The 56,672-nt window shown below is 71.0% G+C and carries 49 protein-coding genes and 1 pseudogene (2 of these 50 running past the window's edge); 24 read left to right on the top strand and 26 right to left on the bottom strand.

The features are described from left to right. Window positions 1-293, top strand: partial view of a glycosyltransferase family 87 protein gene (locus ACGFIO_RS23785; RefSeq protein WP_392828694.1) — the final stretch only. It extends 1,177 nt beyond the left edge of the window; the window shows 293 of its 1,470 coding nt (coding positions 1,178-1,470); the start codon falls outside the window, past its left edge; the stop codon is at window positions 291-293. Window positions 294-336: 43 nt separating this feature from the next. Here the strand turns inward: ACGFIO_RS23785 and ACGFIO_RS23780 are convergent, their stop codons facing one another. Further along, window positions 337-2,619, bottom strand: a complete 2,283-nt coding sequence (locus ACGFIO_RS23780; protein ID WP_392828692.1) for a hypothetical protein — start codon at window positions 2,617-2,619, stop codon at window positions 337-339. Between the two features lie 22 nt (window positions 2,620-2,641). Next, on the bottom strand, window positions 2,642-3,418 hold the full coding sequence (locus tag ACGFIO_RS23775; protein WP_392828690.1) for a deoxyribonuclease IV: 777 nt from the start codon (window positions 3,416-3,418) through the stop codon (window positions 2,642-2,644). Between the two features lie 122 nt (window positions 3,419-3,540). Between ACGFIO_RS23775 and ACGFIO_RS23770 the strand changes: the two genes are divergently transcribed. The 5 genes from ACGFIO_RS23770 to rplI all read left to right on the top strand — a co-directional run bounded on the left by ACGFIO_RS23770 (window position 3,541) and on the right by rplI (window position 6,473). Further along, window positions 3,541-4,545, top strand: a complete 1,005-nt coding sequence (locus tag ACGFIO_RS23770) for a hypothetical protein (protein WP_392828689.1) — start codon at window positions 3,541-3,543, stop codon at window positions 4,543-4,545. Window positions 4,546-4,817: 272 nt separating this feature from the next. Beyond that, a complete protein-coding gene (gene rpsF / locus ACGFIO_RS23765; RefSeq protein WP_392828687.1) occupies window positions 4,818-5,108 on the top strand; it encodes a 30S ribosomal protein S6 in 291 nt (96 codons plus the stop codon). Window positions 5,109-5,177: 69 nt separating this feature from the next. Beyond that, entirely contained in the window at window positions 5,178-5,744 is a 567-nt protein-coding gene (locus ACGFIO_RS23760; protein ID WP_392828686.1) for a single-stranded DNA-binding protein, read from the top strand. A 25-nt stretch (window positions 5,745-5,769) separates the two neighbouring features. After that, on the top strand, window positions 5,770-6,009 hold the full coding sequence (gene rpsR, locus ACGFIO_RS23755) for a 30S ribosomal protein S18 (protein WP_285690819.1): 240 nt from the start codon (window positions 5,770-5,772) through the stop codon (window positions 6,007-6,009). A 14-nt stretch (window positions 6,010-6,023) separates the two neighbouring features. Continuing rightward, a complete protein-coding gene (gene rplI, locus ACGFIO_RS23750) occupies window positions 6,024-6,473 on the top strand; it encodes a 50S ribosomal protein L9 (RefSeq protein WP_392828684.1) in 450 nt (149 codons plus the stop codon). A gap of 324 nt (window positions 6,474-6,797) precedes the next feature. Here the strand turns inward: rplI and ACGFIO_RS23745 are convergent, their stop codons facing one another. Beyond that, window positions 6,798-11,546 carry a hypothetical protein gene (locus ACGFIO_RS23745; protein ID WP_392828682.1) on the bottom strand — a complete coding sequence of 1,583 codons (4,749 nt, stop codon included), beginning with the start codon at window positions 11,544-11,546 and terminating at the stop codon, window positions 6,798-6,800. A gap of 545 nt (window positions 11,547-12,091) precedes the next feature. Between ACGFIO_RS23745 and dnaB the strand changes: the two genes are divergently transcribed. After that, entirely contained in the window at window positions 12,092-13,483 is a 1,392-nt protein-coding gene (gene dnaB, locus ACGFIO_RS23740) for a replicative DNA helicase (RefSeq protein WP_392829018.1), read from the top strand. Between the two features lie 30 nt (window positions 13,484-13,513). Here dnaB and ACGFIO_RS23735 read toward each other — a convergent pair whose 3' ends face one another. From ACGFIO_RS23735 to ACGFIO_RS23720, 4 genes are read right to left on the bottom strand one after another with little or no spacing between them, the layout of a single operon-like run. After that, window positions 13,514-13,897: a hypothetical protein gene (locus ACGFIO_RS23735; RefSeq protein ID WP_392828680.1), complete on the bottom strand. Its 384-nt coding sequence runs from the start codon at window positions 13,895-13,897 to the stop codon at window positions 13,514-13,516. Next, on the bottom strand, window positions 13,890-17,618 hold the full coding sequence (locus ACGFIO_RS23730) for a toxin glutamine deamidase domain-containing protein (RefSeq protein ID WP_392828678.1): 3,729 nt from the start codon (window positions 17,616-17,618) through the stop codon (window positions 13,890-13,892). Before ACGFIO_RS23730 ends, ACGFIO_RS23735 begins: the two co-directional genes overlap by 8 nt. Further along, window positions 17,615-17,947, bottom strand: a complete 333-nt coding sequence (locus ACGFIO_RS23725; protein WP_392828676.1) for a hypothetical protein — start codon at window positions 17,945-17,947, stop codon at window positions 17,615-17,617. Before ACGFIO_RS23725 ends, ACGFIO_RS23730 begins: the two co-directional genes overlap by 4 nt. Continuing rightward, complete coding sequence (locus ACGFIO_RS23720) at window positions 17,940-18,311, bottom strand: YbaB/EbfC family nucleoid-associated protein (protein ID WP_392828674.1); 372 nt, start codon at window positions 18,309-18,311, stop codon at window positions 17,940-17,942. Before ACGFIO_RS23720 ends, ACGFIO_RS23725 begins: the two co-directional genes overlap by 8 nt. A gap of 109 nt (window positions 18,312-18,420) precedes the next feature. Here ACGFIO_RS23720 and ACGFIO_RS23715 point away from each other — a divergent pair, with 109 nt between their 5' ends. Continuing rightward, window positions 18,421-19,641, top strand: a complete 1,221-nt coding sequence (locus tag ACGFIO_RS23715; protein WP_392828672.1) for an SUKH-3 domain-containing protein — start codon at window positions 18,421-18,423, stop codon at window positions 19,639-19,641. 40 nt (window positions 19,642-19,681) lie between these two features. Here the strand turns inward: ACGFIO_RS23715 and ACGFIO_RS23710 are convergent, their stop codons facing one another. Genes ACGFIO_RS23710 through ACGFIO_RS23700 form a run of 3 tightly spaced genes read right to left on the bottom strand, consistent with a single transcriptional unit; the run spans window position 19,682 to window position 23,832 of the window. Then, complete coding sequence (locus ACGFIO_RS23710; protein ID WP_392828671.1) at window positions 19,682-20,110, bottom strand: zf-TFIIB domain-containing protein; 429 nt, start codon at window positions 20,108-20,110, stop codon at window positions 19,682-19,684. Next, the gene (locus ACGFIO_RS23705; RefSeq protein WP_392829017.1) at window positions 20,111-21,304 is read right to left on the bottom strand and encodes a glycosyltransferase 87 family protein; all 1,194 of its coding nucleotides are present in this window, start codon (window positions 21,302-21,304) and stop codon (window positions 20,111-20,113) included. Next, window positions 21,304-23,832: a putative bifunctional diguanylate cyclase/phosphodiesterase gene (locus ACGFIO_RS23700; protein WP_392828669.1), complete on the bottom strand. Its 2,529-nt coding sequence runs from the start codon at window positions 23,830-23,832 to the stop codon at window positions 21,304-21,306. Before ACGFIO_RS23700 ends, ACGFIO_RS23705 begins: the two co-directional genes overlap by 1 nt. A 523-nt stretch (window positions 23,833-24,355) precedes the next feature. On the opposite strand from ACGFIO_RS23700, the gene moaC reads away from it, so the two are divergent. The 4 genes and pseudogenes from moaC to ACGFIO_RS23680 all read left to right on the top strand — a co-directional run bounded on the left by moaC (window position 24,356) and on the right by ACGFIO_RS23680 (window position 27,288). Next, window positions 24,356-24,847, top strand: a complete 492-nt coding sequence (gene moaC / locus ACGFIO_RS23695; protein ID WP_392828668.1) for a cyclic pyranopterin monophosphate synthase MoaC — start codon at window positions 24,356-24,358, stop codon at window positions 24,845-24,847. Continuing rightward, window positions 24,820-25,311 (top strand): annotated as a pseudogene (locus tag ACGFIO_RS23690) (molybdenum cofactor biosynthesis protein B); the annotation flags it as partial. The gene moaC and the pseudogene ACGFIO_RS23690, both read left to right, overlap by 28 nt. Window positions 25,312-25,585: 274 nt before the next feature. Next, window positions 25,586-26,800 carry a molybdopterin molybdotransferase MoeA gene (locus ACGFIO_RS23685; RefSeq protein ID WP_392828666.1) on the top strand — a complete coding sequence of 405 codons (1,215 nt, stop codon included), beginning with the start codon at window positions 25,586-25,588 and terminating at the stop codon, window positions 26,798-26,800. A gap of 80 nt (window positions 26,801-26,880) precedes the next feature. Beyond that, window positions 26,881-27,288, top strand: a complete 408-nt coding sequence (locus tag ACGFIO_RS23680; protein WP_392829016.1) for a molybdenum cofactor biosynthesis protein MoaE — start codon at window positions 26,881-26,883, stop codon at window positions 27,286-27,288. 118 nt (window positions 27,289-27,406) lie between these two features. Here the strand turns inward: ACGFIO_RS23680 and ACGFIO_RS23675 are convergent, their stop codons facing one another. The 4 genes from ACGFIO_RS23675 to ACGFIO_RS23660 all read right to left on the bottom strand — a co-directional run bounded on the left by ACGFIO_RS23675 (window position 27,407) and on the right by ACGFIO_RS23660 (window position 31,501). Further along, the gene (locus ACGFIO_RS23675; RefSeq protein ID WP_392828664.1) at window positions 27,407-28,678 is read right to left on the bottom strand and encodes a glycosyltransferase 87 family protein; all 1,272 of its coding nucleotides are present in this window, start codon (window positions 28,676-28,678) and stop codon (window positions 27,407-27,409) included. Window positions 28,679-28,794: 116 nt separating this feature from the next. Further along, window positions 28,795-29,334 (bottom strand): DoxX family protein, encoded by a 540-nt coding sequence (locus tag ACGFIO_RS23670; protein ID WP_392828662.1) that lies wholly within the window; start codon window positions 29,332-29,334, stop codon window positions 28,795-28,797. A 183-nt stretch (window positions 29,335-29,517) separates the two neighbouring features. After that, window positions 29,518-30,720 carry an AAA family ATPase gene (locus ACGFIO_RS23665; protein ID WP_392828661.1) on the bottom strand — a complete coding sequence of 401 codons (1,203 nt, stop codon included), beginning with the start codon at window positions 30,718-30,720 and terminating at the stop codon, window positions 29,518-29,520. A 109-nt stretch (window positions 30,721-30,829) separates the two neighbouring features. Continuing rightward, window positions 30,830-31,501, bottom strand: coding sequence for a hypothetical protein (locus ACGFIO_RS23660; RefSeq protein WP_392828659.1), 672 nt, complete (start codon window positions 31,499-31,501; stop codon window positions 30,830-30,832). A 195-nt stretch (window positions 31,502-31,696) separates the two neighbouring features. On the opposite strand from ACGFIO_RS23660, the gene ACGFIO_RS23655 reads away from it, so the two are divergent. Next, a complete protein-coding gene (locus ACGFIO_RS23655; RefSeq protein ID WP_392828657.1) occupies window positions 31,697-32,134 on the top strand; it encodes a prepilin peptidase in 438 nt (145 codons plus the stop codon). On the opposite strand, the gene ACGFIO_RS23650 is transcribed toward ACGFIO_RS23655, so the two are convergent. The 5 genes from ACGFIO_RS23650 to ACGFIO_RS23630 all read right to left on the bottom strand — a co-directional run bounded on the left by ACGFIO_RS23650 (window position 32,127) and on the right by ACGFIO_RS23630 (window position 40,290). Next, complete coding sequence (locus ACGFIO_RS23650) at window positions 32,127-35,288, bottom strand: UvrD-helicase domain-containing protein (protein WP_392828656.1); 3,162 nt, start codon at window positions 35,286-35,288, stop codon at window positions 32,127-32,129. The genes ACGFIO_RS23655 and ACGFIO_RS23650 overlap by 8 nt on opposite strands. Window positions 35,289-35,358: 70 nt before the next feature. After that, the gene (locus ACGFIO_RS23645) at window positions 35,359-36,603 is read right to left on the bottom strand and encodes a metallophosphoesterase (protein ID WP_392828654.1); all 1,245 of its coding nucleotides are present in this window, start codon (window positions 36,601-36,603) and stop codon (window positions 35,359-35,361) included. A gap of 451 nt (window positions 36,604-37,054) precedes the next feature. Next, window positions 37,055-37,297: a MoaD/ThiS family protein gene (locus tag ACGFIO_RS23640; RefSeq protein WP_392829014.1), complete on the bottom strand. Its 243-nt coding sequence runs from the start codon at window positions 37,295-37,297 to the stop codon at window positions 37,055-37,057. A 522-nt stretch (window positions 37,298-37,819) separates the two neighbouring features. Beyond that, window positions 37,820-39,040, bottom strand: coding sequence for a GTP 3',8-cyclase MoaA (gene moaA, locus ACGFIO_RS23635; protein ID WP_392828652.1), 1,221 nt, complete (start codon window positions 39,038-39,040; stop codon window positions 37,820-37,822). Window positions 39,041-39,408: 368 nt separating this feature from the next. Then, the gene (locus ACGFIO_RS23630; protein WP_392828650.1) at window positions 39,409-40,290 is read right to left on the bottom strand and encodes a fructosamine kinase family protein; all 882 of its coding nucleotides are present in this window, start codon (window positions 40,288-40,290) and stop codon (window positions 39,409-39,411) included. Between the two features lie 56 nt (window positions 40,291-40,346). Between ACGFIO_RS23630 and ACGFIO_RS23625 the strand changes: the two genes are divergently transcribed. Together ACGFIO_RS23625 and ACGFIO_RS23620 are read left to right on the top strand one after the other, a co-directional pair. After that, the gene (locus ACGFIO_RS23625) at window positions 40,347-40,850 is read left to right on the top strand and encodes a GNAT family N-acetyltransferase (protein ID WP_392828648.1); all 504 of its coding nucleotides are present in this window, start codon (window positions 40,347-40,349) and stop codon (window positions 40,848-40,850) included. A 73-nt stretch (window positions 40,851-40,923) separates the two neighbouring features. Then, on the top strand, window positions 40,924-41,811 hold the full coding sequence (locus tag ACGFIO_RS23620; protein ID WP_392828646.1) for a DUF4192 domain-containing protein: 888 nt from the start codon (window positions 40,924-40,926) through the stop codon (window positions 41,809-41,811). A 187-nt stretch (window positions 41,812-41,998) separates the two neighbouring features. Here ACGFIO_RS23620 and fdhD read toward each other — a convergent pair whose 3' ends face one another. Beyond that, entirely contained in the window at window positions 41,999-42,823 is an 825-nt protein-coding gene (gene fdhD, locus ACGFIO_RS23615; RefSeq protein ID WP_392828644.1) for a formate dehydrogenase accessory sulfurtransferase FdhD, read from the bottom strand. A 143-nt stretch (window positions 42,824-42,966) separates the two neighbouring features. Between fdhD and ACGFIO_RS23610 the strand changes: the two genes are divergently transcribed. The 3 genes from ACGFIO_RS23610 to ACGFIO_RS23600 all read left to right on the top strand — a co-directional run bounded on the left by ACGFIO_RS23610 (window position 42,967) and on the right by ACGFIO_RS23600 (window position 44,983). Then, window positions 42,967-43,518: a molybdenum cofactor guanylyltransferase gene (locus ACGFIO_RS23610; RefSeq protein ID WP_392829013.1), complete on the top strand. Its 552-nt coding sequence runs from the start codon at window positions 42,967-42,969 to the stop codon at window positions 43,516-43,518. 144 nt (window positions 43,519-43,662) lie between these two features. After that, window positions 43,663-43,902, top strand: a complete 240-nt coding sequence (locus ACGFIO_RS23605; RefSeq protein WP_392828642.1) for a DUF6457 domain-containing protein — start codon at window positions 43,663-43,665, stop codon at window positions 43,900-43,902. A gap of 10 nt (window positions 43,903-43,912) precedes the next feature. Next, window positions 43,913-44,983: a hypothetical protein gene (locus ACGFIO_RS23600; protein ID WP_392828640.1), complete on the top strand. Its 1,071-nt coding sequence runs from the start codon at window positions 43,913-43,915 to the stop codon at window positions 44,981-44,983. On the opposite strand, the gene ACGFIO_RS23595 is transcribed toward ACGFIO_RS23600, so the two are convergent. Together ACGFIO_RS23595 and ACGFIO_RS23590 are read right to left on the bottom strand one after the other, a co-directional pair. After that, entirely contained in the window at window positions 44,980-46,776 is a 1,797-nt protein-coding gene (locus ACGFIO_RS23595) for a beta-propeller domain-containing protein (protein ID WP_392828639.1), read from the bottom strand. The two genes, ACGFIO_RS23600 and ACGFIO_RS23595, sit on opposite strands and share 4 nt — an antisense overlap. A 20-nt stretch (window positions 46,777-46,796) precedes the next feature. Then, window positions 46,797-47,255 (bottom strand): Lrp/AsnC family transcriptional regulator, encoded by a 459-nt coding sequence (locus ACGFIO_RS23590; RefSeq protein WP_392828638.1) that lies wholly within the window; start codon window positions 47,253-47,255, stop codon window positions 46,797-46,799. A 68-nt stretch (window positions 47,256-47,323) separates the two neighbouring features. Here ACGFIO_RS23590 and ddaH point away from each other — a divergent pair, with 68 nt between their 5' ends. Together ddaH and ACGFIO_RS23580 are read left to right on the top strand one after the other, a co-directional pair. Then, window positions 47,324-48,151 (top strand): dimethylargininase, encoded by an 828-nt coding sequence (ddaH, locus tag ACGFIO_RS23585; protein ID WP_392828636.1) that lies wholly within the window; start codon window positions 47,324-47,326, stop codon window positions 48,149-48,151. A 23-nt stretch (window positions 48,152-48,174) separates the two neighbouring features. After that, window positions 48,175-48,723: a bacterial proteasome activator family protein gene (locus ACGFIO_RS23580; RefSeq protein ID WP_392828635.1), complete on the top strand. Its 549-nt coding sequence runs from the start codon at window positions 48,175-48,177 to the stop codon at window positions 48,721-48,723. Here the strand turns inward: ACGFIO_RS23580 and ACGFIO_RS23575 are convergent. From ACGFIO_RS23575 to ACGFIO_RS23560, 4 genes are all read right to left on the bottom strand, one after another. Continuing rightward, window positions 48,720-49,520, bottom strand: a complete 801-nt coding sequence (locus ACGFIO_RS23575; protein WP_392828633.1) for an HAD family hydrolase — start codon at window positions 49,518-49,520, stop codon at window positions 48,720-48,722. The genes ACGFIO_RS23580 and ACGFIO_RS23575 overlap by 4 nt on opposite strands. Further along, entirely contained in the window at window positions 49,520-50,332 is an 813-nt protein-coding gene (locus ACGFIO_RS23570) for an HAD family hydrolase (RefSeq protein WP_392828631.1), read from the bottom strand. Before ACGFIO_RS23570 ends, ACGFIO_RS23575 begins: the two co-directional genes overlap by 1 nt. 109 nt (window positions 50,333-50,441) lie before the next feature. Further along, window positions 50,442-51,701 (bottom strand): serine--tRNA ligase, encoded by a 1,260-nt coding sequence (gene serS / locus ACGFIO_RS23565; protein WP_392828630.1) that lies wholly within the window; start codon window positions 51,699-51,701, stop codon window positions 50,442-50,444. A gap of 45 nt (window positions 51,702-51,746) precedes the next feature. After that, a complete protein-coding gene (locus tag ACGFIO_RS23560) occupies window positions 51,747-52,505 on the bottom strand; it encodes a hypothetical protein (RefSeq protein WP_392828628.1) in 759 nt (252 codons plus the stop codon). Window positions 52,506-52,572: 67 nt separating this feature from the next. On the opposite strand from ACGFIO_RS23560, the gene ACGFIO_RS23555 reads away from it, so the two are divergent. The 4 genes from ACGFIO_RS23555 to pepN form a co-directional block, all read left to right on the top strand. Then, entirely contained in the window at window positions 52,573-53,001 is a 429-nt protein-coding gene (locus ACGFIO_RS23555) for an OsmC family protein (protein WP_392828626.1), read from the top strand. Window positions 53,002-53,071: 70 nt separating this feature from the next. After that, window positions 53,072-53,419 (top strand): metallopeptidase family protein, encoded by a 348-nt coding sequence (locus ACGFIO_RS23550; RefSeq protein ID WP_392829011.1) that lies wholly within the window; start codon window positions 53,072-53,074, stop codon window positions 53,417-53,419. 65 nt (window positions 53,420-53,484) lie between these two features. Further along, entirely contained in the window at window positions 53,485-54,216 is a 732-nt protein-coding gene (locus ACGFIO_RS23545; RefSeq protein ID WP_392828624.1) for an AIM24 family protein, read from the top strand. A 150-nt stretch (window positions 54,217-54,366) separates the two neighbouring features. Next, on the top strand, window positions 54,367-56,672 hold the 5' portion of the coding sequence (pepN, locus tag ACGFIO_RS23540; protein WP_392828622.1) for an aminopeptidase N. The gene runs 91 nt beyond the window's last position; 2,306 of the gene's 2,397 nt are visible here — the first part of the coding sequence; it begins with the start codon at window positions 54,367-54,369; the stop codon falls past the right edge of the window.

Genomic DNA, 56,672 nt, shown 5'->3' with positions numbered 1-56,672 from the left:
TAGCCGAGGTCGGATACTTCGCGGCCTTCTACGCCGAGCTGCTCGGCGCCGGCGGCAAACCGGTGATTCCCGAGGGTACGTTCGTGCTGGCCTCGGGGCTGCGCCTGGCCACCGTCGGCATCCTCTGCGGGCTGGTGATCCGGGAGATCTGGCGGCCCCGGCTGGACGCGGTGCGCGAGTCGTACGCCGACGACCCGGACGGCGGCATCCTGGACGCCGCCCCGGACGCGCCGTGGATCGCCGACTTCCGCTCCCGCTTCCTGCGCAAGCCGACGCCCGCCACCCCCGCATGATGCCTCGGACGGTTTCGCCCCCCGGCTGGACTGCGAAGCACGCCTAGTTCAGGCGGAAGATCACGGTCTCCTGGTCGACGTCCTCGCGGCGGATGCCCAGGGTGTCGACCGGGACGTCGCCGGCCTGCTCCCAGGCCGTGCCGGTCACCCGGGAACGGTCCAGGATCACCGTCTGGATGCCGGCTCGCCGCAGGTAGTCGATGCTCGCCTGGTCCGGGAACGAGGTCACCGCCTGCCGCAGCTCGGCCTGGCCGGCCGCCGCGAACCCGCCGGTCCCGTTGGCCAGCGGCTGGAACCGGGACGTCGACCACAGCATCGCGATCTGGTCGCCCACGGCGGCGGTCGGCAGCACCAGGGTCGGCACGCTCTCGTTGCGCAGCACCGCCGGCTGGTCCGGTTGCACCGGGTGCGGGGTCGCGGCGATCGTCTCGGTCAGCACGAGCAGCAGCGGTACGAAGGTGGCCAGCCGAAGCCACGGGCCCGGGAACGGCGGGATCCGGTGCGACGCCCAGTGCTCGGCCCGCCGGACGAAGTCGGCCACCGCCCCCGCGGCCAGGATCGCCAGCAGCAACGTCACCCAGAGCATGAGCCGGCCCGGCACCCGGGTGCCGAACGACGCCGGGTAATGCCCGAACAGCGGCAGATAGCTCCACTTGCCGCCGAGGAACGACGTGCCCATGGTCAGGATCACGCTGATCGCCAGGCCGGCGACCAGGATCAGCCGCTGCCACCACCGCCACACCGAGAAGACCAACCCGGCCAGCGCCAGCGCGTACAACGCGAACCCGGGCAGCAGGGCCATCTCGGACGGCCAGCTCAGCGCCGCCCGCGGCACCTCGTGCGCGCCACCCCAGATCCGCGACTCGGCCGGGGCGATCAGCAGGCTCCGCCACGGCGCGGAGAAGAAGGTGATCTCGGTGCCGGCCGGGCCGCCGGCCGGCACGCGGGCGTACGGGATGGCGATCAGCGCGCCGATGCACGCCACGATCGTCACGCCGAGCAGGTCGGCGATCCACACCTTCCAGCCGAGCACCGGCCGCTTCCGCTTGCGGTGCCGGCGCCACCACCGCAACGGCACGCCGAGCAGGATCAGCAGGACCACACCGGCCAGCACGTACGCGAACGGGATGCCCAGCGTGAACCCGAGGCTGACCTGCCAGGCCGCCACCAGCCAGCCGACCGCCACCCAGCCCGTGTGGCGCCGGGCCGGCCGGAAGCCCCACCGGATCGACCAGCCGTGCCCTCGGGCCAGCAGGGCCAGGGCCAGCGGGATCCCGCCGGCCGACACGATGTCGAGGTGACCCTCCTGGGCCAGCCGCCACGGCGCGAAGGCGAAGGCGACAGCGGCCACGGCGGCACCGGTCTTGCCCGCGCCGAGCTGGCGGACCAGCGCGTACCCGCCGATGAAGAGCAGGGCGTGGGCCAGGACGAACAGGATGTTGTAGCGCAGTACGGCCGCGTCGGGGCCGGAGCCGAGCATCCCGGCCGGGGCGTAGCCGAGCAGGCTGTCACCGAAGGCGAAGCTGTTGTGCTCGGGATAGAACGCGTTGGACTGCCACAGCTGGGCCGGATCGGTCAGCAGCGCGTGTCCGGCCCAGGCGATCTGCCACGCCTGGCGGGCCGGGTCGTAGAGCTCGTGCGGCGTGGTGTGCAGGGGATATTGCAGGGCGGGCCAGGTCAGGGCGACGGCGAGGACCAGGCCGGCGTAGATGACCAGGGCGTACTCGCTGCGGAAGGCCCGGCCGACCCGGCGGACGGCGCGGCGGATCCGGCCGGGGGCGCGTTCGGTGGTGGCGGCGAAGGCCGACCACGGGTCGGGTGGGGCGTCGGCCGGGCGTTCGTCGGTGAGCGCCTTCTTCCGCTTCTTCCCGGTCTTTTCCTTCTCAGCCTTCTCTTTGGCCTTCTCGTCCTTGACCTTCTCCTCGGCCGGCGCCTCGGCGGATTTGTCGTCGGCCGGGGACTTTTCGATCAGGCCGGCGTTGGCCCGGTCGACCTCGCTCAGCGACTGCGCCACCGGCGGCGCGCCGATCCGCGCCGACCCCTCCGGCCCGGCGGGAATGACCCCGGCCCCCTTGATCTCGCCGGTGAAGGCGCCCGGCCCCTTGCTCCCCTGTGGACCGACCGGCACCCGCCCGGCGCCGCCGATGAGACGGCGCGCCAACGCGCCGATCCCCCGGCGGCCGGGAGCGGCCGGAGCCGGCGGAACGGCCTCGAGGTCGACCTTGGTCTCGCCGACGGCCCGCTTCGGCTCGGCTGGCTCGCCGGCCGGAGCCGTGGGCTGCTCAGGAGTGGCCGCCCCGCCGGGCGAGGGCTCGTCCGTCGTCATCCGTCTCCCCCGGGACGTCTGCTCAGCTGCCCGCGCGCTCGCGCAGCAGTGCGATGTCGGCCGACTGGCCCTCGACGCCGCCCGGAGTCTCCACGATGACCGGTGCGCCCGCCGCTCGGACCACGGCCACCACCAACTCCGGGTCGATCTTTCCACTGCCCAGGTTGTCGTGCCGGTCGCGGCCGCTGTCGAAGGCGTCCTTGGAGTCGTTGGCGTGGATCAGATCGACCCGGCCGGTGATCGCCTTGACCCGGTCGACGATGCCGAGGAGTTCTTCGCCGCCGGCGTGCGCGTGGCAGGTGTCGAGGCAGAAACCCGCCCCGAAGCCGCCCACCGCGTCCCACAGCCGGGCCAGGTTGTCGAAGGTGCGGGCCATCGCGTTGTCGCCGCCGGCGGTGTTCTCGATCAGCACCGGCAGCGGGAGGCCGCCGTCCTTTTCCGCGTACTCGAAAGCCTTGCGCCAATTGTCGAAACCGGCGGCCAGGTCGTTGCCGGCGCCGACGTGACCGCCGTGCACGATCAGGCCTTTCGCGCCGAGCGCGGCGGCCGCCTGGGCGTGCGCCATCATCAACTTGCGGCTGGGGATGCGGATCCGGTTGTTCTGGGTGGCGACGTTCACGATGTACGGAGCGTGGATGTAGACGTCCACCTCGGACGCTCGCAGCGCATCGGCGTCGGAGCGGGGCTGGGGCGTCTTGTATCCCTGCGGATCGGTCAGGAAGAACTGCACCGCGTCCGCTTTGCGGTCGGCGGCCGCGGCGAGGGGGTCGGCCGGGTCGACGTGAGCTCCGATGCGCATGGGTCGAGCCTACGACGCCGGTACGACAGGAGCCCGACGGTGTGCGCGCGACGGCGTCACCGGGCCGCGCGACCTCTCGTTAACGGATTGATCACGGAATCGGCCCAAACTGGGGGAAACGCATGTCAAAGCTCCGGCACCGGGTGGCCGCGCTGACCCTGGGGGGCCTACTCCTCGGCGCACCGCTGCTGACCAACGGAACAGCCAGCGCCGAGCAGATCGAGACCGGACACCAGGTCGTCTTCGGCGGGGACGGCATGTTCGGGCTGTCCTGCCGCTCGACGCCGGATGTGAGCTCGCTGACGGTTCCGGCCGAGTCGAGGGTGCGGGTGGTCAACCGGACCGGTCACGCGGCGACGCTCCGGCTGGGCCGCGACGCGCGGGGCAAGCTGCCGGACGACGCCTCGACCGAGGTGGTCTTCCGGCGCGGCACGACCGCGGTGCAGCTGACGCCGTCCTGCGCGCTGGGCACCGAATCGACTCCGGTGCTGGTCACGGCCACGCCCACGCCGACCAGTCCGTCCGCGCCCGACCCCGGTCCGGGCACGGTACCGCTGCCGTCGCAGACCACGTCCGGCCCGCCGACCACGACCCCGCCGGGCACTACGCCGCCGCCGGCCACGTCCAATCCGCCCGGCTCAGGTGCGCCGCAGACCGGGACGTCGGCGCCGGCCCATCGGCCGCCGACGCGCACCACGACGGTGACCAGGAAGCCGGCCGCGAACAAGCCGATCGACGAGCGCACGGTGACACCGGCCGCGGCGGCGACGGTTCCGACGATGCCGCAGGGTGGAGGGGCGGTGACCAAGGTCAAGACCAAGTTTCAGCGGGGTACGGAGCGGAGCGCGCCCACGTTCGCCGGAATGCCGGTCGGTGAGCAGAAAACCATCGTGGGCGGCGTACCCACGGTCGATCTGCCGAGCGTGTCCGAAGCCGCAGCTCTGACGCCGGACGCGTCCCCCTCCGAGATCGCGGCGGCGGAGCCGGTCGCGGAGATGCGGCCGATGCCGGAGAGCCGACCGATCGGTCTGCTCGGGGTGATCGCCGGCGTGTGCGTGCTGGGCGTCGCAGTAGCCGCTATTCGGGCATTTGTGTCGGAACGTGCATCTCGGTCATTCATCGCGTAAGCTACTGGCAGCAAGCTCCGCGGGGCGGCTGCGTCCAACCTCATCGGTGTGGTCGTTCCTCCCCAGGTCCCACCCAACGAAAGCGGACCGGACGCCCCGCGGCTCCTCGGACGGGCCCTGTCGCACCTGCGACGGGGCCCGATTCCGTATCCGCGGGCCGACCTGGCTACACTTGACCGTCCGCCTGGTGCGCATCGTGCCGGCGCGGCTGACTCAAGACCTCCTGCCACGGAAATACCGCGGCCGCTCAGCCCATAGGAGGTGAGATTGTCTTGCGTCATTACGAACTCATGGTGATCCTCGACCCCAGTCTCGAGGAACGCACCGTCGCCCCCTCGCTCGACACGTACCTGAACGTGATCCGGACCGCGGGTGGCTCGATCGAGAAGCTCGACGTGTGGGGCCGGCGCCGGCTCTCGTACGAGATCAACAAGAAGGCCGAAGGCATCTACGCCGTGGTCGACCTGCAGGCGACCCCCGAGGCCGTCGCCGAGCTGGACCGTCAGCTGCGGCTGAACGAGTCCATCCTCCGTACCAAGGTCATCCGGCCCGAGACCCGCTGACACTCGTTTTTGTCAGAGGGCTCTGAGAGCCTTCTGCGTGAACGACGGCAAGCGGCGAGGAGAAAGATCATGGCAGGAGACACCACCATCACGGTCGTCGGCAACTTGACCGACGACCCCGAGCTCCGCTTCACCCCTTCGGGTGCGGCGGTCGCGAAGTTCCGCATCGCTTCGACGCCGCGGACCCTGGACCGGGCGTCCGGGGAGTGGAAAGACGGCGAGCCACTCTTCCTCGCGTGCAACATCTGGCGTGACGCCGCCGAGCACGTCGCCGAGTCGCTGACCCGCGGCTCACGGGTGATCGTGCAGGGCCGGCTGCGCCAGCGGTCCTATGAGACCCGCGAGGGCGAGAAGCGCACCGTCTACGAGCTCGAGGTCGACGAGATCGGCCCGTCGCTCCGCTACGCCACGGCGAAGGTGCAGAAGATGAGCCGTTCCGGTGGGAGCGGCGGAGGCTTCGGCGGCGGTGGCGGTGGTGGCAACCGGCAGTCCGGCGGTGGCAGCAACGGCGGTGGCGGCGGAGGCAACAACTTCGACGACCCGTGGGCCACGGCGGCGCCGGCTTCCTCCTCCAGCGGAGGAGGCGCCGGCGGTGGTCGCAGCTCCTCGTCCTTCGATGACGAGCCACCTTTCTAGGTCTTAACGTTCAGGAGTAAGAGCAATGCCGAAGGCTGCTGCGCTTCGCAAGCCGAAGAAGAAGGTGAACCCGCTCGACAAGGACGGGATCACCTACATCGACTACAAAGACACCGCGCTGCTGCGCAAGTTCATCTCCGACCGCGGCAAGATCCGCGCTCGGCGGGTCACCGGCGTGACCTCTCAGCAGCAGCGGCAGATCGCCCGCGCGGTCAAGAACGCCCGCGAGATGGCGCTCCTGCCGTACACCGCGACGGCGCGCTGAGGGGAGGCCCGGACATGAAGATCATCCTCACTCAGGAGGTCACCGGCCTCGGTGGCCCCGGCGACATCGTCGAGGTCAAGGACGGCTACGGCCGCAACTACCTGCTCCCGCAGGGTTTCGCCATGCGCTGGACCAAGGGAGCGGAAAAGCAGGTCACGGTGATCAAGCGGGCCCGCGAGGCGCGCGAGATCCGCGACCTGGGCCACGCCAACGAGGTCAAGGACCAGCTGAGCGGTCTCAAGGTGTCGCTGTCGGCCCGGTCCGGCAACGGCGGCCGGCTGTTCGGCTCGATCACCCCCGCCGAGATCGTCGACGCGATCAAGGCCGCCGGCGGTCCGTCGCTGGACCGTCGCCGGCTCGAGCTGCCCGGCCAGATCAAGACCACCGGCCAGCACAACGTCAAGATCCGGCTGCACCCGGAGGTCACCGCGACCTTCCCGGTCACCGTGGTCGGCGCCAAGTAGTCGCTCGAAGTGCGGAGGCCCTGTGTCTGCGGAAAGCGCAGACCGGGGCCTTCTCGCATGTCTGCGATGGGGGCCGAGCCCCCAAACCCCCACGAGGCCGGGCAGCCGCCTCGGCGGGTGTCGTAGATCCGCATCCCCAACGAGGCCGGGCAGCCGCCTCGCCGGGTGTCGTAGATCCGCACCCCCATGAGGCCGGGCAGCCGCCTCGGCGGGTGTCGTAGATCCGCATCCCCAACGAGGCTGAGTAGCCGCCTCGCCCGGTGTGGTAGATCCGCACCCCCACGAGGCCGAGTAGCCGCCTCGCCTGGTGCTGTAAATCCGCCTTCAGCTCAGGCTGTTGCCGGTGATCGCCGAGGTCAGGACCGTGGCCAGGCCGCCGCCCATGACCGCCGCGGCCAGCCCGACGCTGACCGCCTTCCAGGAGCCGCTGGCCCAGCGCAGGCCGACCGCGACACCCATGCTGAGCACCAGCGACAGACCGAACTGAGGCGCGGCGCCGGCCAGCGTGTCCAGGGCGTGCGCCTTCTCGTCGCCGTTCAGCACGACCAGGTAGTAGAGCAGGAACAAGACGACGGGTACGCCGTACCAGCCGGCCGTGTAACCAACCGCGGCGAACGGCCCGCCGGTGTCCTCCTCGATCTCCTCCTCGTCCGGCTCCAGCAGGCTGGTCGGACGCACCGCGGTGGCCAGCCCGCCACCAACCGGCCGGCGCTCGTACGCCCCCGTGCTCGAAGCGCCGCCGCCGACCCGCCGCGGCGGCCACGACGTGTCCTCATCCAATCCACCCGCGCGCCGAGGCGGCCAGGAGGTGTCCTCGTCGACGCCACCCGCCCGGCGCGGGGGCCACGATGTGTCCTCGTCCACCGACGCCGACCGCGGCGGCAACTCCTCGCGCTGGGCCGGCGGCGGCATCGCTTCGACGTTCGGTGACACCGGGGCGACCGACGCCGTGCCGGTCCCCTTGAACGGCACGAAGTCCTGCGTGTTGTACCGCCGCGACTCCCCATCGGCCAGGTCGCTGCCCGAGTCGAGTTCCTTGCGCCAGTCCGTGCTCGTGGCACTCTCGCGATAGATCGCGGTGGTCCGCCCGGAAGTGTCCCGCTCGGCCTGCAGCCAGTCCGGCTCGACCCGGCGAATCTCGGTGACCGCGTCGCCGACGAACGACTCCGCCTCGCCGCGCAGCTGGTCCCGCCAGTCCACGTCCCGCGAATCGGCCGGCCAGTTCCCATCCGTCCGGGTGCCCGCCTCCCGCCGCCAAGCGTCCGGACCGACCGGTTCGTCACCGCGGCTCATCCGTGTGCCGGTGTTGCCTGGATCGTCGGCGCGGCTCATCCGTGTGCCGGTGCTGCCCGGGTCGTCGGCGCGGCTCATCCGCGTGCCGGTGCTGCCCGGGTCGTCGGCGCGGCTCATCCGCGTACTGGTGCTGCCGGGGTCGTCGGCGCGGCTCATTCGGGTGCCGGTGCTGCCGGGGTCGTCGCCGCGGCGCCGGTTGGGGTTCAGCGGCCGGGCACGACCAACCGCATTCGGGGTACGTCCACCGCCCGCACCGCCGCGCGTATCGCCGGACGGCTCCTCACCCCGCCAGCCGATCGCCCGCGTGCCGCCGGACGGCTCGTCGTCGTCATCCCGCCCACGGCGGCGCGGGGCGTCGACATCGTCCCGGCGCCACGTCTGGGTGGCATCGTCGTCGTCCCGGAAGCGAGGATCGGAACGCCAATCCGGACGCTCCTCGCCCGCACGCCGCCCCGGACGCCCGTCATCCCAGCCGGGTCGTCCTTCGTCGCGTGCCGGTCGTCCGTCGTCCCAGCCTGCGCGTTCTTCGCCACGGGCCGCTCGTCCGTCGTCCCGGCCGGGCCGGCCTTCGTCCCGGGCCGGACCGCTCTCGATGGCCGGGCGGGCCTCGATCGCGGCGCGGCTCTCGATGGCACGGGTCTCTATGGCACGGGGCGGCTCGCCGCGACTCCAGTCTTCCGGGTCGATCCGGCGGCGGCCGCCCTCAGAAGGGGGGCCGTCACGCCAACTTCCGGTATCACCGGGTCGTGTGCGCCGGCCGTCATCCCGCCAGCTGCCGGTATCGCCTGGCCCGGCCCTCCGAGCGTCCCGCCACCCGCCGTCATCCGGGCCTGGTCCGCGTCCCGGAGCCCCCGGCCACGGCCCCGGACCTGGCCCCCCTGGCCCTGGACCGTCTGTCCCCGGGCCACCTGGACCACCTGGCCCTGGACCACCCGGACCACGATCGTCGGGGCCGGCCGGGCTGTTGCGGCGCTCGATGCTCTCGGCGATGGCCTCGTTGCGGTACCACTGTCCGGTGTCGGCGTCCCGCTTCCAGCCGCCGGTGACCGGGTCGCCGCCGCTCGCACCGTTGGCGGTCGGGTCGGTCGGGGACAGGTCACGCCGCCACGAGTCATCGCCACGCCGGCCGGGCGGGGCACTCTGCGGGCCGGGCCGTCCTTGCGGGACGTCGTCGCGACGCCAGCTACCCGTTTCCCCGGGACGAGGAGCCGGACGCTGGCCGTCGTCCCGCCAGCTGCCGGTGTCGCCGGGGTTGCCACGCTGGGGGTCGCGCCAGCTGCCGGTGTCGCCGGGGTTGCCACGCTGGGGGTCGCGCCAGCTGCCGGTGTCGCCGGGGTTGCCACGTTGCGGGTCCCGCCAGCCGGTGTCGCCGGGTGCGGCCTGCTGCGGATCGCGCCAGTCGCCGGGCGGGCGCTGGCCGTTGCCGGCGTAGTTCTGCGGCTCGCGCCAACTGCCCGTCTCGCCCGGGCTCGGGCGCTGGCCGTTGTCCCGCCAGCTGCCGGTGTCGCCGGGGGCCGCCCGCTGCGCGTCACGCCACGAGCCGGCGTCGGCCGGGCCGTCGCGCCGGGCCAGATCGGCCGGCCCTCCCGGCGCGCCGTCGCTCTGTGCCCCGGGCGCACCCGACGCGGCCTGGTCGCGCCAGGAACCGGGTGCACCTGGTGGGGCCTGGTCGCGCCAGGAACCGGGCGCGCCCGGTGCCGCCTGGTCGCGCCAGTTGCCGGCCTCTCCGGGTGCGGCGCGCTGGGCGTCACGCCACGAGCCCGTGTCCGTCGGGCCGCCGCGCCAGCCACCAGCGTCGGCCGGTCCGGGTGGCTGCGAGGTGGGGCGCCCGCCAGGCTCGCCGGGCGCGTTTCGCCAGCTCCCGGTCTCGCCCGGGCCGGCCCGCTGGGCGTCACGCCACGTGCCGGCGTCGGCCGGACCGGGCTGTTGTGCGTCACGCCACGAGCCGGCGTCGGCGGGGCCGGGTTGTTGTGCGTCACGCCATGAGCTGCTGTCGGGGCGCCCGGGCTGTTGGGGGTCGCGCCAGCTGCCGGTTTCGCCCGGGGCGGCGCGCTGCGCATCGCGCCACGAGCCGGCGTCGGCGGGGCCGGGCTGTTGCTGGTCGCGCCAGCTGCCCGTCTCGCCCGGGGCGGAGCGCCAGGAACCCGGGCCGGGCTGCTGCGGGTCGCGCCATGAGCCGGTGTCGGAGGGGTTGGCGCGCTGCGGGTCGCGCCAGCTCTCGGTGGGTGGTTCCTCGGGACGCCAGCCGATCGCGCGCGGGCCGCCGGTGGGCGGGCGCTGTTCGCGGCGGTCGTCGTCGCGCTGCCAGCCGCCGGACGCGGCTCCGTTGACCCGGGGCGAGTCGGCCGGGTCGCGACGCCAGCTCGGTCCCTCGTCGTCGGAGGTCCGGCGGCGGCCCGACTGGTCGGTGTTCCAAGACGTCGGGCTGGTCGGCGAGGCCTGGCCGCCACCGAAGGAAGCCGGGCCGCTGGGTGGGGTCTGGCCACCACCGAAAGATGCCGGGCCGCCGGGCGGGGTTTGGCCGCCGCCGAAGGAAGCCGGGCCGCTGGGTGAGGGGCCGGGAGGGCCGTTCGGGTCGTCGGTGTTCCAGGCGGGAGCGGCCGAGACGTGCCGCGGCGCGCCCGGATCGGTACGCCAGGACGGTGGCGACGTCGAGTTGCGGGCCGCCTCGGGGTCGTCACGCCAGGACGGTGATGACGTGGAGTTGCGAGCGGCCTCGGGGTCGTCACGCCACTCGCCGGATGTGCGGTTGCGCCAGTCGGTGCCCGGGTCGTCGGGGGTACGCCAGCTCGGGGCCTCACTGGCGGCGGCCAGTGCCGACGCGTCGAACATCTGCATGCTGCCGGTGTCGGCGTGACCGGCCCAGTTGTCGGCGTCGGAACGCGTGCTCCAGCCCGTACCAGAGCTGGTCCTTGATCCTGGATCGCCGGCGCGGCGACGACCACCGGAGCGGGACTCGTCGCCGTACTCCCGGCGCCAGCGGTCGCGATCGTCCTCGCGGACCAGGTGGCGGCCCTCGTCGAAGGGGGCCGAGCGCGCGCCGTTCTCGGGGACGGTGGAGCCGTTTATGGTCGGGACCGGGCCGGTGGTGTTCCAGGACGGGCGGCTCTGGTCGGGCTGCTCGACCAGGCTCTGCCAGGACGGCGACGGGGTGGCGCTGGGGCGATCGGTGGACTGCCAGGACGGCGCGCTCGGCTGCCATGGCGCGCCCGGCGAGCTGGACTGCCACGGCGCGGCGCCGCTGGCCGGCCAGGGCGCGCCAGAGGACGGCTGCTCGGTGAACTGCTGCCAGGCCGGTTTCTGCTCGGGGTCGGGGGGCGGGCTGCCACTCACGCGGTGCCACGAGGTGTTGCCGGCGCCGTCGGAGTTTTGCCAGGTACGGGTGGGTTCGTCGCCGTCGGCGCTCGGCTCGGCGGCGGACCAGGCCGTGCCGGAGATGGCGAGGGGTTGGCGGGAGTTGCCAGGCGGCTCGACCGGGGGCGTGAAGCCTTCGGCGCCGTCGCCGGTTTGCCACGCCTCGGTGGTGGTGCGGTAACCGTGCGTACCCGAAGTGGATCGCCACTCTGTGGTCTGCCGCCAGCGCGCGGTCTGGTCGGTTGCGCGCCACTCCGCGGTCTCGGTGCGCCAGCCCACGCCGTCGGCCGGGAACGCCGGGCGACCGGCGGCGGCGGAGTCGGACCAGCGGCTCAATTCCTGGCCCTGGCCGCTGTTTTCCTCGGGCTGGGACGCCCACGCGTCGGCTCGTTCGGCCCACGCGACGGCCTCTGGAATGGGTTGCATACTCCCCGTGTCGGTTACCGAGCTCTGCGTGCGCGAATTATCGGTACTTTCCGGACTAAATTGGGGAGAGCGGGACTCAGACGCGCGGCTTTCGCGCGGCAGGCGGGCGCCGTAGTCCCAATCCCGTTGGTCCACCTGAAAAGCGTGACCGCTGAAAACGCGAACCGCAACGCCCAGAAGCGATGGTTTGGTCACGCCGGGAAGTTTTTGCTCGTCCACACGCTGAGGACAGCGAAATGCCAGTTCGGAAAGGCACACCGAGGTTCATCCCCAACGGTTATCCCCAGGCTGTGCACAGGGCTGCGCACAGCCGGGACCGGGATGTCCACAGGTTGTCCCAAGCCTCGTCCACCGGCCAAGTTGGGCAGCTCAGTGGCCGCTTCGTATGCTTCGTCGGCCCCGGGACTCGCATCACTCCGGCGTGGTGGGTGGTTCTGGCCACAGGATCAGCCGAAAGTGTCGTACCCGGGTTGTTTGATCAGTGGTGGCCGGGCGCGGACCGGCCCCGCGTGAGCGGCCGTGCGGAGGGGGAGCATCGAGTGTCGATCACCGACGACGCACGTCCACAAACCCCGCCTCGTCCTGCAGAGGGCGGCGGCGGGGGCGGTTTCGACAAGTCGCCACCACAGGACATCGCGGCCGAGCAGAGCGTGCTGGGCGGCATGTTGCTGTCCAAGGACGCCATCGCCGACGTGGTCGAGATCCTCAAGACCCAGGACTTCTATCGTCCCGTCCACGCCACGGTCTTCGACACCATTCTCGATCTGTACGGGCGAGGCGAGCCGGCCGACGGCGTGACAGTGGCGGCCGCCCTCTCCGACTCGGGTGACCTGCAACGCATCGGCGGCGTGCCCTACCTGCACACGCTGATCGAGAGCGTGCCCACCGCGGCCAACGCCTCGTACTACGCCCGCATCGTGTCCGAGCGCGCCGTGCTGCGCCGCCTGGTCGAGGCCGGCACCAAGATCGTCCAGCTGGGGTACGGGACCGGCGGCATGGGCGGACGCGACGTCGACGACGTGGTCGACCTGGCTCAGCAGGCGGTGTACGACGTCACCGAGAAGCGGGTCAGCGAAGACTTCGCGGTGCTCGCCGACATGCTGCAGCCGACCCTCGACGAGATCGAGGCGGTCGGGGCCACCAACGGCATGATGACCGGCGTACCGACCGGTTTCTCCGATCTCGATCGCCTGCTCAGCGGGCTGCACCCAGGCCAGCTGATCATCGTGGCCGGCCGCCCCGGTCTCGGTAAGTCGACCGCGAGCATGGACTTCGCCCGCAACGCGGCCATCCGCGCCAACTGCGCCAGCGCCATCTTCAGCCTGGAAATGAGCAAGATCGAGATCGTCATGCGTCTGCTGTCGGCCGAGGCCCGCGTGCCCCTGCACGTGCTGCGTTCCGGCCAGCTCTCCGACGACGACTGGACCAAGCTGGCCCGCCGCATGGGCGAGATCAGCGAGGCCCCCATCTTCGTCGACGACACCCCGAGCATGAACCTGATGGAGATCCGAGCCAAGGCAAGGCGCCTCAAGCAGCGCCACGACCTAAAATTGATCGTCGTCGACTATCTCCAGCTGATGACCAGCCCGAAGCGCACCGAGAGCCGCCAGCAGGAGGTCGCCGACCTCTCCCGAGGCCTGAAGCTCCTGGCCAAAGAGGTCGAGTGCCCTGTGATCGCGGTCAGCCAGCTAAACCGTGGCCCCGAACAACGCACCGACAAGCGCCCCCAGCTCTCCGACCTCCGAGAGTCAGGCTCCATCGAACAGGACGCCGACGTCGTAATCCTCCTCCACCGCGACGACTATTACGACAAGGAGTCCCCCCGGGCCGGCGAGGCCGACTTCATCGTCGCCAAACACCGAAACGGCCCCACCGACACAGTCACCGTCGCCGCCCAACTCCACTTGTCCCGCTTCGTCGACATGGCCGTCGTCTAGCTGCGCCATCCGGAGCGATCTCAGCGCCGGTCAGGAATCGCTGTCGACGTCCCAAGCGTCGTCGTCATCCTCGAACTCCGCGCTGAGGTCTTCCTTCTCCATCCAGGCAGCGAGCCCGGCGCTGCAGATCGCTCGGAGGGCATCTTCTGACGGCAGTTCGGTCTGAAGGTCACTTCGGGCTACGTGCTCGGCTTGTGTTCGGTCGACCTTGAATCGCTTATCGAAGAAGTCGAAGTCGTAGAGAAAGGCCGCCGCGGTCGATGGATCGAACGTCCAAGTCTTCGACTGGACGTTCCAGACCACTGCCTGCACTGGGCCGTTGAGCGTGATCAGGTGGGCAATCAAGCTGGACGGCCGGTCGGAGACGTCACTCTCCTTGACTGCGAGATAGACGAAACCTGCGTCGTCAACCATTGGGCCTCCCTTGTCCGAAAACCTCATCGCGGGTGAGGCCGTACAAAGCCAGAAGGCCCTCGACCGTTCGTCCCTGCTGTGCAAGCTTGGACTCGTAAAGATGCCATGCCTCGGCGTTCTCGCCAAGCCACGCGTCAAAGGACGTATTCGGGTTCTTGTTAGGATTCAGTCGGTCCACTCCAGCCGGCTGATGATTATCGATGTGCTTTTCCTTGTTAACCTTGAGTATCTGCAAGAATGCTTTGAGGCGCTTGGTGAATCGCACGCTCGGTAGCCGTAGATCCTCGTAATACTTGTGCGTCAACTTGCCGATCTCGTACGACAGTGCGGTGGGGAACTGGAGCTCGAACAAGGCCCCATCAACGTCCGCTACCGTGACGTTGAGGCCATTGTGACGGCCGCCCGACCCCCAGAAGTTGACCTTGCGCTTTACGGTATAGCCCTGCTCGGTCAGAGCATCCAGCGTGGCTGCGACATTCTCGACATATCGATGCTCGGACAGCTGAATCGAAAACCTGACGCGGTCCTTTGTGCCCGCCATGAACCGGTTGAAGTCAAAATTTTGAGTCTTCGATTCCGGAGCCATGGTGCGTGCGATGGATTCGACCGTCTTTGCCCGGTACTCGGTTCCCACGAGTCGAGCGCCGTCTTCCGCACCGCTTGGATTGAGGTCGGCCGCGATCCTTTCCAGGTCCGGCATGATTCGATCCGCCATTGCTTGACATCTCGCGTTGTCAGCAACCAGGCGGTTTCGCAACTCCTCGCTCAGTGAGGCAAAAGCCTCGTGTTCCAAATTCCGCGCCACGTTGGAGTTTCGATCGTCGTGCGGTGAACTGCCGGTGGGGTCGGGGAGGTGGGCTGGGGTGGGGGAAAGGTGGGCCGGGATTGTTGAGTACTCGCCGTTGGGGTTGGTCAGGAGGGCGCTCACCGAGACCACATTGGACGGGTTGGGGTGGCCGGAGTGGGTGTAGAGCGGGGTGTCCTCGGATTGGAGGCCGGTTTGGGGGTCCAGGTAGAGGATTGTGCCGCCGTGGTTTATGGCGGACCAGGCATGGGTGTCGCCGGACTCGGACTGGGTGATGATGAAGGCGAAAGCGCCATGCTCCAAAGAAAGTAGCTGGCGGGACAAGTTTGTGAAGGCCTGAGGGACGGACCGCTTTGGGTCCTGGGCGGGCTGGGTCAACGATACGAAAGAGCCCTGGGCGGTTGACTCTATGCGGGCCCGGCCGGACCGCTCGGGGTTCAAGGGTCTGGTGGGGTCGCCCTGGGCGTACGAGTCGAAGGTTCGGGGGGCCGAAACCCTCGGGCGGCCGTGTACGTAAGTGTCGAAAAGGGATAGGACGCCGTCTACGCAGTTGATGCCTCGGGTGGCGTCGGCGGTGGGGCCGCCGTCGTTGGCCAAGGTGAACCAGACGCCTTCGCGGGGGTCGGGGTTGCGGACGGGGCGGCCGTTGTGGTCCTTCGGGACGGCCTGCTCCAGTTCCCTTTGATGTACGGCCAACGGGCGCCGCAATCCGCCGGGCTCGTCGTAGCGCCGGCTTCGCTCCACGGGGGCCGGCACCTCGTCGTCGGTGACGCGGGAACGGTCGTCGGTGTCGACGCCGCCGGAGGCCAAGGTGCCGACGTCGTCGTTGAGGCGGGTCCAGGCGTCGAACTCCACCTCGGTGCGCGGCGGCCGGACGAAACCCGCGGCCATCAGGTCGGCCTGGGCGGACAGGATGCCGGCGCGGGACTCGGCCTGCCGCGCGGCGGTGCTCAGCTGGTCGGCGCGCAACGAGAAGCCCTGCGAACGCGCGTCCGCGGCCTGGGTCGTGAGGCGGCCGGCGGACGTCGCCCAGTCGGCCGACTCGTCGTTCAAGGCGCGGGCGTCGCGGTCGCGGCGGTCGGACTCGAAGGCTGTCCGGGAATGGTTCAGATATCCGACGTACGCGTCGATCTGCTGCTGATCCGCCGGTGGGCGCGCGGGGGTCGGCGGCCGGGGCGGAGCGGCCGGAGCGCCGGGGCCGAGCGCTGCCGCGATCAGGTCCAGGTCCGAGTGGGGGCGGCCGGAGTCCGGTGAGGGAGCCGTCCGCGCAGGTGCGGCTGGGAGATCGCGTGGCGGAGCGTGGGTGCTCCCGGGTGCTCGGTGGCCGAGAGGAAGTTCCTGGTAGGGAGTCTGGCCAGGGTTGGGGCGACCGCCCGGCCGGTCCATGTTGGACGGCACTGTGCCGGTCGGGTCGGGCACCGGCCGAGCGGGAGTTGCGGCGGGAGAAGGCGATGAAGCGGGAGCGGGAGTCGAGGCGGGAGAGGGAGTCGAGGGGGGAGAGGGGGATGAGGCGGGAGAGGGGGATGAAGCAGGAGCGGGAGTCGAGGCGGGAGAGGGGGATGAGGCGGGCGGTGTGGTGGAAGGGGGTGAGGCGGGGGAGGTCACGCCGGGCGGGGCGGCAGGAGTGGGTGATGGGGAGAACGCGCTGGTGGGTGTGGTTGGGGACGCTGGATTGGGCGCGGACGGCGGCGGAGTGTGGTCGGGGAGCGGGGGCGGCGTCGAGGCGGCCGTCGTCGTCAGGGACGGGGAACCCAGATCGTGGAGGACAGAACGGCTGGGTGAAGACGTCGGCTCGGAAGCGTGATGGGGAGCGCCATCGGCCGAGGACGGCGCGTGGTCGGGAGAGGAAGAGGGATGGTGGGGGGTGGAAGAAGGCGCCGGGGTGGAAGGTGGGGACGCGGGGGGAATGGCGCCGGAGAGGGACGACAGGTCGCCGCTGGGCAGGGGTGACGATAACGACAGCGCCGATGTGTCGGGAATGGACACGTTGTGAACGCCGGACATCGCTGAACCGACGCCGCCGGACGAAGCCGACTTGGCGACTCCTTCGAGGTCCGGCAGGTCGCCGGTCACCGCCGCCCCGCCGAACTCGGCCAGCACCTCCCCGGCCGCACCGCGAAACACCCCATGCGACCCATGATGGCCGGCCCCGACCTGCGACCCACCGGCCGCGAACCCGCCCCCGAACCCGGCCGCCGTCGACAACCCCAGGTCAGCGGCATCCACCCCGTCCCGGCGCCCGGTCACGTTCTGATAGCCCTGGATCAGCGCATTGGTTGCGAATTCCTCCCGCGCCTCCTCCAGGCCCTCCCGCAGCGCCCCGCGGGCCAGCGCCATCCGCCCGGCCCGGGTCGACAACTGCTTGATCGCCCGGGATCCGGCCTGCCGCAACGCTTTTCGGCCGAGTTGCTCGACCAGCCGCTTGAAGATCTGCTGGATGATGACGCGGGTGGCGGCGATCAGGCCGCCGGCCGCGGGCGAGGCGGTGCCCAGGGTGGCCGCGACCGCGATCGCCATGCCGATCAGCTCGATCACGAAGAGGCCGAGCTCGATCCACGCCTCGATCTTGGCGCCTTCGATGTCGCAGCCGCATTCCTCGACCATCTGGCCGAGTTCCTGGGCGACTTCGATCAAGGATTCGAGGGGTACGCCCGCCCAGGCCTCCTCGAACGCGTCCGCGCCCGCCCCGGAGTAGCCGGCCCGGATGGTCGTGGCGGCGGCCGCGGCGTCGTCGCGCGGGGCGGTCAGCGCGGTAGCCAGCGCGTACCACTGGTCGGCGACATCCCAGGTGGCGGCCTCGTTCCCGGAAGGCCAGTCGAAGCCCACCACCCATTCGAGTGCTTCGTAGGCCCAGCCGGGCAGGTCCCACGGGGTGTACTCGAGCGGATGCGGGATCGGGCTGGGCAGCACGCTCACGCCGGGTCCTCGTACGCGTGCTCCACCCGTACCCCGGCGTCTTGATCTGTGGTCCGCAGCTCGGCCACGACGGCCCGCACCTGCTCGCCCAGCGTGCGCACCTGCCGCGCTGTGGCCTCGAAGGCGGCCAGCACGTCCTGCTCGGCCGGCCGGTAACCGGCGTCGAAAGCGTGCCCGATCTCGTCGTTACCCCACGGATGCGCACCGGACGCCGGCAGCAGCGTGGTGCGCGTGCCGGCCAGCAGCTCACCCAGCGCCTCGCCGGCGGCGAAGAGCGCGTCGGCGCCCGACCGAGCAACGGCCCGGTCCAGTTCGACGTGATCACTCATCCGGATCGCGCACCAGGGATGGCAGGTCGCCGTCGTCCAGGTATTTCACGGCGCGGGAGGTCGGCGGAAACACCTCGGCCATCATGTCGCGAACCTGACGCTGGGCGGACGCGGCCGCCGCCCGTACGGTCGAGACAATCAGCGACGCCGATGGATTCTTGCGCAGCTCGAGATCGGCCAGATGCCCCCGGGAATCGACCGTGGCCGTCACCTGGCCGTCCCGTGAAGTCACGCTGACCCGGACCTCGGCTAAGCGTTTCTGCAGGTCAGCAAGGCCCGACCGGACCTGACGGACCTGTCCGGAGACCTCTTCGAAGCGTGCCCGCAACGCCTGGTTGGCGTCCCGGTCAGCGGTGTCCGCCACCCGGCCCTCCCCTGCCGCAGAGCGAATTCTGGGTTCGCACAGTACCGCCCCGCGCAACCTTGCGTGGTCCGGTAATTTCACAGCGCGAACACCGCCCGGGAGGAGCTCCATGATCACGTTGGCTCAGGCCGAGGAGATCGCTGCCGGCTGGGCGCGGCTCGAGAGCGAGAGGCGTGGGTACGAGTGCACGCCCGTCGTGTCAGAGTTCGATCTCGGGTACGTGGTGTGGACGCGCCGCCCCGGCACCGACACGGCCGAGCCGGGTGACGGCGGGCGTACCGTCATCGATCGTGAACTCGGCCTGGTGACCACCTGGCCGGCGGTGCCCGTGGAAACCGTGGCCCAGCTCTACCGCGAGCGGCATCCAGACCTGTCGGCCCAGCGCCGCACGGTCGACCCGTCGGTCGAACTGCTGCGCGGGGTGCGCCGCCGGTACAGCCCGACCACCGCCGCCCACCTGACCGTGGACGGCCGCGTCTTCCGCGCCCGTGGCGCCAAGGGTGACCAGCGGATCAACCACCATCTGTTGATCGACGGCATGTTCCGGGCCGCGGCGCCGCACGGCGAGTTGGTCCGCGGCTGTGAGCGCCACGCCGAGCTGATCGTGTTGTCGGACGCGCTGCACGAGGCCGAGCGGGCCCGGTCCGAGCCGCTCACGCTGGAGTCCGCGCGCGAGGTTCTGCGGGGGTCGGTGTTCGAGGCCTTCTATGTCCGCGAGCCCGGTGATCCGCTGGCCGGCGCCCGCGCGGTCCCCTGCGACACGTGCGCGACCGGGCTGGCCGGCTTCGGCGTCACCTCCTGGGACGACGTGCCGGTGTGGGGCCCGCCCTGGTATGACGACGAGCCGGCCGAGCCCGAGCGCTTTCCCGACGAGGTGGCGCGGCGCCTGGCCGGCTGCGGGTGGAAGCCGCTGATCGGCCGGATCGGCCGGGAGGCGCTGGCCGATCAGAAGATCACGATGGCGCGGCAGCACGGGCATCAGGCGTTCCCGGCGGCGCGCGGCCTGCTCGTGGACTTCCCGGTGATGGTGGCCAAGAGACGCATGCCGGGGGTACGCCACCGCGTGCGGCTCTACCAGTTCGACATGCGCATCGCGTTGCACACCGCGCCCGTACTGGCCGACTTCGCCGAGGTCATCGGGGTGCCGCTGTTCCCGTTCGGCACCGAGGAGGACGGCGACTCGATCCTCGCGGTGGACGAACGTGGCCGGGTCTTCGCCCTGGACCAGGGCGGTGAGTGGCTGCTCGGCGAGACCGTCGACGAGGCGATGACTGACCTCGTGATGGGTGACGGTCCCGCCGCCCGGGTCCAGGACGACGGCACGTGGTGATGCATATTTGTGCTCAGAGCGCTCTGAGCACAAATATGCATCAGTCGAACAGCTCGCCGAGGAAGCCCTTCCGGCGGCGGTAGTGGCCGTGGTGGCCGCCGTGCTGCCGGTAGTGGCCGTGGTAGCCGCCGTGGGCCGCGTGGCCGTAGGCGGGCTGGCCGTAGCCGGGCGCGGGCGCCGGCGGGTAACCGGGAACGGGCGGGGGCGGCGCGTATCCGCCACCGTGGGCGGGCGGCGGGGGCGGCGGGCTGTATGCGCCACCCGGCGCCGGGGCCTGCTGCGGCCGGGGCGGGGCGGACGGCGGGGCGCCGGCGTTCTGACGGTTCCAGTTCGCCTCGGCCTCGAAGAGTTTCTCCAGTTCACCGCGGTCGAGGAAGATGCCGCGGCATTCCGTGCACTGGTCGATGGTGACGCCGCTGCGCTCGTACGTCCGCATCTCGCCATGACACTTGGGACAGGTCATCTGCATTCACTGACGGTACAAGGCCGTGTCACTTCGCGGGGCCGTTGTTCCTGTGGGTCTGCTGAGTTCCGCCGCCCAGACGAGCAGGGCCACCGGGTACAGCAGGTAACCGAATCGGGTGGTCGGCATCAGCAGGATCGCGGTCAGTAGGCCGTAACCGCAGAAGAGGGCGGCCGCCGCGGCCGTGCGCGGTGGACGGCGCAGCAGCAGCGCGGCGATCGTCAGCCCGGCCAGGACGAGCAGGCCCAGGGCGACGTAGCGGCCGCCCGGCACCGAGGTGGCGATCAGGTAGCCGGGGAACGGAGACTGCGCCGGGCTCGTCACCAGGCCGTGGCCGGTGGGGAAGCGGATCACGTTCTCCAGGTACGCGTCCGCGTCGACCAGCAGCGCCGGCAGCAGCGTGATCACGGGCAGGCCGATCGCCCCGGGCAGGTAGCGGCGCCACTGTCCGTTCACGACGGCCAGCACCAGCAGGACGCCGACCACCGGGAAGGCGAAAGGTTTCATGGCCGCGGCCGCCCCGACCGCGAGTCCCGCCGCCCCGAACCGGTTCCGGGCGCAGAAGGCCAGAGCCAGCAGGCAGAGCGCGAGTACGGGCAGGTCGTCGCCGCCGGTGGCCAGGGTGAGGGCGCAGACCGGAAACACCGTGGCGGCCTGCACCGCCCGCACCGTCGACGCCGCCCAGGCCACGGCCGCGACCATCACCACGGCGAACCACACCCGCGAGTCGGTGAACCAGTGATCGCCCAGCCACGCCCGGGGCAGCCCGAACACCGCCATCCCGGGCTGATAGGGGTGATAGCCGCCGAGCTGCTCCGACGCCGGCAGCGCGGCGATGCCGGCCCGGCTCAGATAGGGCGACCCGGTCGACGCCAGATGCCGGCCCATCTCCTCGACGACCACGACCTCCTCCTGCGCTCGATCCAGCCGCCCACCGGCGCGTTGCACGGCCTGGACGACCAGCGGCAGCAGCGACACGGCGGCGAAGGTGGCCCAGGTCAGCAGCAGCCGGTTGACGAAGGGCACCAGGAGTAGTGCCGCCAGGTAACCCCAGGCCGCCACCGAACCCCACGCCCGATGCGGCAGCAGGGTCGACGCGAGTGCTGTGAACAGGGCGAACGCGCCCGACAGGGCGTACAGGGCGGCGTCCAGGGCCCGCCCGCCCGCGGCCGCGTCGGCCCGGGCGAGCAGTCGGGTGATCACGCAGGCAAGTGTGGCAGAGACGACCGGTGCGGCCCGGGTGGCCGGCGGCGCGGCAACCGGACCACGCTGCCGGCGTCGTGCAGCGCCCCGGCCAGCACGCCGGGCCGGCCGCCGGTGCCACGCTGCAGGGCCGCCAGTATCCGGCGGCCGCGCATCGGCCGGGCGAACAGATGCCCCTGGCCGGCCACGCAGCCCAGCTCCCACAGCGCGGCGCGTTGCGGCTCACTCTCGACACCGTCGGCGATGACCGTCAGGTGCAGGCTGCGGGCCAGGTCCACTGTCGACCGGATGACCGCCGCGGCCTCGTCGGACGTCTCCACCGCGGCCACGAACTCGCGCCCGATCTTCAACTGGTGCAGAGGAATCCGGGAGAGCACGGACAGTGGCGACACACCGGCGCCGAAGTCGTCGAGCACCAGGCGGACGCCGGCCGCCCGCAACTCGGCCAGCGCCCGCTCGACCACCTCGAGCTGACTGATGGTCAAGGTTTCGGCCAGTTCGAGCACCAGCCGGTCGGACGGTACGCCGTGGCTGCCGAGCCGGGACCGGACCGCCTTGGGAAAGTCGGGGTCGAGCAGGCTGCGCGGCGACACGTTGACCGCGACCGGGATGTCGAAACCGGCCTCGCGCCACGTGTCGGCGGCCGACAGCGACTGCTCGAGGACCGCGTCGGCGAACGCGGGCAGCTGCCCGGACCGCTCGATGGTCTCCAGGAACTGCACCGGGGTCAGGTCGCCGTGCTCGGGGTGATGCCAGCGGGCCAGCGCCTCGGCCGCCACCACCTCGCCACTGCCCAGGTCGACGATCGGCTGGAAGTCGACCGAGAACTCCAGCTCGGCCACCGCCCGGCGGACCTCGCCGCCCAGCATCAGCCGGCCGACGTCGGCGGTGTCTCGTGAGTGCGCGTAGTCGACGGTTCGCTGGCCCGAACGTTTCGCCTGGTACATGGCCACATCGGCGCGGCGCAGCAGCTCGGTGACGCCGCCGCTGCCCGGGGCCAGGGCGATGCCGCCGCACGCCTCCACGGTCAGCCGCATGCCGTCCACGTCGATGGTGCGGTCGAAGGCGGCGAGCAGGCTGTCGGCCCGGTGCCGGGCCATGGCCGGCGAGGGCAGACCGGTGAGGAGTACGGCGAACTCGTCGCCGCCGAGCCGGGCCACCAGGTCGGCGGGGCGCGCGGCGTCCTGCAGCCGGACCGCCACCTCGCGCAGGACCTCGTCGCCGGCGGCGTGCCCGAGCGTGTCGTTGACTTCTTTGAAGTGGTTGAGGTCGATCAGCAGCAGGGCCAGCATGCCCTCGTCGGGGCGCTCGGTGAACATCCGGCCGGCCTGGTCGAGCAGCTCGCGGCGGTTGGCCAGGCCGGTCAGCGGGTCGTGGGCGGCGTCGTAGGCGTACTCCCGCGACATCCGTTCCAGCTCGGCGTACGCGGTGGCGTTGCGGATGGCCGTATATAGAGCGGAGGCGAAGGTCTTGAGCTTGTACGTCTCCGACGGCGTCAGACTGATCGACCGGTTCACCCGCAGCCGCAGCTCGCCGACCGGGTTGCTCTCGATGTGACCGGCCAGCTGGCGGGTGATCTCGGCGCCGTCCCGGCCCGGCGCGTCCGCGGGCGGCCCGTCGTAGACCACGCCCTCGGTGGTGCCCCGGACCAGCCGCGGCGACTCGCCGTCGCTGAGCTCGATGTCCACCTCGTCGACCGAGAACAGCTGGGCCGACCGGGTCACCGCCGCCTCCAGCACGGCGGTGAGATCGACCACATTGAGCTCGTCGGTGGTCTCGGCGAGGCGCTGCCAGGACTGTCGTTCCTCGCGGTTGCGGACCTGTGCGGTCTGCCAGAGGTGTACGCACACCACGATCGGCAGCACCAGCAGCAGGAGACGGGCGTCGCCGCCGAGCGAGAGGATGCCGACCACCAGCGTGGCCACGGCGTAGCGGGCGACCGTACCGAGAACTCGCATGTCCCAGTCGGTGCGGAGCGACGTCCACAGGCTGACCCGCATGGCCAGCGCGATGACCGGGTTGCCGAGCGACTCGTCGACCACCCACATCGCCAGCGCGGCGGTGGCCAGCGCGCCGACCTGCAGCACCGGGTGATCGGCGTTCGGCGTCAGCGGGAAGAGCGAGTAGACCAGGCCGGCAACGGCCGCGGCGAGCACGTCCTTGGCCACGCCGAACAGTGCCTTCTGCGGCGCCAGCCCGGTGGTCAGCTTGGCCATCGCCACCGCGGCGCAGGTGCAGAGGATGAGCCAGGGCGGTGAGAGGACGGCCAGGCCGATGAGTACGCCGACCTCGGGCCAGGAGATGCCGCGGGTGTGTGAGCGGATGCGTACCCGCCACTGGGTGCGACTGCCGACCGCGATCGCACAGATGATGCCGGCCGAGACCATAACCGATGGTCGCGGCGCGGACCAGGCCGCCACCAGCGCCGACAGCACGGCGACCCCGCCTGCAACGACGACGAAGCTGACCAGCAGCGAGAGCCGCTTGTCAGCTACGTCGTCGTTGAAGCCTGTCTTGCGGGTCACGGGCCTCCTCCGCGGCAGATCGGAGAAACGATCCGATCCGTCATCAGGGTATTGCGGTGGGTGGCCTCCGGTCATCTATCTCAGCCCCACTCGATACCGCGCATGGCGCTACTCCTAACCCCCTGGCGGTTCCGGTGAGCCTTCGCGAGCTCCGCCGGAACGCTTGTTGATGAGACCGTGTCGCGACACAGGGAACGTTATGTGATCCGGTGAGGCTTTGGTAGGCATTCATGTCGGTATGCGCAGAACGCGAGAATCCCTCGCCTTGGCGTCACGGAATGCGCTGAATCAAGAACTCAGGGCAATGTAGAGGGTCGTTTTAGGCAGGAGTATCCGAATAGCGGACAGTGTTTTTCCGCTAACCCAAAGGATTGACAATCAATATCCACTGATGTGTAGTTATCAACGGACCGGCACGCCGCTGACCAGCGGAGAGGTGCCGCTATTTGCCGTAGTGGAATTGTGCGGCCTCCCGGCTGGATATGCGAATCAGATTCCCCCCGCCGGTCGATAAACTCCCGTTATGCCCGACGAATCCCTGCTGACTCACGTTGACGAGACCGGTGCGGCCCGCATGGTCGACGTGTCCGCCAAGGCGGTGAGTGCCCGGCGCGCGGTCGCGGCCGGCCGTCTCGTCACCACCCCCGAGGTGATCGCCCTGCTCCGCGGGGACGGCCTGCCCAAGGGGGACGCACTGGCCGTGGCCCGGATCGCCGGGATCATGGGCGCCAAACGGACCCCCGACCTCATCCCGCTCTGCCATCCGATCGGGTTGACCGGCGTGACCGTCGACCTCGAGCTCACCGACGACGGCGTGGCCATCACCGCGGCTACCAAGACCACCGACCGCACCGGCGTCGAGATGGAGGCGCTGACCGCGGTCGCCGTCGCCGGACTCACCCTGATCGACATGGTCAAGGCGGTCGACCCCGCGGCCAGCATCGAGGCGGTGCGGGTGCTGCGCAAAGAGGGCGGCAAAACCGGTGAGTGGGTACGCCCGGAGCACCGGCCGTGAGGGCCCGGGTGATCGTCGCCTCCAACCGGGCGGCGGCCGGCGTCTACGCCGACACCAGCGGTCCCCTGCTCGTGGCCGGCCTGCGCGACCTCGGCTGCGAGGTCCCCGGCGAGCCGGTCGTCGTGCCCGACGGCGCCCCCGTCGCCGAGGCATTGCGCGCAGCCGTCGCCGACGGCGTCGACGTGGTCCTGACCAGCGGCGGCACCGGGGTCACACCGACCGACCGCACCCCCGAGGCGACCCGCGGCGTCCTCGACTTCGAGATCCCCGGCATCGCCGAGGCGATTCGCGCGCACAGCCGCGACAAGGTGCCCGCGGCGGCCCTGTCCCGGGGGCTGGCCGGGGTGTCCGGGCGCACGCTGATCGTCAACCTGCCCGGCTCGACCGGCGGTGCCAAGGACGGTCTCGCGGTCCTCGGCCCGATCCTGGCCCACACGGTCGACCAGATCCGCGGCGGCGACCACGCTCCCGGCGGCTCCCATCCCGCGAGCGCGCCCCACCACGAGGGCGGCGGTTCGCACGCCGGGGGTGCCGCCCGCCACGAGGGCGGCGGTATTGATTCCGCGGCCTCCTCCCCACCGTGAGGGCGGCCCCGCTGATGGCGGCCCGTGAGTGCTCCCCACCGCGAGAGCGACCTCCGCCGCGGGCACAAACCGTGCGGGCGGGTGCGGGCGGGAAGGTCTCGGGGTCGGTGATCGCATACAGTCGACCGGCGGGGTTCGCGGAGGCGATAGGGTCGTGGGTGTGAGCGCTGTGGATTGGGCTACCGCTCGGCGGCTGGCCTACGAGGCGGGTCGCGCGGCGGCCGGGCCGGCCGAGATCGTTCCGCTGGGCGCGGCGGACGGTCGTACCCTCGCCGAACCTCTGCTCGCCCTCACCGACCTGCCCGCCTTCCCCACCTCCAGCATCGACGGCTGGGCCGTGCGCGGTCCCGCGCCGTGGCGGCCGGTCGGCCGCGTGCTGGCCGGCAGCACCCCCGCGCCGCTGACCGAAGCCGGCACCTGCGTCGAGATCGCCACCGGGGCAATGGTCCCGGCCGGCGCCGAGGCACTGATCCGTGTCGAGGAGTCCACCCGGGACGCAGCCGGTCTGGTCGAGGGGGCGCCGCGGACCACGCCCGAGTGGCGCCTGCCCGGCGAGGAGGCGACCAAGGGCGAGGAACTCCTACCGATCGGCACGTCGGTCGACCCGGCCGTGATCGGTGTCGCGGCCACCTGCGGGTACGAGACCCTGACGGTCACCGCGCGCACCCGGGCGGCGCTCCGGATCTTCGGCGACGAGCTGCTCACCAGCGGCCCGCCCGGCGACGGCCGGGTCCGCGACTCGCTCGGCCCGCAGATGCCCGGCTGGCTGCGCCGCGGCGGCGCCGACATCACCGAGGCCGACGTGACCGGCCCGGTCGAGGACACCCTGGACGCCCACGTGACGGCCATCCGCACCGCGTTCGAGCGGGCCGACCTGGTCTGCACCACCGGCGGCACCATGCACGGCCCCGTCGACCACCTGCATCCGGCGCTGGCCGAGCTCGGCGCCGAGTACGTCGTGAACACCGTCGCCGTCCGCCCCGGCTTCCCGATGCTGCTCGCCCGCCTGCCCGGCCCGCGCGACCGTTTCCTGGCCGGCCTGCCCGGCAACCCCCAGTCCGCGGTGATCGCCCTGGTCACGCTGGTCCAGCCGCTGCTCGACGGGCTGGCCGGCCGCCCCGCGCCGATCCTGCCGAGGGTGGTCACCACGGCTCCGGTGCGTGGCCGCGGCAACGACACCCACCTGGCCCTGGCCCGCCTCACCCCCGACGGCCGCGAAGCCACCCCGGTCGGCCACGTCGGCTCGGCGATGCTCCGAGGCCTGGCTAACGCCCACGGTTTCCTGCTGGTCGCCCCCGGCACCCAAGCCACCGCCGGTGACGAACTGCCCTTCCTCCCGTTGCCCCTCCTGTCCGGCGAACGCCGATGACCGAAATGTCACCAACCCCGGCCGGCCCGCCCAGCGGCGCGAGCACGCCGCCGGGTGCTGCCCACGTCCGGCGGGAGCCGATGGTCCAGGTCAGTGACGTGCCGCTCGACCTCGCCGCGCACGAGGCCGCGGTGGCCGACCCGCGGGCCGGCGCGGTGGTCTCGTTCCAGGGCGTTGTGCGCGACCATGATCATGGGCGGGGCGTGACGCTGCTCGAATACGAGGGGCACCCCACCGCCGAGGCCGTCCTCCGCGAGGTGGCAGCCGAGATCGCAGCCGACCCACAGGTCTTCGCGGTGGCCGTCTCGCACCGCGTCGGCACTCTCGCGATCGGCGACGTAGCCCTGGTCGCGGCGGTCAGCACGGCCCATCGGGCGGCTGCCTTCGCCGCCTGCGCCCGCCTGGTCGACGAGGCCAAGGCGCGCCTGCCCATCTGGAAGCGCCAGGTCTTCACCGACGGCACCGACGAGTGGGTCAACTGCCCGTAACGATCCCGCCGACGCCCGGCGAGGGGCGAGGGACGTGTCGCGTTGGGGGCGACGCGCGGGGTTACAAGCGCGGGGCAAGGGGCGCGTGCGCGCGGGGTGGCGGAGGCGAGGCGGGTGATCAGGTGCGGAGGCTGCGGCGTTTGTCCGTCCAGCGGTCGATCGGGAAGGCCGGCGCCGCCCCGGAGCTCCACGGCAGGGCGTTGACCATCACGATCAGGGCGATGGCGTACGCGTTGCGCACCAGCACGTCCCCGCTGGTCCACATCGGAGCGAACAGGAACAGCAGGTAACCAGCGCCGGCCGCGACGAACCAGCCCAGCCCGGGATACCGCCCGCCCAGCCCGGGCCGGGGCCGCACCGCCGCCCAGCGTTCCCGCACCCCGGCCGCCACCATCAGCAGCACCCCGGGCAGGACCCAGATCAGCTCGTTCGGCAGTGTCACCGGCCCGACCACCGCCCCGGTCACTCCGACCAGGGTGAACGCCGTGATCTCGTCGCCCTCGCGATGCGCGGCCCGGGCCCGGATGAACCCGACGGCCACCAGCAGCAGCGCGAACGACGCCCAGAGCAGCAGCGGCGTGGTGGCCGAGTTGTACAGCCGCGCCAGCACCCCGGCCAGGGACTGGTTGCCGATCCGCTCGACGCCGCCGGTGCGGTCGAGGCGCCACAGGACCTCGCCGAACCACGCCGCCGTTTCGCTCGGCGCCACCAGAAGCGCGGCCGCCGCCAAGGTCGCGGCGGTGCCCAGCGCGGTCAGCGCCGCCCGCCAGCGCCGGGTCAGCGCCAAGTAGAGGATGAACAGCCCGGGACTGACGGCCAGCGCGGTCGCCAGCCCGATGCCCACGCCGGCCCACGAGCCGGTGGCCCAGACGCGGCCGAGCGGGCCCCGCGGCGCCGAGGTGGCGCGGCGCGGCCACCAGAGCTCCCGGCTGCGCGCCCACGCACTGCGGCGCAGCGCGATCAGGTCGGCCACGACCAGTCCGAACAGCACCAGATCCCAGCGGCCGAGGCCGAGCGCGGCGCGGACCGGTTCGGTGGCCAAGGCGAGCAGGACCACGACAACCACGATGGGGTACGCGGGCCGTCCGTGCCGCCGCGCGATCGGCCCGACCAGCGCCACCATGGCCAGGGTGAGCGCGGCCAGCCCGGCCAGCGCCAGCACCCATCCGCCGACCGGCAGGGGCAGCAGGGCGAGCGGGGTCAGTGCGAACGCGCCCGGCGGCGAGATCGCCGAGCCGAGCAGGGTGCCCGGTTCGTGGTAGGCGTACAGTCCGTCGCCGGTCAGCCAGCTCCGGATCGCCCCACGGTCGACCGCGAGGCCGCTCAGCGCGTACCCCCGGATCATGATCGTGACCGCGACCAGCGTGCCCGCCGCACCCAGAGTGACCATGATGGACCATCGCGTGGGCCGCAACCCGCGCACTCGCACCGCCCGCATGGCACCCCCGGTTCGACGCCGGGGCGTAGAGCAGCCCCGAAGCGTTCAACGCCGCCGGGGCGGGATGGTCACCCGAGCTTGCGGCCGACGGCGGCCGAGGCGGTGGCGATCTTCGCTTCCCGGCGTGCCGTACGCACTGCTCGCTTGACCCGCCGCTGCGAGCGGTCGACGGCGTGCGTGGTGCGGTAGGCCAGCCCGGGACGGCCCTCGGTGTCGGCCGCGGCCAGCAGCAGACCGCCGAGCACGGCCAAGTTCTTCAGGAACTGGTTGCGCTGGCCTTCACGCTGCTCCTTGGGCACGGCCCAGAACGGGTGCCCGGCGACGGTGGTCGGGATCAGCGTGGCGGCCAGTACGCCGGCGGCCGGGCGGGTCAGGTGCCCGGTGGCCAGGAGCGCCCCGGCGACCACGTCGGCGCCGGCCTTGATCCGGACGAGTGTGCGGGTGTCGCTGGGCAGGCGCGGGTCGATCTTCTCCAGCCACGGCCCGACCCGGTCGGTTACCCGGCCGGCCGGCTCGGCCTTGCTGTCTGGGTTGAGTAGCACCTTGATGCCGCTCGACACGAAGATCGCCGAAAGCATGACGCGGGCTACGGTGCGCACGGGCTTCATGATGCCCTGTATACCCTCATAGGGGCTGTCCTACCGGTCAACCGGCGCTGCGACGTGGTCCAGAGCGTGGTTGACGGCACCCGCGACCTCACATCCAAAACCAGGATGAGGGCGCGCCGCGGCCGACGCCAGCCACGCTCTGGACCGCGTCTCGCACTCGGCTGACCGGTAGGACAGCCCCTATCACGGTTGCGTGCGTAGGTAGCGGCCGAAATGTGGGACCGTGAAGGCGACCGTGCCGCGCTCGCCCGAGTAGATCAGCCCCTTCTTGATCAGGGCGTCGCGGGCAGGAGACAGACTGGCCGGTCTGCGCCCGAGGGCGGCGGCGATGTCCGCGGTCGGTACGGCGTGGTCCATGTCGTCGGCCGCTTCGCCGCCGAGCTGGGCCATCGCGCGCATGTACTCCCGCTCGGCCGGGGTGGCCCGTTCGAACCGGGATCCGAAGAAGCCGACCGCCAGCTCGACCTCGGCCTCGGGGGCGGCCACCCGGACGTCCGAGTCGGTGACCGGCGACTGCGGGGCGTGGTCCCAGGTCGCCTTCCCGTACGCCTGGACGAAGTAGGGGTAGCCGCCGGATTTCTCGTACAACAGGTCGAGGGCCTTGGGTTCGTATTCGACGTCCTCGCGGGCGGCCGGCGCGCACAGGGCCAGGTCGGCGGCGATCCGGTCGAGCCGGTCGATGCGCTGGTAGCGGAAGAGGCGCTCGGAGTACGACTTGGCCGCGGAGAGCACGGCGGGCAGGTGCGGCAGCCCGGCCCCGACCACGATCAGCGGGGCGCCCAGCTGGGAGAGCTCGTGGCAGGCGGCGCAGAGCGCGGAGACGTCGGCCGGGCCGAGGTCCTGCATCTCGTCGATGAACAGGGCGATGCCGGTGCCCACGTCGGTGGCCAGCGAGGCGGCGTCGGTGAACAGCTCGACCAGGTCGATCTCGATGTCGCCGGAGTCGGCCCGGCCGCGCGCCGGCGGTACGTCGATGCCGGGTGACCAGCGGTCCCGCAGCTTGGCGTCAGCGTGGTTGGCCCGCAACGCGAACGCCTTGAGCACGGCCAGCACCTCGTCGACCCGGTCGGGGTTGCGGTGGTGCGGGGTGAGCTCGCGGATGGCCATGTGCAGGGCGGCGCTGACCGGGCGGCGCAGCGACTGGTCGGGTCGCGCCTCGATCTTGCCGGTGCCCCACAGCCGGCCGATCGCCGCCGAGCGGAGCGTGTTGAGCAGAACGGTCTTGCCGACGCCGCGCAGGCCGGTCAGGACGAGACTGCGTTCGGGGCGGCCGCGGGCCACGCGTTCGAGCACGACGTCGAAGGCGTCCAGTTCGCGACCGCGGCCGGCCAGTTCGGGTGGCCGTTGACCGGCGCCGGGGGCGTACGGGTTCCGCACCGGGTCCATGCCGTAGCACAGTATCGGGCTCTCTAGCCGTATCGCTAGATCTTCTTAGATCGACTTATGACGGCGTATTGCCATCTCTAGCAAATTCGCTATAGAGCCGTAGAGCAGGCTAGTGCTCCTTCAAGCACAGCACGAAATCAAGGCTGTCCAGCTCGCTGTCGTAGAAGTACCACTTCGTGTACTGCGGCACCGACCGGCACTTGGACTCGGCGTCGGCCTCGCCCGTGGTCCGGCCGTCGACTCGCTTGAGCACCTCGAAGGTGCCGCTGGCGCAGGCCACGATCTTCATCGCGGGCTGGTCGGGGGTGCCCTCGTTGCGTACGCACTGACCCTTGTTGACGAACCGGGCGTCCTCGCTGCTGCGCGGCTGTGGATCGGTCACCTGGTTGTTGGTCGTAGTCGAAGCGGTCGGTGCGACCGTGTCGCCCCGGGCGTCGTCGTCGCCGCGCGCGGACAGCAGCCACGCCGTGGTGCCGAGACCGCCACAGATGAGCAGGCCGAGCACGATCACCAGGGCCACGATCGGGGTGTTCCGCTTGCGTGGCGGCGGACTGGGCTGGTGACCCCAGGCCGGCTGGGGTTGTGGCGCGAAGTTGGGCTGCGGCCCGACCGTCGAGAAACCGGTGTCGGGGGCCGGCGGGTGCTGACTCCACCCGGTGCCCGGGGCGCTCTCGGTGGGGTTGTCGCCCCAAGGATCGGCCGGTTCGGTGTACGGCTCGTCCGACGAACCCTGGTTCCACGGCTGCGACGGCGGGCCGGGGTACGGACCGTTCTGCGTCATCAGCGTTTCCTCCAGGGCGCGGCGTCGCTGTACGCCACCGTAGCGTGGAGATTCCGTAGTGCAGATCCCGGAATCGCGCCGACCAGGCAACGCTTGAGCGACAAGCACCCCATTTCGGGCGGACTGTCGCGTAACTGACCGCCGTTGTCCACAGGGCCCAACGCCGCACCGCCGTTTCTCGCTACGGTCTCGGCCATGCTCCTTCTCCCCGCCCTGGCCGTCGGTGTGCTGCTGGCTCGGGCCGACCTGCGCTCGTGCCGGTTGCCCGATCCGCTGGTGTTTCTGCTGGCGGTGGTCCTGGTGCTGCCGGTCCTGGGCCGGTCCCCGGGCGAGCTGATGCGTGGCGCGGAGGCGTCCATCGTGGTGTTCACCTGCTACTTCGTGGTGGCTCTGCTGCCCGGTGACGGGATGGGGTTCGGGGATGTGAAGCTGGCGGCGGTGCTCGCCTTCGCCCTCGGTGTCCGGGGCTGGCACAGCGTACTCGTCGGAAATGTCCTGCCGCCCTTGATCGCCGGACCGGCCGCACTGGCGGTGATGGCCACTCGGCGAGACCCGCTCCCCTACGGGCCGGCGTTACTCCTCGGGGCGGTCGGGGCCCTGCTCCCCGGCGAGGTCGGGGCCCTGGTCAGATGAGGCGCAGCTGGCGATCCTTAGGACGGGCCGGAACGGCGTCGCCGAGCCGCTCGAACAGGCCGGTGTCGATCGCGTCGAGGAACGGCGTCGGTGACTGCTCGCGCTCCGAACCGTGCCGGAACCGGCGGGCGGCATGGCTGAGGTAGAGCCGATCCTGGGCCCGGGTCAGCCCGACGAAGAACAGCCGTCGTTCCTCGGCCGTCTCCTGCTCGTCCGGCGTCGAGCCCGGCCAGCGCAGGGGCAGCAGCCCGTCCTCGCAGCCGACCAGGAACACCACCGGGAACTCCAAGCCCTTGGCCGCGTGCAGGGTCAGCAGGTTGACCGCCTCGGCCCGCGGGTCGAGCGCGTCGACCTCGGCCCCGGTCGCGATCTCCTGCAAAAACCGGGGCAGGTCGTCGCCGATCCGGTGGGCCAGCGGCATCAGCAGCTCGGCCGCCGCCCAGATGTCGTCCGGGGCCAGTTGCTCGGCGTCGAGCGTCGGGGCCGCGTAGCGCTGGGCCAGCAGCTGGGCGGTGACCTTGACCCGGGCCGGCAGCGGACCGCTGAGGCCGTCGGCGTGCCGCAACTCCCGGGCGATCACCTGTACGCCGGGCCGGTCCCGGAGCCGGTTGTGCGACCGTTTCTGCACCGGGATGCCCGCCCGGGACAGGGCGTCGACGATCGGCCCGGACTGGGCGTCGGCCCGATACAGCACCGCGATGTCCGAAAAGGACAGTGTGCCGGGTACGACCGCCCGGCCGTCGACCCGGCCACTGTCCAGCGATCGGTGAGAGAGGCCACCGACCAGTTCATCGACGGTACGCACGACGAAGTCGGCCTCGTCGGCCACGCTGCCGGCGTGGTACCGCCCCACCAGCGGCGACTCCGGGTCCAGCCTGGCCGGGTCCAGCCGCCGCCCGCTGACCAGGGTCGACGGGGCGATCGCCTGCACCGCCGCGGCCAAGATCGGCGCCGCCGATCGATAGTTGCGGGTCAACCGGACCAGCCGGGCGTCGGTGAAGTCCTCGTTGAAGCGCAGGAAATACTTCACATCCGCGCCCCGGAAGCTGTAGATGGCCTGGTCCGGGTCGCCGATCGCGCACAGGTTGCCGTCGGCCGGGCTGAGCAGTCGGAGCAACTCGTACTGCTGCTCGTCGACGTCCTGGTACTCATCCACGAACAGCCACTGCCAGCGTTTGCGATATTTCTCCATCAGCGCCGGCTCGTCGCCGAGCAGCTTCACCGGCAGCGAGATCAGGTCGTCCAGGTCGACCAGATCCTGCTGGCGGAGCAGTTTCCGGTACGCCTGATCGTCGTCGCCGGCCTGCTCCCGGGCCTCGGCGCGCTCGGCGTCGTCGGCGATCCGCCACTTCGCGGGCAGGCCGGCCGCCTTGGCGTTCTCCTTGAGGATGGTCAGGCCGACCGAGTGGAACGTACCCACCGTGATGTCCTCGCCCAGGTCGCCGAGCAGCGCGTCCAGGCGTTCCCGCAGCTCCTCGGCGGCCCGGCGGGTGAACGTGATGGCCAGGCAGCGCTCCGGGAAGACGCCCAGCTCGGCGCAGAGGTAGGCGATGCGGTGCGTGAGCGTACGGGTCTTGCCGGTGCCCGGACCGGCCACGATCAGCAGCGGCCCGCCCGGCGCGGAGGCCGCCACCCGCTGCATCGCGTCGAGCCGGTCGAGCAGGCCGGTGCCGACCTCCTCCATGCCGGCGAGCATCGGCTCGAACGGCTCGTGCGGGGAAGGCGGTGGCGCGATCGGCGGGGCTTTCTCCTTCTTCGGTTCCTTGACCTTGGGTACGGGCGGCTTCACCCGTGGCGGCTCCGGCTTGCGCGGCTGCGGCACCGCGGCGGGCATGTCGAACAGCGTCTCCACCTGCGGGGCGTTGCCGCGCAGCTCACCCGGCTCGAACAGGGTGATCACGCCGTACTCGCCGTCGTACCCGGGAATCCGCTGCACCCGCCCGGCGCGCAGCCGGGTGATCGCCTCGCGCAGGTTCTCGCCGCCGGCCTGGCCGATCGCGTCCAGCGGCACCTTACGCAGGATGTCCAGCTCCGAGCCGAGCGTGGCGACCAGGTGCGTGAGCTGGGCGTCGACCGTCTTCGACTTGGGGCCGACGCCGTTGATCTCGCCCAAGATCTCGTGCAACTGGATCAAATGCTCGGTTTGGTACGGGCGTGCTTTCCCCTCGGGCCGGTCGGCCAGATCCTCGACGCGGCTCAGCACACCCACCGTCAGCGGCTTGCCGCACTCCGGGCAACGGCCGGCGTTCTCCCTGGTCCGGTGCGGCTCCCAGTTGACGCCGCAGGCGCGGTGGCCGTCGGCGTGATACTTGCCCTCTTCCGGGAAGAACTCGATGGTGCCCCGGAGCCCCCGGCTGTTCCGGACGGCGGCGTAATCGGGTTCGCCGGTGTAGAGCGTCGCCTCGCGGGCCAGGGCGGCCGGCGAGTGAGCGTCCGAATTGGACACCAGCGCGTAGCGGTCGAGGCTGGAGACGCGCCAGTTCATCTCCGGGTCCGAGGAGAGGCCGGTCTCCACCGCGGTGATGTGCTCGGCCAGGTCGGCGTAGCAGTCGGCGATCGCGTCGAACCCCGACTTGGAGCCGAGCGCGGAGAACCAGGGCGTCCAGATGTGAGCCGGGACCAGGTAACCGTCCGGGCTGGACTCGAGCACGATCTCCAGCAGGTCGCGCGAGTCGAGGCCGAGGATCGGGCGGCCGTCGGCGGTCAGGTTGCCGATCCGGCCGAGCGCGGTGTTGAACCGGGCCACCGCCTCGAAGTCGGGCAGATAGATGAGGTGGTGGACCTTACGCGTACGGTCATCGCGCTTGTAGATCGTGGAGATCTCGACGCTGAGCATGAAACGGGCCGCCGGCTGGGCCCGGAGCTCGCCCGGAAGTCTCTTCGCGACCTCGTCCTCGCCGGCGTACCGGAACAGGCCGTTGCCCTCGGGCTCGAGGTTTTCCTTGAGGTGGTCGAACCAGGCCGGGTGGGTGAAGTCGCCGGTGCCGAGCAACGCGATGCCCTTGCGGCGGGCCCACCAGGCGAGGTTGGGCAGCGTCAGATCGCGGCTGCACGCTCGCGAGAATCGCGAGTGGATGTGCAGGTCCGCGACGTATTCAGGGTCGGGCTCCACGCTGCGCTTGTCGCCTTCGCTGTCCGAGGGCACGCGCTGCATCCTGTCACGTCGGCTTTCGGCCCCGTGCGCCGCCACGCTCAAAGCCAGTTACGGATCTTGATGGACGGGTTCAGGGCGCCTTCAGCTCGATCAGGGTGACCTGCGGCGGCGCGCCGACCCGGACCGGTGGCCCCCAGAAGCCGGCGCCGTTGGTCACGTACACCGGCACGCCGTCCACCTCGCCGTATCCGGAAACCACCGGTTGCTGGAGTTTGACCAGGTAGTTGAAGGGGGCCATCTGGCCGCCGTGGGTGTGACCGGACACCTGGAGATCGACGCCGTAGCGGGCCGCGTCGTGGGCGACAACCGGCTGGTGCGCCATCAGGATGACGGGTTTGGCGGTGTCCCGGTCGCCGAGCGCGGCGTCGAAGTCCGGCGCGTCGCCGAAGCCGGACCCGCCGAGATCGTTCACGCCGGCCAGGTCGAAGGCACCCCCACGGGTGACGATCTCCAGCCGCTGGTTCCGCAGCGGCTTGACCCCCAACTGTTCGACCTCGTCGATCCACTGCTGGAAGCCCGAGTAGTACTCGTGATTCCCGGTGACGAAGTAGGCGCCTTGCTTCGACCGGATGTCCTTGAGCGGCTGCGCGAACCGCCCGAGCTCGGCGACCGAGCCGTCCACCATGTCCCCGACGATGCACACCACATCCGCGTCGACCGAGTTGATCATCTCGACGATGCGGTCCATGTGCCGCGCCCCCGTCAGCGGCCCGAGGTGAATGTCGGAGACCACGGCGAGCCGGGTGCCGTCCATCGCCCGCGGCAACTTGGCCAGCGGAATCCGCACCCGGTCGAGCCGCGGCCCGCCCAGCGCCGTCCGAACCCCGTAGCCGGTCACCGAGGCGGCGGTGAGCCCCGCAAAGATCGCGGCGCCCCGGGCCAGCAGCAGCCGCCGCCCGACCCCCCGATCGTCGTCCTGCGACTGCTCGGCCCGGTCGGCCTGCTCGTCGCTCTCCTTCCCGGTGTCCAATCCGGTCGAGTGAGCGGCATGCAGGGTGCCCGTTTCCTGGTCGCGGCGGCCGAGCGCCCACCAGACGAGGCGGACAATCAGCCGTGGAACCTCCAGCACCATCAGCGTGACCAGCAGATAGAACATGAGGGCGATCCAGAGGTACCCCGGCCAGGCCAGCCATTTGGCGTATCCGCCTCGCACCAGAATCAGGGTCGCCGGAACGAGCAGCGCCAGCAGGAGCAGGACAAGGCCGGCGACTTTCCGCCCCGTCCCCGGTCGCATCGGGTCCCGAACCAGGCGCTTCCACAGGTAGAGGTGCAGCCCCACAACAAGGACCAACGCAACCCCGACGAACCCGATCACCCGACACTCCCTGCCAGGCCGCCCTCCGGGACGGCATTCCGTCCATCTTCCAGCAGCGACCCGAAATCCGATCCCAGACCTCAGGATCTTCACAGCGACCCGAGCCCCGCCCGCCGCTCAGTTTCCGGGCCGTCTCAGTTCCCGCGCTGCTCAACGCCTGGGGTCGCTCAACCCCGGTTCGCTCAGCGTCTAGGATCGCTCAGCTCAGCGTCTGGGTTCGCTCAAGCCCCGGGTCGCTCAGCCCCGGGTCGCTCAGCGTCTGGGTCGCTCAGCGTCTGGGTCGCTCAGTTCCCGGCCGCCTAACGTCTCCACCGCTTAACGTTTGCACCGCTCAACATCCGCGCTGTTCAGCTCTCGCGCTCTGCAGCTCGCGGGTTCCGCTCTTCGGCCTCTGCTCACACGATCGCGGGCCGGTTCCGCAGAAGCAGTCCGGCGCCGAGTTGTGCGCGCATCACCCACCGGCAAACGGCGGCAAAACGTCGACCGTCGCCTGAGCGGGCAGGGCGGCATCCGAATCGTGGCTGGTCAATCCGTCGATCAAAAAACTCGCCGCCTTCAAAACCACCGCCAGCCGTTCCCCATGGCGACCCGTCAGCACGCTGATCAGGTCGTTGAGCGTGGCGGCGTCCACGTCTTCGCTGGAGATTCCCCCGGCCGCCGCCCGGGCCCCGGCGAAGTAGCGAATCGTCAGCATCGCCGCGCCCTCCCACAGAGATCGTCTTCTGTCACCCTCGTCGCCGCGCCCATGCGTGCCGCCGTGCTCACCCGTGCTGCCGCGCCCATCCGTGCTGTCGTGCTCACCTGTGCTGTCGTGCTCACCTGTGCTGTCGTGCTCACCTGTGCTGTCGTGCTCACCCGTGCTGTCGTGCTCACCCGTGCTGTCGTGCTCACCCGTGCTGTCGTGCTCACCCGTGCTGTCGTGCTCACCCGTGCTGTCGTGCTCACCCGTGGCGCCGCGCCCACCCGTGGCGCCGCGCCCACCCGTGGCGCCGCGCCCACCCGTGGCGCCGCGCCCACCCGTGGCGCCGCGCCCACCCGTGGCGCCGCGCCCACCCGTGTTGGCGCGCCCACCCGTGGCGCCGCGCTCACCCACGCTGTGCCACCTATCAGCGTTGCCAGGCCCATCGGTGCTGCCGCTCCTGCCTGCGCTGCCGGGGCCAGTTGTGCTGCCGGGCCCACCCGCGCGCCGCCTATCCGTGCTGCCGCCCGCATGCGGTCAGCCGCCGATCGCCGACATCGGCCGGGTCGGCTGCAGGAACGCGGGATTGTCGATGCCGTGGCCGGGAAGCTTGGGCAGCATGGCGTTCTGCCACGCACCAGCGATCGCCTCATCGGTGGCGCCGTCGCGAAGAAGCCCACGCAGGTCCGACTCGTCCCTTGCGAAGAGGCAGTTACGGATCTGACCGTCAGCCGTCAACCGAGTGCGGTCACAGTCCCCGCAGAACGGCCTGGTCACGCTACCGATAACGCCGACCCGAGCGACCCCACCATCGAGCGCCCGGTACCCCGGAACGATCCAGGTCTCGGCCGGCGCTGTTCCACGTGAAACCTCATCGGGCCGCAGATCGAAGCCCGCCAACGCCGCCAGAATGTCGTCCGCGGTAACCATGGTGTGCCGGTCCCACTGATGCTGCGCGTCCAGCGGCATCTGCTCGATGAAGCGCAGCTCGTACCCATGATCAAGCGCGAACCGCAACAAAGCCGGTGCCTCATCGTCATTGACGCCCCGCATGAGCACCGAATTGATCTTCACCGGCGTCAGCCCCGCACGCGCCGCCGCGGCCAAACCAGCCAGCACATCCGCATGCCGATCCCGCCTGGTCAACGCCTCGAACCGCACCGCATCCAAGGTGTCGAGCGAAACATTGACCCGATCCAGCCCGACCTCGCGCAACGACTCGGCCAGCCGCTCCAGCCCGATCCCGTTCGTCGTGATCGACACCCGAGGCCGCGGCCGCAAAGCCACCGTCTCTCGCACAATCCGCACCAGCCCGCGCCGAATCAGCGGCTCCCCACCGGTGAAGCGAACCTCCGTCACGCCCAGCCGCTCAACCGCGACCCGCACCAGCCGGATCACCTCGTCGTCGCTGAGCTGCTCCTCCCGCGGCAACCAGGCAAGCCCTTCCGCCGGCATGCAGTAGGTGCACCGCAGATTGCACCGATCCGTCAACGAAACCCGAAGATCAGTAGCCACCCGCCCAAACCGGTCGGCCAGCTTCCCCAGCTGAATCCCGTCGCCATCCGCCGCCGGAACCACCTGGCCCCTGTCGCCATCCGCGGCCGGAGCCAACTGGACCCCGTCGCCAGTCGGCGGCGAAACTACTCGGGCCGCCTCGCCCATCTCCGGCGGAACCAAATCGCGACGCACACCGATGACCCGCCCACCACCACGCGCGATGGTCTCGGGACCGTCCAGGCGCTCGCGAAGCTCGCTCACGCGGTCAAAACTAGCCCGCCCGCGACCACCGGAGCGAAGCCCGATCAATCCTGTGGATAACTACACGCCCAAGATTGACCACGCCAATAAGCAGCCCCGGCCAGCACCTGAGGGCGCTTATCGAGATCAGGCCGGGCATCTGCGCGCCCACACCTCAGACCGTCCCGCAAACGCCGGTGAATGAACCCGCCCTGTGGACAGGGAGGCGAAAATGTCGCACCGCCGAGCTACGTTGCCGCCCACCCAGTGGAAGGGGTGGGGGAGGTGGCGGTGCGCCAACAACGACGCCCAGGGCGCGGGGCCGCCGGGCTCAAGGTGCGCCCGCGACCAGGGCTGGGCGCATGCGGCGGCGCGGCAGCGAAGCAACGTCAGAGCCGGTGACTAGCGGCCGCCGCCGACCGAACCCCCGCCGCGTACGCCTCCCCGAACGCCGCCGTATGCACCAGCAGCAGATGCAACTGATGCACCGGCACCCGAGCCTCCCACCCGTCCCCCAACGGGTATTCCTCCTGGTAGGCCCCCAAAATCACATCCACAGACGGCGCCCCACCAAAGAGCCCCAACGTGGCCAGGTCAGTCTCCCGGTGCCCGCCATGCGCGGCCGGATCGATCAGCCACCCGCGCCCGTCAGCCGACCACAGCACATTCCCGGGCCACAGGTCCCCGTGGATGCGCGAGGCCGGCTCACTCTGGTCGTACCCCGAAAGGATCTTGATCGTCTGCTCCACAGCCTGGACGTCGGCCGGGGTCAGGGCGCCTCGGTCGGCCGAGAGGCGGAGGTACGGCTGGAGGCGGCGTTCCGCGAACCATGGGCCCCACGGGCCGGCCGACACCGTGTTGTCCAGGGGTAGCGGGCCGATGTAGCCGGCCCACGAGGCACCGAATCCGGGCGCCCCGGAGCGGTGCAGGGCTGCCAGCTCGCGGCCGAACCGGGCCGCCGCCGCTGGGGACGGTGGGCCGGGCTCGATCCATTCCAGCGCGATCATGGTCGGCAGGGCGGCCAGCACTGACGGGACGGGGATCGCGCCGGGGGACGACAGCCAGGACAGGCCGGCCGCCTCGGCCTCGAAGAAGCCTTCGGGCGGCGTACCCGTCGGCCAGGTCTTGGTGAACAGGGACGTGCCGTCGTCGAGGGTGAGGCGGGACGCGCGCGACACGTCTCCGCCGGGCACGGGGGTCTCGCGGATGCGCTGATGCTCCAGAAATGTCGGGAGGTGCTGCGGGTGCGCGCGGAGGTACGGCAGATCCACCGCCCTATCTTGCACTTCGGGTTACGGACGTCCCGAATCGGAGTCAAACTGTGCGCATGAGCCCTGTCACAGTGCGTTCGTACCGGCCGGCCGATCATGCTGCCGGCCGTCGTCTCTGGTCGGAGCTGACCAATCAGCACAATCGGATGTACGGCGGGCCGGCCGACGACGCCGGTTCCGGGTTCGAGGAATACCTCACCCGGCTGGATCTCGGCGGACTGTGGGTGGCCGAGCACGCCGATGACGGGGTGATCGGGATGGTCGGTCTGGTCATGCGGGGGCGGGGCGGCGAGGTGGAGCCGGTGGTGGTGACGACGTCGCACCGGCACAAGGGTGTCGGCCGGCGGCTGTTGCGGCATGTCGCCGCCGAGGCGAAGAAGCGCAGCATGTCCTCGCTGACGATCTCGCCGGCGTCGCGGAACGTGGACGCGATCCGGAGCTTGCACGCCGCCGGTTACGACGTGGTTTCCTCGTTCGAGTTGACGATGGACCTCGACCGGCAGCAGCACGTCTGGCAGCAGGAGGGCCTTGAGCTGCACGAACTGCCGTTCCGTTCGTAAGCGAGTTATCCACACTACGGCGCTGCCCACAGGCCAGCGGCGCCCGGCGGCGGCACCCGCGAGCCTTGCCACCATGTTGACCCTCCGCTCCGCCGATGAGCTCGTCGCCGCCGTCCCCTACCTGCTCGGCTATCACCCTGACAACGACCTGGTCGTGGTCGCTCTCCGCGACCGCCAGGTCGAGCTGACGCTCTGCGCGGAGCAGCCGGCCGATCCGTCGGTCGCCGCCGACCTTTGCCGCCGGCACGGTGTGACCAGCGCTTTGATCCTTGGGTACGGAGGGGGAGAACGCGGTACGGGCCGGCTCGCCGACGAGTTGCGCCGGGCCGGGGTCCCGGTCCTCGAGGAGTTACGGGTGCACGACGGCCACTACTGGTCGCCGGCCGATCCGCACCGCCGCCGGCCGATACCCACCTCGTCCGTGGCCGCCGCGTCCGCCACCTATCACGGCCTGCGCGCCCTGCCCAGCCGAGCCGCCCTGGCGGCCGAGCAGGCCCCGGTGTCCGGCGCCGAGCGCGAGGCGATGACCGCGGCGACCCGGCGGGCCGAGGCCCGGATGGCGGCGATGGAGCGCAAGGCGCCGACCGAGGAGAAGCTGAAACGCGCGGTACGGCGGGCGGGGGTGATCTCCGTCCGGGCGGCCGAGCGCCGTCATCGCGCCGGCGGCCGGCTCAAGGACCTGCCCGCCGCCTGGCTCACCGTTCTGCTGGCCCGCTCGTTCGTCTTCGGATCCGTCTGGAACGCACCGAGGGACGACCTTCAGGGACTCTGGACCGACCTGGTGCGCCGGGCCGACGAGAGGTATGTAGCCGGACCGGCCTGTCTGTTGGCCTACGTGGCGTGGCGGAGCGGGCAGGGCTCGGTGGCTCGGATCGCCGTGGACCGGGCTCTGGCCGCGGACCCGGACCACAAGATGGCGGGAGCACTCGATGCGATGTTGTATGCCGTCAGGCCGCGGTAACCGGCGGGGTCGGGCGTCCACAGCGCGACGCCGTCCGGTTCCGGGTCGCGCCCGACGCCACACCAAGGGTGAAGGGGTCGGCGCGGAGGGTCGAGAGGGGAAGGCGGCGGCGCTGCCGAGGAGGAGAGTTCTGCGCGCGACAGACATGCCCGCGGCCTCGCGAGCATGGATGAACGCCGATGGGCGGTCAGACGGTCACCCGGTGTGCTCCCGCGTACACGTTCATGGACGGGCCGCGCAGGAAGCCGACCAGGGTCATGCCTGCCTCGTCGGCCAGCTCGGCGGCCAGGGTGCTCGGCGCGGAGACCGCCGCCAGCAGCGGGATGCCGGCCATCCAGGCCTTCTGGGTCAGTTCGAAGCTGGCCCGCCCAGAGACCAGCAGCACGTGCCCGGTCAGCGGCAGCCGGCCCTCGCGCAGGGCCCAGCCGATCACCTTGTCCACCGCGTTGTGCCGGCCGACGTCCTCGCGCAGCACCAGCAGTTCACCGTCGGCCGTGAACAGGCCGGCGGCGTGCAGGCCGCCGGTGCGGTCGAAGGTCCGCTGAGCCGCGCGCAATTTGTCGGGAAGCGCGGCAAGTGTCTGGGCTGTCACGGAAACGCCGTCGGCGCCGATGTCGAACTGTGACCGCGTCCGGACGGCATCGATGCTCGCCTTTCCGCACACGCCGCAGGAGGAGGTGGTGTAGAAGTTCCGGCTCGGGTCGGTGACCGGCGGCGGGACGTCCGCGCCGAGGACCACGTCGACCACGTTGTAGGTGTTCGGGGTGTCCGTGCCCGCGCAGAGCTGGGCCGTCACCACGTCGCCGGCGCTGCTGATCACGCCTTCGGTGAGCAGGAAACCCATCGCCAGATCGATGTCCTGGCCGGGGGTGCGCATGGTCACCGCGAGCGGGGCCTTGCGGACGCGGATCTCCAGCGGCTCCTCGGCGGCGAGGTCGTCGGGGCGGCGGCGAAGATCCGAGCCGGCAAGATTGATCTTTGTCACGGGGCGGCGGTTCATGGTCCGGGCCATACGTCGAGCGTAAGCGCGGATCCGGCGTCCGCACACCGGCCGCGTGCGGTCGCGTGCGAGTCACGACAGAGTCGTCGCCGGGATACGGTACGTACGTGGGGGGATTTGCGGCGGTGGTCCTGGCCGGCGGAGCGGCGCGTCGGATGGGTGGTGCGGACAAGCCGACCCTGCCCGTCGCGGGCCAGTCGATGCTGACCCGGGTGCTGGCCGCCGTGCACGACGCCGACCCGCGCGTGGTGGTCGGCCGGGTGCCGCCCGACCTGCCGGTCGAGGTGCACGGCACGAGCGAGCAGCCACCCGGCGGCGGTCCGGTCGCGGGCACCTCGGCGGGGCTCAAGCTGGTGCCCGAGGACGTGGCGTTCACCGCGCTGCTCGCCGCCGACCTGCCGCTGCTCACCGGCGAGGCGATCGACGTGCTGCGGCTGACCCTGGAGTCGTCACCGATGCAGGGCGCGGTCTACCGCGACGCCGACGGGCGCCGGCAGATGCTGTGCGGGGTGTGGCGGACCAAGGCCCTGCGCGAGGCGGTAAACCGGCTGGCCGAGGAGCGGGGCGAGTTGCACGGCGCGTCGGTCCGCGAGCTGATGGAGCACCTGCGCGTGGCCGAAGTGTCGTGGCGCCGGCCCGGGCCGCCGCCGTGGTTCGACTGTGACACCGACGATGATCTGCGGACTGCGGAAGAGTGGGCGAGCTAGGTGAATCAGCTCGACGCCTGGGACTGTGACACCGACGATGATCTGCGGACTGCGGAAGAGTGGGCGAGCTAGGTGAATCAGCTCGACGCCTGGGACTGTGACACCGACGATGATCTGCGGACCGCGGAAGAGTGGGCGAGCTAGATGAATCAGCTCGACGCCTGGGTCGGAAAAGTGATCGACGAGCTCGGCCTGGCCGAAACTGACAATCAGACGACGACGATCCTGGACGTCGCCCGGGATGTCGCGCATCAGGTGCTGCGTCCGGGCGCGCCCGTCACCGCGTACCTGATGGGGGTGGCCGTGGGACGCGGAGCCGACCCCGCCGATGTCGCGCGACGGGTCTCTGAGCTGGCCCGCTCGTGGGAAACAACCACTCGATAGGGTGGCGGGTATGACCGCGGACACGACGGGCGAGCAGCCCGAGGGCATCCTGCTCGACGAGCCCACCACCTCCGACCTGCGCGCCAAGGTGACCGAGGCGTGGCAGGAGTTCGCGGGCGCGCTGGCCAAGCTGCTTCCCGAGCTGGCCACGGGCGGGCACATCGACATCACGCTCGACCCGACGGCGTCCGGCACCGGCACCGCGATCTACTCGATCAGCCTCCGCGTGCTCGACGACGGCGTGGTCGAGGCGCTCGCCGTGGGCAACGCCGAGCTGCCCCAGGGCTTCCGGATGGACCGGGCCGCGGTCGCTGACCTGATCGCGCTGGGCTGGTCGCCGCCGGGCGTGCAGGCCGACTCGGGTGACTCGTTCGGGCTGCGCTCGACCGCCGACCAGTCCGCGCGGATCTCGACAACCGTCACCCGCACACTGCGCGACGTGTACGGCGCACCCCACCCGGCCTTCCTGGTCTACCTGGTGCACGACATCGACGACGAGCCGGTGGACACCGCGCCGCTCGGCTCCGCCCGGCACGAGCCGAGCCTGGAGGAGGGCCTCAACTTCGACGACCTGCAGGGCGCGGCCGCGCTCGCGCACGCCGCCGAGGAGGCCATCCCGCTCGAGGAGCGGGTCCGAACGGTGATCGCGACGATGTCCAAGACCAGCGTCGACCAGCTCCAGGAGGACGCCGACGGCGACATCGGCATCCGGGCCGGGTCGGCCATGGTGTTCGTCCGGGTCCGCGACAACCCGCCGCTGGTCGACGTCTTCTCGCCGATCCTGACCGAGGTCGAGCCGACCGAGACGCTCTACGTGAAGCTGTCCGAGCTGACCAACCGCATGCCGATCGGCCGGCTCTACGTCGCCCAGGACACCGTGTGGGCCTCGATCCCGGTGTTCGGCCGCAACTTCCAGGCGTCCCACCTGATGCTGGCCGTGCAGGTGATGACCGGGCTGGCCGACGAGCTCGACGACCGGCTGCACGGCGAGTTCGGCGGCAAGCGCTTCTTCGGCGAAGGCGACAAGCCGGCCGGCGGCGGCCGCGACGACTCCGACCACCGCCCAGGCATGTATATCTAAAGTTTCACCGACCCGATCTCGGCCAGGGTGGACAGCCGGGAGACGCGCAGGCTGTCGTCGCTCAGTGACCACAGCTCGTCGCCGATGACCAGGGAGCGCCGGATCGGCCGGTCGCCGATCTCACCGACCTTGGTCAGGCCGTCGCCGGTCACCCGGAGGGCGAGGGCGCGGTCGTTCATGGGTACGACGAACAGCTTCGTGTCCGGCCACCAGAGGATGGCGTGCGGGTCGTACTCGGCCTCGGACCAGCCGTCCCGCACGTGGTGCTGGGCCAGCCGCCGGGGCGCCGCCGGGTCGGACACGTCGAACAGCGACACCTGAGTGCCCTGTCGTCGCCCCTCCTCGGACGCCTCCTGGCCGATCCCGATCAGGCGGTCCGGCCCGACCGGCTGCAGGTGCGCGGAATATCCGGTGATCTTCAGCTCGCCGGTGACCTTCGGTGCCGCCGGGTCGCGGAGGTCGAGACTGTAGAGCGGGTCGGTCTGGCGGAACGTCACGACGTAACCGCGATCCCCGATGAATCGCACCGAGTAGATCCGCTCGTTCTTCCCGAGCCCGCCCACCTCTCCGACCTGCTTCAGGTCGGTGTTGAGCACCCGGACGGCCGAGGAGTTCTGGGCGGCGTCGGTGGTGGCGATCCGCAAGTGACCGTCCCATTCGGACATCGCGTACTGGTTGAGCAGGAACCCGGAAACCTGCCCGGCCGAGCGGTAGACCGGCGGCTCGGTCCCGGCCACGTCGAACCGGAAGATGTCGGTCTGCTGCTTGACCTCCCGGTTGTCCCGCCCGGGGAAGAGGTCCAGCCGCCAGCGCTGGTCGGAGGCGACGTACAGGCTGGTCGGGGTGCCGTAGACGGTGTCGCCGTCGGCCACGATCGAGACCGGCCGGCCGCCGTCGAGCTTGGGCGCCGACAGCGGGAAGGTCAGCACGGTCAGCAGCGATTTGCCCGAGTAGGCCGGCGGCCGCCGGACGTCCTGGCAGCCGACCTTGCCCTTCTCGGTGGTGCCGCCGGTGGTCACGGTCCAGCTGGGCAGCCACGCGTCCACCCCGGCGCGGTCGATCACCTCGCGGTTGGCGTCGATCCGGTCCTGGTCGTCGTCGCGGGAGGTCGGCCGGTCGGGGAAGGTGATGCGCGGCCGGCTGCTGAGCACGACGCGGGCGGTGTCGCCGGTCTGCCGGGCGTCGATCAGCCGGCCCTCGCCCTGGTAGCGGCTGATGACCGTGGGCGCGCCGGCCAAGTTGACCAGGATCAGCTCGGGGGCGGCCGCCCGCGCCGGCATCTTCCGGTCGTACCAGATCTCGGGGTTGCCGCCCTGTTTCAGGACCAGCGCGCGCTCACCGGAGAGAAGCAGGTCGGCGTCGCCCCAAGCCTCGAGCGCGAGCCGGCCGGTGACCTGATGCGACGCCGCGTCGACGACCTGCAGCGAGCCCTGGGTGAGGGTGACGATTCGCTTGCCGTCGGTCTTGACGATGTCGGGCTCGTCCACCCCCACCTCGTGCGTGTTGGTGCCGGAGAACGCGGGCGTGGCCTTGCCCGCCGGGGCGGAGTCGGCCATCGTGCGGGCGCCCTCGGGCATGGCGCCTCCGGCCGCGCGCGGGCGAATGCCGCCGTCGAAGCCCCACGGCCCGACCGAGGCCTTGGCCGCCTTCTTCAGATCGGCGTGGAGTTGTTCGCACGAGTCGAAGGCGACGAGCTTGAAGGTGCCCCCGGCCGGTGGCGGCGGGGTGGGGGCCGGTTCGGATGTGCAGCCTGCGAGCACCAGCGCGGTGAGCAGGAGAAATCGGCGCGACATGCAGGGTGGGACGGGCCCGGTCAGGAATTGGTTCCCAGCGGGAGCGCCGACTCGACCAGCCGGGACAACACCACCATGCTGCGGGTCGACGTCACGAACGGCTCGGCCCGCAGCCGCTCCAGGGCCTGTTCCAGGTGCGAGATGTCGGCCGCCCGCAGGTGCACGAGCGCATCCGCCTCACCGGAAACGGTGTACGCCCCGACCACCTCGGGATGCCGCCGGGTGGCCACCGTGAGCTGGGCCGGCGTGGTGCGGCCGGTGCAGAAGAGCTCGACGAAGGCCTCGGTCGTCCAGCCCACCGCGGCCGGGTCGACGATCGTGGTGAATCCCTTGATCACCCCGCGCGAGCGCAGCCGATCGACGCGCCTCTTCACGGCCGGCGCCGACAACGACACCTTCGCGCCGATCTCCGCGTAGGAAGCGCGCGCGTCGGCGACCAGAAGCGCAATGATTCGCTGGTCTACGGCGTCCATCTGCAACGATTCGCCTCCAAAGAGCAAGAAAAGGAGCTGTTTCCGTCGCCCCGAGCGTACCTACCCTTTAGATCATGAGCCACACCGAGCGCTTGCCGCGAAACCGGACATATCTCATGTGTCCGCCGGACCATTTCACGGTCGAGTACGCCATCAACCCGTGGATGGACACCACCGTCGCGGTCGACGCCGGGCTGGCCCTGAAGCAGTGGCAGATCCTGCGCGAGACGCTGACCGGCCTCGGCCACGAGGTGCACGTGCTCGACCCGCAGCCCGGCTTGCCCGACATGGTCTACGCGGCCAACGGCGCCTTCTCGGTCGACGGCACGGTCTACGGCGCGCTCTTCCGGCATCCGCAGCGGGCCGCCGAGGCCACCCACCACGCGCTCTTCTACCGCGACGGGGCCTGGACGTTCATCGACCCGGCGCAGGTCAACGAGGGTGAGGGCGACTTCGCCTACCTGCCTGGCGCGTACGGCGGGCTGATCCTGGCCGGCCACGGATTCCGTACCGAATCGTCAGCCCACGCCGAGGCGCAGGAGATCCTCGGCAAACCGGTGATCTCGCTCCGCCTGGTCGATCCCGCCTTCTATCACCTCGACACCGCCCTGGCCGCGCTGGACGACCGGCACATCACCTACTACCCGGAGGCGTTCTCCCCGGCCTCGCAGCGGATCCTGGCCCAGCTCTTCCCGGACGCGGTGATCGCCGACCGGGCCGACGCCGAGGCCTTCGGTCTCAACCTGGTCAGTGACGGGCGCCACGTTGTGCTCAATGCGGAGGCGACCGCGATGGCCGCGAAGGTGGAAGCCGCCGGGTACATACCGATTCCGGTGGAGTTGAGCGAGCTCAAGCGCGGGGGCGGCAGCGTGAAGTGCGCGGTGGCCGAGCTTCGGCTCTAGAAAGCTTGCGCCATGATTGTGCGATGACCGACGACAACCAGACGACAGCCAAGCAGGACGACGGTCCCGTCATTGTGGTGGGCCCGGACGGGCGACCCATGGGCACGGTCGAGTCGGACGGCAGCCTCAAGCCCGAGGAGCCGGGCAACCTCATCGAGCAGCCGGCCAAGGTGATGCGGATCGGCAGCATGATCAAGCAGCTGCTGGAGGAGGTCAAGGCGGCCCCGATCGACGAGGCCAGCCGCAGCCGGCTGCGCGAGATCCACCAGCGGTCGATCACCGAGCTCGAGGACGGCCTCGCCCCGGAACTCCGCGAGGAGCTCGAGCGGCTGTCGCTGCCGTTCGAGGGCGACACCCCGCCGAGCGAGTCCGAGCTACGGATCGCACAGGCCCAGCTGGTCGGCTGGCTCGAGGGCCTCTTCCACGGCATCCAGGCCGCCCTGGTCGCCCAGCAGATGGCCGCCCGGCTGCAGCTCGAACAGATGCGCGGCGGCACCCCGACACCCGGCCGTCCGGCCCTGCCGATGGGCCCGCAGGGAGCCGAGAACGGCCGCGCCGGGCAATATCTCTAGAGGTTGAAGGCCTTCTGCAGAAACTCGGCCACGCCGTCCTCGTCGTTGGTCGCCGTCACCTCGTCGGCGACCTCGACTACGGCCGGGTGGGCGTTGCCCATCGCCACGCCGCGCCCGGCCCAGGTCAGCATGGGCACGTCGTTGGGCATGTCGCCGAAGGCCAGCACGTCCTCGGCGGTGTAGCCGTCGCGCTCGCACAGCCAGGCCAGCCCGGCCGCCTTGGTCACCCCGGCGGCCGAGATCTCGACCAGAGCCGACGACGACGAGTGGGTGGCCTCGGCCAGCCCGCCCAGCGTCCGCGACACGAGCGCGAAGAAGTCGTCCGGCGACCCGGACGACGCCGAGCGGGCCAGCAGCTTCACGGCCGGCGCCGAGGTCAGCTCCTCAGGCGAGGCGAGCACGCGCACCTGGGCCTGGCCCTCCCAGCGCACCGGCCAGTTCTCGTCGTACCAGAATGACCGCCCGTCCTCGACCTCGACGGCCAGCGAGACGTCGGGCACGGCGTCACGCAGCTTTTTGGTGACATCCAGCAGCAGGTCGACGTCCATCGGGTTGGCCACCAGGACCTCGTCGGTGCCCGGGTCGTAGACCACCGCGCCGTTCGCGCACACCGCCGGCACCGGCTCGGCCATCTGCTCGTAGAGCTGACTCAACCAGCGGACCGGCCGGCCGGTGACCACCACGAAGGGGACCGGGAGCCGTTCGATCACGTCGATGGTGCGGGGGCTGAGCGTGCCGTCGCCACGGATCAGGGTGCCGTCGATGTCGGAGGCGACGAGGCGGATTGGTGCGGGCATCACCTCGACAGTAGCCGGTCGAGATAGACGGCCACCCCGTCGTCGTCGTTGGCCCCCGCCACCTCGTCGGCCGCGGCCAGCACGGTCGGGTGTGCGTTGGCCACAGCCACCCGCTGCCAGCCGGCCCAGGCGAACATCGGCAGGTCGTTGGGCATGTCCCCGAAGACCAGGACGTCGGCCGGGTCGACACCGACGGCCTCGGCGACAACGGCCAGACCGGTCCCTTTGTCCACGTCCGGCGGGCAGATCTCGATCACGTTGAGCCCGGCCTGCGTGATCGACGCCACCTCGGCCGGCACCACCAGCCGGGCCGCGGCCAGCAAGTCGTCCACGTCATGGGACGCGGAGCACGCGTAGGCCTTGATCACATCGCCGGCCAGGCACGAGGACCGGGTCCGTTCCTCGACCACGACCTCGTAGCGCCAGTCCGGCGTCCGCGTGCCCCACAGCGGCGCGCCCGGGTGTTCCAAGGCTTCGACCATGACGGTCAGCGGGCCGACCGACGCCTCGAGATCATCGAGCAGCGCGGAGAGCACCGGCCCGGAGAGCCGGGAGGCACGCAACGGGCGCGGGTCGGCCACGTCGTAGACCCAGCCGCCGTGCGCCAGCACCAGGAAGTCGGCCGCTCTGATGTCGGACCGGGTGAGGGAGGAGAGGCGGGGACCCCGGCCGGTGGCGCCGACGATCCGGATGCCCGCCGCGCGTACCCGATCGAGAACCTCATGGGTGAAGGCAGAGACCGTGTCGTCGCTGCGGACGAGGGTGCCATCGAGATCGGTGGCGATCAGCTTGGGGAGTCCGGGGCGAGGCATGTGAACCTCCGGTGGGTCGGTGGACCCCCGCGAAGGGCGGAAGGAGAACGGTACACCGGCCCGACTACCAGCGCCTATGACTTCTGGTAGCGGGCCGGTGGCGATCAAGTTACCGTGCCGGTTCCAACACGTCGCGCCCGCCGAGGTAGGGCTGCAGCGCCTTCGGCACCCGGACCGAACCGTCCGGCTGCTGGTGGTTCTCCAGGATCGGGATCATCCACCGGGTGGTGGCCAACGTGCCGTTCAGCGTCGCGGCGGTCTGCGGACGACCGTCAGCGTCGCGGTACCGGATGTTCAGCCGGCGCGCCTGGAACGTGGTGCAGTTCGACGTCGAGGTGACCTCGCGGTAGCGCTGCTGCGACGGCACCCACGCCTCGCAGTCGTACTTCCGTGACGCGCTCGACCCCAGGTCACCGGCGGCCACGTCGATCACGCGGTAGGGCACCTCGACCTTGGCCAGCATCTCCTCCTCCATCGCGAGCAGCCGCAGGTGCTCGGCCGCGGCCTCCTCGGGCCGGCAGAACGAGAACATCTCGACCTTGTCGAACTGGTGGACCCGCAGGATGCCGCGCACGTCCTTGCCGTGCGAGCCGGCCTCCCGGCGGTAACACGACGACCAGCCCGCGTACCGGGCGGCCTGGGAAAGATCCAGGATCTCGTTCGAGTGGTACGCCGCCAGCGGCACCTCCGACGTGCCGACCAGATAGAGGTCGTCCGCCTCGAGCCGGTACACCTCCGACGCGTGCGCACCGAGGAACCCGGTGCCCTCCATCGATTCCGGCCGCACCAGCGACGGCGTGATCGACGGCGTGAAGCCGTGCTCCACCGCCTGCTGGATCGCCATCTGCAGCAGACCCAGCTGAAGCAGCGCCCCGACCCCGGTGAGGAAGTAGAACCGCGACCCCGACACCTTGGCCCCGCGCTCGGTGTCGATCGCCCGCAGCCCCTCGCCCAGTTCCAGGTGGTCCTTGGGCGCCTCGATGGCCGGGATGTCGCCGACCTCGCGCAGCACCACGAAGTCGTCCTCGCCGCCGGCCGGCACACCGTCCTGCACCAGGTTGGGCACGGCCAGATGGGCCCGGCGCAGGGTCTCGTCGGCCTCGGTGGCCGCGCCCTCGGCCGCCTTCACCTCGGCCGCCAGCTCCTTGGTGCGGGCCAGCAGCGCCGCCCGCTCGTCGCCGGAGGCCTTGGCCACCTGCTTGCCCAGCGTCTTCTGCTCCGCGCGCACGGCCTCGAAGGCCTGCGTGGCGGACCGGCGCGACTCGTCGGCGCGCAGCAGCTCGTCCACCCGATCGGCGGATTCGCCGCGCAGCCGCTGGCTGGCTCGGAACGACTCGGGATCTTCGCGAAGCAGACGCAGGTCAATCACGATTGCCGAGCCTACCGGCGTACCGATCGGAGCTTCATCCCGATATCACGCGGGGGCGTCGCGGTCCTCGCTGCGGGAGGTGAACGGGCTGGCCGAGCTGACGGTCAGGTCGATCGGGGCCTCCGGGGTGTCCTCGTCCATCGCTGTGCGCGGCCGCCGCCACGTCCAGACGTCCTCGCCGGCCGGCTCCCCCGGCGCCTCCGGACCGGCCGCTGGAGCCGGCGCCAGGTGCCGGCCGGCCAGCCACAGGGCCAGCGCCACCGTGCCCACGCCGACCAGCGCGCACCAGATGCCGCGCCCGTACGACAGCTGCACCTGCCCCTCGGGCATGCCGGCCGCGAACAGCCCGACCGCCGAATGCGTGGTGCTGCTCAATGTCTCGGCCAGCGCCCCGAGCAGCGCCGCCTGCACGCCGGCGGCGGTCAGCCCGGCCAGCCGGGCCCAGCGTCGTCCCGCGGGCGGGCCGAACAGCATGAAAACCACTGCGGCGGCCAGCAGGAACAGGCCGAAGACGTAGCCCGTACCGAGCGCACCGAGGTCGGCCAACCCGGCCGGCACCGGCCGGCTGCCGCCGATCACCCGCTCCGCGTCGCCGTCGTTCAGCTGGGTGGTCTGCCACTCGGAGATCAGCGACGCGAACAGAGCCACCCCGCCCACGGCGGCGGCCAGCGGCACCGTACGCCGGTCGGAACCCAGCCCCGACACGACGCCGGACATGCTCCAGCGGCGCCGGCGACCCGGTGCCGGCGGGGTGGTGCCGAACTCGACGACCGTCTCGACCGGCGTCGGCTGCTCTGCGGCCATGACACTCATTGTTGCCATTGAAACCGTCCGTCGGCCAGCGCGGACGCGATGGACTAGCGTCGGCACCATGCCTATTCGTTCTGCATCAGCCCGCTGGCAGGGGAACCTGACCGAGGGTTCCGGCACGATCAAGACCGGCCAGGGTGGCTACCAGGGGAACTACTCGTTCAAGTCGCGCTTCGAGGAGGGCGAGGGAACCAACCCCGAGGAGCTCATCGCCGCCGCGCACTCCGGCTGCTTCTCGATGGCGTTCTCCAAGGGCCTGGCCGACGCCGGCTTCACGCCCACCTCGGTTGAGACGGTCGCCAAGGTGCACCTGGACAAGACCGACGGGGGCTTCGGTGTGACCCGCATCGAGCTCGAGACGGTCGGCGACGTGCCCGGCATCGACAACGACACGTTCCAGAAGATCGCCGAGGGCGCCAAGGAAAACTGCCCCATCTCGCGCCTGCTCTCGCCTGGTGCCGCGATCAGCCTGACCGCCACGCTCTCCTGACCGACGACGTTCCGCACTCCGCCGGTCCCCCTGAGTGAGGGGCCGGCGGAGCACAATGGTGCTCGTGCCGGTGGACATGAGCAGGGAACGATTCGAGGAACTGGTCGGCGAGGCCCTCGACGAGGTGCCGGTCGAGCTGCTCAACCTGATGAACAACGTGGTCGTGCTGGTCGAGGACCGGCCGCCCCAAGGCAACGACGATCTGCTCGGTCTCTACGAGGGTTACGCCCTGACCGAGCGCGGCTGGGACTACGGCGGAGTGCTGCCCGACCGCATCACCATCTATCGCCTGCCCACGCTGAAAGTGTGCGACACGGAAACCGATGTCATCGACGAGGTGGCGATCACGGTGGTGCACGAAATCGCCCACCATTTCGGCATCGACGACCACCGCTTGCACGAGCTCGGATGGGGCTGAACGGTTCTGTCTGCCCTTGTCAGAGGCCCGTACCCTGAGCTTCCACACTTTCTGAGAGGCACAAGATGCGCAGCGAACTCTTTTCGGCGGACAACCTCGAGAAGGAGGGGACCCAGCCCGGTCTCCGTCTGCAGAATTCCAAGCTGCTGAAGGCCGAGCTCAACGGCGAGTTCATGGCCCGGGTCGGCTCGATGGTCGCCTACCAGGGTCAGGTCCAGTTCGAAGCGCTCGGCTCCGGCGGCATCGGCAAGTTCCTCAAGCAGAAGCTCACCGGCGAGGGCGTCCCGCTGATGCGGGTCAGCGGCCGCGGCGACGTCTTCCTGGCCGAGAACGCCGCCGACGTACACCTGATCGACATCGAGCCGGGCGACTCGCTGAGCATCAACGGCGCCAACGTCCTCGCGTTCGACTCGACCCTCCAATACGACATCAAGATGGTCCAGGGCGCCGGCATGCTCAGCAACGCCGGCCTGTTCAACTGCGTGTTCTCCGGCCACGGCCGGATCGCGGTGACGACCAAGGGCACGCCGGTCGTGCTCAGCGTCGACCAGCCCACCTATGTGGACCCGCAGGCGGCGATCTGCTGGTCGGCCAGCCTGCAGACCGGCTACCACCGCGCCGAGCAGCTCGGCATGGGCACACTGCTCGGCCGCACCACCGGCGAGCGCTTCACGATGAGCTTCGCCGGCCAGGGATTCGTGGTCGTCCAGCCGTCGGAGGAGCCGCCGGGAGGGATCGCCGGCGCCGCCCACGGCCAGCAGCAGCAAGGCGGAATGCTGGGGAACCTCTTCAGCTGAGCCACCGCGAGCCACGACCCCGAGATCAAGGTCAAGATCTTGGGGTCGTGGCTTTGTGGGGTGTACAGACCGTCGCTCCCGCCGAGGTCGCTTCGCTCCACGTGCGTGAGTGGTCACCCTTTTGCAAAGTCCGTCCCCTAGCCTGAAGTCGTGTCGCTGACTTATGCCGAGGCCCAGGCTCGGGCCGCCATGTTGTCTGAGGTTTCCTACGATCTCGACTTCGACGTGACGTCGACCGAGGATTTCCGTAGCCGGGTGGTCGTGCGGTTTCGCAGCACCGGCGGCGACACCTTCCTCGAACTGCACCGGGCCACGGCGGTGGCGGTCACTGTCAACGGCCGCCCGCGCGACCTCGACTACGACGGCCGGCGGATCCCGCTGGCCGGTCTGGAGGCGGGCGAGCACGAGGTGGTCGTGGACGCGCGGCTGCGGTATGTCAGCGACGGCGAGGGGATGCACGCGTTCGTCGACCCGGTGGACGGCCAGCGGTATGTCGGCGGCTACCTCGGGCTGGACATCACCCAGCGGCTCTTCGCCTGCTTCGACCAGCTCGATCTGAAGGCGCCGATCACCCTGGCCGTGACCGCCGATCCGAGCTGGACAGTGCTGTCCAACGGCGTGCTGACCTCGGCCGTGGACGGGCGGTTCACGTTCGCCACCACGGTGCCGATCCCGTGCGACATCTTCGCCGTGGCCGCCGGTCCCTACCATTCGGTGAGCTGGGAGCATCGGGGCGTACCCATGGGCTGGCACGCCCGGCGCTCGCTGACCGCCGAGCTGGACCGCGACGCCGCCGAGATCCGGCGGATCACCGAGGTGTGCTTCGACCACTTCACCGAGATCTTCACCGAGCCGTTCCCGTTCGACTCCTACGACCAGGTCTTCGTGCCCGAGCTCAACTGGGGTGCGATGGAGTGCCCGGGCTGCGTGACCTTCAACGAGAGCATGCTGCCGCGAGGCCGGGTCACCGGCGACGACCACCGGCGGCGGGCCATGGTCATCGCCCATGAGATGTCGCACATGTGGTTCGGCGACCTCGTCTCACCCGTGTGGTGGGAGGACGCCTGGCTCAACGAGTCGTTCGCCGATTACCTGGGCGTGGCGACGGCCGAGTCGATGGCCGGCTACGAGGGCACCCGGGTGTCCTTCGAGGCCCGGGACAAGCCCGGCGCCTACCTGGCCGACCGCCGCCGATCCACCCATCCCGTGGCGGCCACCGTCGCCGACGTCCCCGACGTGGACACCGGCACGACCATCTTCGACGAGATCTCGTACGCCAAAGGCAACGCCGTCCTTCGCCAGCTGGTCACCTGGCTCGGCGAGGACGACTTCCGGGCCGGCGTCAACGCGCATCTGACCCGCCACCGCTTCGGCAACGCCACCCTCGCCGACCTGCTGTCCGCCCTCGACACCGCCTCCCCGCGCGACGTCCGGGCCTGGTCCGCGGTGTGGCTGCGCCGATCCGGCCACGACACCATCCGGGTCACCCGGGGCGCCGACGGTGTGCCGGCCGTGACCCGCGACGGTGTCCGCCCGCACCGCTTCACCCTCTCGGCCTACGCGCCCCGGGCCGCGGCGCTCGAACTGGTCGAGTCGCGGCTGGTCGACCTGGCCGACGAGACGCTGACCCTCACCGAGTGGGCGGGCCTGATCGTCGTCCCCAACGCGAACGGCGAGACCTTCGCCCGTGTGGAACTCGACCCACTGTCCTATCAGGCCGTCACGCTTGCCCTGACCTCGTTGACCGACCCCCTGGTCCGGGCCGTGCTGTGGACGACCGTGCTCGACCAGGTCCCGGCCGCGGCCCACCTGGAACTGCTGGCCCGCCAGCTCCCCCACGAACCGTCGGCGACGCTGGTCACCGCGGCCGTCGACCGCACCCTCAACGAGCTGGTGCGGCGCCGGTCGGCTCCGGAAGACGTACCCGCCGCCCTCGAAGTGGTGGCGACGGCCTGCGCGGCCGCCGGCACCGGCGACGAGCAGCGGGGCGTGGCCCTGGCTCGCGGACTGGCCCGCGCCACCACCGACACCACGCTGCTGCGCCGCTGGCTCGATGCCGACGCCACCGACCACGGCATCGCCCTCGACCCCGGGCTGCGCTGGCTCGCCGTACACCGGCTGGCCGAGCTCGGCGCCTTGGACGAGCCGGCGATCGAGTCGGAACGCCGTCGCGACGGCACCGCCGCCGGCGAGCTGGGCGCGGCCACCGCCCTGGCCGCCCGGCCCACCGCCGAGGCCAAGGCGGCGGCCTGGGCGGCGATGACCTCCGACCCGGACGTCTCGGTCCGCCGTTTCCGCGCGCTCGCCGCCGGCCTCTGGTCGCCGTCCCAGCGCGATCTCGTTGCGCCGTACATCGCCGCCTACGTCGAGGCGGCGCCGGCGCTGGCCCGGCGCGGTTCCGCCTTCGCGGCGGCGGTCGGGCACGCCTTCCCGATGCTGCCGATGACCGACGGGGA

It is taken from the genome of Actinoplanes sp. NPDC049265 (genome assembly GCF_043197135.1).
GTDB lineage: Bacteria > Actinomycetota > Actinomycetes > Mycobacteriales > Micromonosporaceae > Actinoplanes.
This window is presented reverse-complemented; position numbering and strand designations above follow the sequence as displayed.

Excerpts from the sequence above, each read along its gene's own strand:
- ACGFIO_RS23780 (WP_392828692.1), bottom strand. The coding sequence starts at position 2,619 with ATGACGACGGACGAGCCCTCGCCCGGCGGGGCGGCCACTCCTGAGCAG.
- ACGFIO_RS23775 (WP_392828690.1), bottom strand. The coding sequence starts at position 3,418 with ATGCGCATCGGAGCTCACGTCGACCCGGCCGACCCCCTCGCCGCGGCC.
- ACGFIO_RS23770 (WP_392828689.1), top strand. The coding sequence starts at position 3,541 with ATGTCAAAGCTCCGGCACCGGGTGGCCGCGCTGACCCTGGGGGGCCTA.
- ACGFIO_RS23760 (WP_392828686.1), top strand. The coding sequence starts at position 5,178 with ATGGCAGGAGACACCACCATCACGGTCGTCGGCAACTTGACCGACGAC.
- rpsR (WP_285690819.1), top strand. The coding sequence starts at position 5,770 with ATGCCGAAGGCTGCTGCGCTTCGCAAGCCGAAGAAGAAGGTGAACCCG.
- rplI (WP_392828684.1), top strand. The coding sequence starts at position 6,024 with ATGAAGATCATCCTCACTCAGGAGGTCACCGGCCTCGGTGGCCCCGGC.
- ACGFIO_RS23745 (WP_392828682.1), bottom strand. The coding sequence starts at position 11,546 with ATGCAACCCATTCCAGAGGCCGTCGCGTGGGCCGAACGAGCCGACGCG.
- ACGFIO_RS23735 (WP_392828680.1), bottom strand. The coding sequence starts at position 13,897 with ATGGTTGACGACGCAGGTTTCGTCTATCTCGCAGTCAAGGAGAGTGAC.
- ACGFIO_RS23725 (WP_392828676.1), bottom strand. The coding sequence starts at position 17,947 with ATGAGTGATCACGTCGAACTGGACCGGGCCGTTGCTCGGTCGGGCGCC.
- ACGFIO_RS23715 (WP_392828672.1), top strand. The coding sequence starts at position 18,421 with ATGATCACGTTGGCTCAGGCCGAGGAGATCGCTGCCGGCTGGGCGCGG.
- ACGFIO_RS23710 (WP_392828671.1), bottom strand. The coding sequence starts at position 20,110 with ATGCAGATGACCTGTCCCAAGTGTCATGGCGAGATGCGGACGTACGAG.
- moaC (WP_392828668.1), top strand. The coding sequence starts at position 24,356 with ATGCCCGACGAATCCCTGCTGACTCACGTTGACGAGACCGGTGCGGCC.
- ACGFIO_RS23680 (WP_392829016.1), top strand. The coding sequence starts at position 26,881 with ATGGTCCAGGTCAGTGACGTGCCGCTCGACCTCGCCGCGCACGAGGCC.
- ACGFIO_RS23675 (WP_392828664.1), bottom strand. The coding sequence starts at position 28,678 with ATGGTCACTCTGGGTGCGGCGGGCACGCTGGTCGCGGTCACGATCATG.
- ACGFIO_RS23670 (WP_392828662.1), bottom strand. The coding sequence starts at position 29,334 with ATGAAGCCCGTGCGCACCGTAGCCCGCGTCATGCTTTCGGCGATCTTC.
- ACGFIO_RS23665 (WP_392828661.1), bottom strand. The coding sequence starts at position 30,720 with ATGGACCCGGTGCGGAACCCGTACGCCCCCGGCGCCGGTCAACGGCCA.
- ACGFIO_RS23660 (WP_392828659.1), bottom strand. The coding sequence starts at position 31,501 with ATGACGCAGAACGGTCCGTACCCCGGCCCGCCGTCGCAGCCGTGGAAC.
- ACGFIO_RS23655 (WP_392828657.1), top strand. The coding sequence starts at position 31,697 with ATGCTCCTTCTCCCCGCCCTGGCCGTCGGTGTGCTGCTGGCTCGGGCC.
- ACGFIO_RS23650 (WP_392828656.1), bottom strand. The coding sequence starts at position 35,288 with ATGCAGCGCGTGCCCTCGGACAGCGAAGGCGACAAGCGCAGCGTGGAG.
- ACGFIO_RS23640 (WP_392829014.1), bottom strand. The coding sequence starts at position 37,297 with ATGCTGACGATTCGCTACTTCGCCGGGGCCCGGGCGGCGGCCGGGGGA.
- ACGFIO_RS23625 (WP_392828648.1), top strand. The coding sequence starts at position 40,347 with ATGAGCCCTGTCACAGTGCGTTCGTACCGGCCGGCCGATCATGCTGCC.
- ACGFIO_RS23620 (WP_392828646.1), top strand. The coding sequence starts at position 40,924 with ATGTTGACCCTCCGCTCCGCCGATGAGCTCGTCGCCGCCGTCCCCTAC.
- fdhD (WP_392828644.1), bottom strand. The coding sequence starts at position 42,823 with ATGGCCCGGACCATGAACCGCCGCCCCGTGACAAAGATCAATCTTGCC.
- ACGFIO_RS23610 (WP_392829013.1), top strand. The coding sequence starts at position 42,967 with ATGGGTGGTGCGGACAAGCCGACCCTGCCCGTCGCGGGCCAGTCGATG.
- ACGFIO_RS23605 (WP_392828642.1), top strand. The coding sequence starts at position 43,663 with ATGAATCAGCTCGACGCCTGGGTCGGAAAAGTGATCGACGAGCTCGGC.
- ACGFIO_RS23600 (WP_392828640.1), top strand. The coding sequence starts at position 43,913 with ATGACCGCGGACACGACGGGCGAGCAGCCCGAGGGCATCCTGCTCGAC.
- ACGFIO_RS23595 (WP_392828639.1), bottom strand. The coding sequence starts at position 46,776 with ATGTCGCGCCGATTTCTCCTGCTCACCGCGCTGGTGCTCGCAGGCTGC.
- ddaH (WP_392828636.1), top strand. The coding sequence starts at position 47,324 with ATGAGCCACACCGAGCGCTTGCCGCGAAACCGGACATATCTCATGTGT.
- ACGFIO_RS23580 (WP_392828635.1), top strand. The coding sequence starts at position 48,175 with ATGACCGACGACAACCAGACGACAGCCAAGCAGGACGACGGTCCCGTC.
- ACGFIO_RS23575 (WP_392828633.1), bottom strand. The coding sequence starts at position 49,520 with ATGCCCGCACCAATCCGCCTCGTCGCCTCCGACATCGACGGCACCCTG.
- ACGFIO_RS23570 (WP_392828631.1), bottom strand. The coding sequence starts at position 50,332 with ATGCCTCGCCCCGGACTCCCCAAGCTGATCGCCACCGATCTCGATGGC.
- ACGFIO_RS23560 (WP_392828628.1), bottom strand. The coding sequence starts at position 52,505 with ATGGCCGCAGAGCAGCCGACGCCGGTCGAGACGGTCGTCGAGTTCGGC.
- ACGFIO_RS23555 (WP_392828626.1), top strand. The coding sequence starts at position 52,573 with ATGCCTATTCGTTCTGCATCAGCCCGCTGGCAGGGGAACCTGACCGAG.
- ACGFIO_RS23545 (WP_392828624.1), top strand. The coding sequence starts at position 53,485 with ATGCGCAGCGAACTCTTTTCGGCGGACAACCTCGAGAAGGAGGGGACC.